53 protein-coding genes and 1 pseudogene (1 of these 54 only partly in view) are annotated in these 55272 nt (G+C 65.6%); 33 read left to right on the top strand and 21 right to left on the bottom strand.

Annotation, left to right across the window (positions count from 1 at the left end; all coding sequences use genetic code 11):
* The 10 genes from vgrG to N5C91_RS15995 form a co-directional block, all read left to right on the top strand.
* Window positions 1-542: the final stretch of a type VI secretion system tip protein VgrG gene (gene vgrG, locus N5C91_RS16040; RefSeq protein ID WP_279830453.1), read on the top strand. 1861 nt of this gene lie to the left of the window's left edge; 542 of the gene's 2403 nt are visible here — the last part of the coding sequence; its start codon lies beyond the left edge, outside the window; the stop codon is at window positions 540-542.
* A gap of 1 nt (window position 543) precedes the next feature.
* Window positions 544-1314, top strand: a complete 771-nt coding sequence (locus N5C91_RS16035; protein WP_279830451.1) for a DUF4123 domain-containing protein — start codon at window positions 544-546, stop codon at window positions 1312-1314.
* A 98-nt stretch (window positions 1315-1412) separates the two neighbouring features.
* A complete protein-coding gene (locus N5C91_RS16030) occupies window positions 1413-1871 on the top strand; it encodes a DUF3304 domain-containing protein (protein ID WP_279830804.1) in 459 nt (152 codons plus the stop codon).
* Window positions 1859-4345: a DUF2235 domain-containing protein gene (locus tag N5C91_RS16025; RefSeq protein WP_279830450.1), complete on the top strand. Its 2487-nt coding sequence runs from the start codon at window positions 1859-1861 to the stop codon at window positions 4343-4345. Before N5C91_RS16030 ends, N5C91_RS16025 begins: the two co-directional genes overlap by 13 nt.
* A gap of 31 nt (window positions 4346-4376) precedes the next feature.
* Entirely contained in the window at window positions 4377-4913 is a 537-nt protein-coding gene (locus N5C91_RS16020) for a DUF3304 domain-containing protein (RefSeq protein WP_279830449.1), read from the top strand.
* A gap of 40 nt (window positions 4914-4953) precedes the next feature.
* The gene (locus N5C91_RS16015) at window positions 4954-5211 is read left to right on the top strand and encodes a PAAR domain-containing protein (protein WP_279830447.1); all 258 of its coding nucleotides are present in this window, start codon (window positions 4954-4956) and stop codon (window positions 5209-5211) included.
* Window positions 5208-6335, top strand: a complete 1128-nt coding sequence (locus N5C91_RS16010; protein WP_279830446.1) for a hypothetical protein — start codon at window positions 5208-5210, stop codon at window positions 6333-6335. Before N5C91_RS16015 ends, N5C91_RS16010 begins: the two co-directional genes overlap by 4 nt.
* A 13-nt stretch (window positions 6336-6348) precedes the next feature.
* Window positions 6349-9639: an ImcF-related family protein gene (locus tag N5C91_RS16005; RefSeq protein WP_279830445.1), complete on the top strand. Its 3291-nt coding sequence runs from the start codon at window positions 6349-6351 to the stop codon at window positions 9637-9639.
* Between the two features lie 5 nt (window positions 9640-9644).
* Window positions 9645-10316: a hypothetical protein gene (locus N5C91_RS16000; protein WP_279830444.1), complete on the top strand. Its 672-nt coding sequence runs from the start codon at window positions 9645-9647 to the stop codon at window positions 10314-10316.
* A gap of 172 nt (window positions 10317-10488) precedes the next feature.
* Complete coding sequence (locus N5C91_RS15995; protein WP_236174102.1) at window positions 10489-11934, top strand: SulP family inorganic anion transporter; 1446 nt, start codon at window positions 10489-10491, stop codon at window positions 11932-11934.
* Between the two features lie 112 nt (window positions 11935-12046).
* On the opposite strand, the gene N5C91_RS15990 is transcribed toward N5C91_RS15995, so the two are convergent.
* The 5 genes from N5C91_RS15990 to N5C91_RS15970 all read right to left on the bottom strand — a co-directional run bounded on the left by N5C91_RS15990 (window position 12047) and on the right by N5C91_RS15970 (window position 16651).
* Window positions 12047-13744, bottom strand: a complete 1698-nt coding sequence (locus N5C91_RS15990; RefSeq protein ID WP_279830442.1) for a response regulator — start codon at window positions 13742-13744, stop codon at window positions 12047-12049.
* Window positions 13745-13795: 51 nt separating this feature from the next.
* The gene (locus N5C91_RS15985) at window positions 13796-14308 is read right to left on the bottom strand and encodes a DUF2938 domain-containing protein (RefSeq protein WP_279830440.1); all 513 of its coding nucleotides are present in this window, start codon (window positions 14306-14308) and stop codon (window positions 13796-13798) included.
* Between the two features lie 58 nt (window positions 14309-14366).
* Window positions 14367-15560 (bottom strand): MFS transporter, encoded by a 1194-nt coding sequence (locus tag N5C91_RS15980; RefSeq protein WP_236174099.1) that lies wholly within the window; start codon window positions 15558-15560, stop codon window positions 14367-14369.
* Between the two features lie 110 nt (window positions 15561-15670).
* Entirely contained in the window at window positions 15671-15886 is a 216-nt protein-coding gene (locus tag N5C91_RS15975) for a 4-oxalocrotonate tautomerase family protein (RefSeq protein ID WP_279830436.1), read from the bottom strand.
* A gap of 30 nt (window positions 15887-15916) precedes the next feature.
* Window positions 15917-16651: an SDR family NAD(P)-dependent oxidoreductase gene (locus N5C91_RS15970; RefSeq protein WP_279830434.1), complete on the bottom strand. Its 735-nt coding sequence runs from the start codon at window positions 16649-16651 to the stop codon at window positions 15917-15919.
* A 132-nt stretch (window positions 16652-16783) separates the two neighbouring features.
* Between N5C91_RS15970 and N5C91_RS15965 the strand changes: the two genes are divergently transcribed.
* Complete coding sequence (locus N5C91_RS15965) at window positions 16784-17692, top strand: LysR family transcriptional regulator (RefSeq protein ID WP_279830432.1); 909 nt, start codon at window positions 16784-16786, stop codon at window positions 17690-17692.
* A 485-nt stretch (window positions 17693-18177) separates the two neighbouring features.
* Window positions 18178-20583 carry a TonB-dependent siderophore receptor gene (locus tag N5C91_RS15960; RefSeq protein WP_279830429.1) on the top strand — a complete coding sequence of 802 codons (2406 nt, stop codon included), beginning with the start codon at window positions 18178-18180 and terminating at the stop codon, window positions 20581-20583.
* Between the two features lie 273 nt (window positions 20584-20856).
* Here the strand turns inward: N5C91_RS15960 and N5C91_RS15955 are convergent, their stop codons facing one another.
* From N5C91_RS15955 to N5C91_RS15945, 3 genes are all read right to left on the bottom strand, one after another.
* Complete coding sequence (locus tag N5C91_RS15955; protein ID WP_279830428.1) at window positions 20857-21369, bottom strand: thioredoxin family protein; 513 nt, start codon at window positions 21367-21369, stop codon at window positions 20857-20859.
* A gap of 59 nt (window positions 21370-21428) precedes the next feature.
* A complete protein-coding gene (locus N5C91_RS15950; RefSeq protein WP_279830426.1) occupies window positions 21429-21872 on the bottom strand; it encodes a nuclear transport factor 2 family protein in 444 nt (147 codons plus the stop codon).
* Window positions 21873-21979: 107 nt separating this feature from the next.
* Window positions 21980-22483, bottom strand: a complete 504-nt coding sequence (locus N5C91_RS15945; protein ID WP_236174093.1) for a GNAT family N-acetyltransferase — start codon at window positions 22481-22483, stop codon at window positions 21980-21982.
* Between the two features lie 143 nt (window positions 22484-22626).
* Here N5C91_RS15945 and N5C91_RS15940 point away from each other — a divergent pair, with 143 nt between their 5' ends.
* The 4 genes from N5C91_RS15940 to N5C91_RS15925 all read left to right on the top strand — a co-directional run bounded on the left by N5C91_RS15940 (window position 22627) and on the right by N5C91_RS15925 (window position 24794).
* Window positions 22627-23058: an Rrf2 family transcriptional regulator gene (locus tag N5C91_RS15940; RefSeq protein WP_236200956.1), complete on the top strand. Its 432-nt coding sequence runs from the start codon at window positions 22627-22629 to the stop codon at window positions 23056-23058.
* Between the two features lie 104 nt (window positions 23059-23162).
* On the top strand, window positions 23163-23549 hold the full coding sequence (locus N5C91_RS15935) for a DUF1360 domain-containing protein (RefSeq protein ID WP_236174091.1): 387 nt from the start codon (window positions 23163-23165) through the stop codon (window positions 23547-23549).
* A 16-nt stretch (window positions 23550-23565) separates the two neighbouring features.
* Window positions 23566-24255, top strand: a complete 690-nt coding sequence (locus N5C91_RS15930; RefSeq protein WP_236174090.1) for a class I SAM-dependent methyltransferase — start codon at window positions 23566-23568, stop codon at window positions 24253-24255.
* 47 nt (window positions 24256-24302) lie between these two features.
* The gene (locus N5C91_RS15925; RefSeq protein ID WP_279830420.1) at window positions 24303-24794 is read left to right on the top strand and encodes an HIT family protein; all 492 of its coding nucleotides are present in this window, start codon (window positions 24303-24305) and stop codon (window positions 24792-24794) included.
* On the opposite strand, the gene N5C91_RS15920 is transcribed toward N5C91_RS15925, so the two are convergent.
* The gene (locus N5C91_RS15920; protein ID WP_276574823.1) at window positions 24765-25679 is read right to left on the bottom strand and encodes a LysR substrate-binding domain-containing protein; all 915 of its coding nucleotides are present in this window, start codon (window positions 25677-25679) and stop codon (window positions 24765-24767) included. The genes N5C91_RS15925 and N5C91_RS15920 overlap by 30 nt on opposite strands.
* Before the next feature lie 136 nt (window positions 25680-25815).
* On the opposite strand from N5C91_RS15920, the gene N5C91_RS15915 reads away from it, so the two are divergent.
* Window positions 25816-26766, top strand: a complete 951-nt coding sequence (locus N5C91_RS15915) for a DMT family transporter (RefSeq protein WP_279830418.1) — start codon at window positions 25816-25818, stop codon at window positions 26764-26766.
* Window position 26767: 1 nt separating this feature from the next.
* Here N5C91_RS15915 and N5C91_RS15910 read toward each other — a convergent pair whose 3' ends face one another.
* On the bottom strand, window positions 26768-27466 hold the full coding sequence (locus N5C91_RS15910; RefSeq protein ID WP_279830417.1) for an MOSC domain-containing protein: 699 nt from the start codon (window positions 27464-27466) through the stop codon (window positions 26768-26770).
* Between the two features lie 134 nt (window positions 27467-27600).
* Here N5C91_RS15910 and N5C91_RS15905 point away from each other — a divergent pair, with 134 nt between their 5' ends.
* A complete protein-coding gene (locus N5C91_RS15905; protein WP_236174085.1) occupies window positions 27601-27840 on the top strand; it encodes a cytoplasmic protein in 240 nt (79 codons plus the stop codon).
* Between the two features lie 272 nt (window positions 27841-28112).
* Here the strand turns inward: N5C91_RS15905 and N5C91_RS15900 are convergent, their stop codons facing one another.
* The gene (locus N5C91_RS15900) at window positions 28113-29039 is read right to left on the bottom strand and encodes a LysR family transcriptional regulator (RefSeq protein WP_236174084.1); all 927 of its coding nucleotides are present in this window, start codon (window positions 29037-29039) and stop codon (window positions 28113-28115) included.
* A 158-nt stretch (window positions 29040-29197) separates the two neighbouring features.
* Between N5C91_RS15900 and N5C91_RS15895 the strand changes: the two genes are divergently transcribed.
* Window positions 29198-30442 (top strand): MFS transporter, encoded by a 1245-nt coding sequence (locus tag N5C91_RS15895; protein ID WP_279830416.1) that lies wholly within the window; start codon window positions 29198-29200, stop codon window positions 30440-30442.
* 28 nt (window positions 30443-30470) lie between these two features.
* Window positions 30471-31400 (top strand): carbon-nitrogen hydrolase family protein, encoded by a 930-nt coding sequence (locus N5C91_RS15890; protein WP_279830415.1) that lies wholly within the window; start codon window positions 30471-30473, stop codon window positions 31398-31400.
* Window positions 31401-31442: 42 nt separating this feature from the next.
* On the opposite strand, the gene N5C91_RS15885 is transcribed toward N5C91_RS15890, so the two are convergent.
* Window positions 31443-32426, bottom strand: coding sequence for an aldo/keto reductase (locus N5C91_RS15885; protein WP_279830414.1), 984 nt, complete (start codon window positions 32424-32426; stop codon window positions 31443-31445).
* Between the two features lie 258 nt (window positions 32427-32684).
* On the opposite strand from N5C91_RS15885, the gene N5C91_RS15880 reads away from it, so the two are divergent.
* From N5C91_RS15880 to N5C91_RS15870, 3 genes are read left to right on the top strand one after another with little or no spacing between them, the layout of a single operon-like run.
* Window positions 32685-33014, top strand: coding sequence for a carboxymuconolactone decarboxylase family protein (locus tag N5C91_RS15880; RefSeq protein ID WP_279830413.1), 330 nt, complete (start codon window positions 32685-32687; stop codon window positions 33012-33014).
* 10 nt (window positions 33015-33024) lie between these two features.
* Window positions 33025-34029 (top strand): aldo/keto reductase, encoded by a 1005-nt coding sequence (locus N5C91_RS15875; RefSeq protein ID WP_279830412.1) that lies wholly within the window; start codon window positions 33025-33027, stop codon window positions 34027-34029.
* A gap of 46 nt (window positions 34030-34075) precedes the next feature.
* Window positions 34076-35119 carry an NAD(P)-dependent alcohol dehydrogenase gene (locus N5C91_RS15870; protein WP_279830411.1) on the top strand — a complete coding sequence of 348 codons (1044 nt, stop codon included), beginning with the start codon at window positions 34076-34078 and terminating at the stop codon, window positions 35117-35119.
* A gap of 44 nt (window positions 35120-35163) precedes the next feature.
* On the opposite strand, the gene N5C91_RS15865 is transcribed toward N5C91_RS15870, so the two are convergent.
* Both N5C91_RS15865 and N5C91_RS15860 read right to left on the bottom strand, forming a co-directional pair.
* Window positions 35164-36057: a LysR family transcriptional regulator gene (locus N5C91_RS15865; RefSeq protein ID WP_279830410.1), complete on the bottom strand. Its 894-nt coding sequence runs from the start codon at window positions 36055-36057 to the stop codon at window positions 35164-35166.
* Between the two features lie 77 nt (window positions 36058-36134).
* Window positions 36135-37136 (bottom strand): zinc-dependent alcohol dehydrogenase family protein, encoded by a 1002-nt coding sequence (locus N5C91_RS15860; protein WP_279830409.1) that lies wholly within the window; start codon window positions 37134-37136, stop codon window positions 36135-36137.
* A gap of 105 nt (window positions 37137-37241) precedes the next feature.
* On the opposite strand from N5C91_RS15860, the gene N5C91_RS15855 reads away from it, so the two are divergent.
* On the top strand, window positions 37242-38153 hold the full coding sequence (locus tag N5C91_RS15855) for a LysR family transcriptional regulator (protein ID WP_279830408.1): 912 nt from the start codon (window positions 37242-37244) through the stop codon (window positions 38151-38153).
* Window positions 38154-38180: 27 nt separating this feature from the next.
* On the opposite strand, the gene N5C91_RS15850 is transcribed toward N5C91_RS15855, so the two are convergent.
* From N5C91_RS15850 to N5C91_RS15840, 3 genes are all read right to left on the bottom strand, one after another.
* Entirely contained in the window at window positions 38181-39053 is an 873-nt protein-coding gene (locus tag N5C91_RS15850; RefSeq protein ID WP_279830407.1) for a hypothetical protein, read from the bottom strand.
* A gap of 419 nt (window positions 39054-39472) precedes the next feature.
* Complete coding sequence (locus N5C91_RS15845; RefSeq protein WP_279830406.1) at window positions 39473-40699, bottom strand: EAL domain-containing response regulator; 1227 nt, start codon at window positions 40697-40699, stop codon at window positions 39473-39475.
* Window positions 40700-40861: 162 nt separating this feature from the next.
* A complete protein-coding gene (locus N5C91_RS15840) occupies window positions 40862-41080 on the bottom strand; it encodes a hypothetical protein (RefSeq protein WP_279830405.1) in 219 nt (72 codons plus the stop codon).
* Window positions 41081-41162: 82 nt separating this feature from the next.
* Here N5C91_RS15840 and otsB point away from each other — a divergent pair, with 82 nt between their 5' ends.
* The 3 genes from otsB to N5C91_RS15825 are packed head-to-tail and all read left to right on the top strand — an operon-like array spanning window position 41163 to window position 45162.
* On the top strand, window positions 41163-41975 hold the full coding sequence (gene otsB, locus N5C91_RS15835; RefSeq protein WP_279830403.1) for a trehalose-phosphatase: 813 nt from the start codon (window positions 41163-41165) through the stop codon (window positions 41973-41975).
* On the top strand, window positions 41972-43771 hold the full coding sequence (locus N5C91_RS15830) for a glycoside hydrolase family 15 protein (RefSeq protein ID WP_279830401.1): 1800 nt from the start codon (window positions 41972-41974) through the stop codon (window positions 43769-43771). The genes otsB and N5C91_RS15830 overlap by 4 nt, the downstream gene beginning before the upstream one ends.
* A complete protein-coding gene (locus N5C91_RS15825) occupies window positions 43753-45162 on the top strand; it encodes a trehalose-6-phosphate synthase (RefSeq protein WP_236174069.1) in 1410 nt (469 codons plus the stop codon). The genes N5C91_RS15830 and N5C91_RS15825 overlap by 19 nt, the downstream gene beginning before the upstream one ends.
* Before the next feature lie 62 nt (window positions 45163-45224).
* On the opposite strand, the gene N5C91_RS15820 is transcribed toward N5C91_RS15825, so the two are convergent.
* Window positions 45225-45392, bottom strand: coding sequence for a hypothetical protein (locus tag N5C91_RS15820; RefSeq protein ID WP_236174068.1), 168 nt, complete (start codon window positions 45390-45392; stop codon window positions 45225-45227).
* 290 nt (window positions 45393-45682) lie between these two features.
* Here N5C91_RS15820 and N5C91_RS15815 point away from each other — a divergent pair, with 290 nt between their 5' ends.
* Window positions 45683-45892, top strand: coding sequence for a cold-shock protein (locus N5C91_RS15815; RefSeq protein WP_017518411.1), 210 nt, complete (start codon window positions 45683-45685; stop codon window positions 45890-45892).
* Between the two features lie 165 nt (window positions 45893-46057).
* Here N5C91_RS15815 and N5C91_RS15810 read toward each other — a convergent pair whose 3' ends face one another.
* The 3 genes from N5C91_RS15810 to N5C91_RS15800 form a co-directional block, all read right to left on the bottom strand.
* Complete coding sequence (locus N5C91_RS15810; RefSeq protein WP_279830399.1) at window positions 46058-47338, bottom strand: MFS transporter; 1281 nt, start codon at window positions 47336-47338, stop codon at window positions 46058-46060.
* A gap of 116 nt (window positions 47339-47454) precedes the next feature.
* The gene (locus N5C91_RS15805; protein WP_205335472.1) at window positions 47455-48609 is read right to left on the bottom strand and encodes an acyl-CoA dehydrogenase family protein; all 1155 of its coding nucleotides are present in this window, start codon (window positions 48607-48609) and stop codon (window positions 47455-47457) included.
* A gap of 59 nt (window positions 48610-48668) precedes the next feature.
* Entirely contained in the window at window positions 48669-49535 is an 867-nt protein-coding gene (locus N5C91_RS15800) for an IclR family transcriptional regulator (protein ID WP_236174066.1), read from the bottom strand.
* Window positions 49536-49778: 243 nt separating this feature from the next.
* Between N5C91_RS15800 and N5C91_RS15795 the strand changes: the two genes are divergently transcribed.
* The 5 genes and pseudogenes from N5C91_RS15795 to N5C91_RS15775 all read left to right on the top strand — a co-directional run.
* Window positions 49779-50555: an enoyl-CoA hydratase gene (locus N5C91_RS15795; RefSeq protein WP_279830396.1), complete on the top strand. Its 777-nt coding sequence runs from the start codon at window positions 49779-49781 to the stop codon at window positions 50553-50555.
* Entirely contained in the window at window positions 50552-52102 is a 1551-nt protein-coding gene (locus N5C91_RS15790; RefSeq protein WP_279830395.1) for a 3-hydroxyacyl-CoA dehydrogenase, read from the top strand. The genes N5C91_RS15795 and N5C91_RS15790 overlap by 4 nt, the downstream gene beginning before the upstream one ends.
* 32 nt (window positions 52103-52134) lie before the next feature.
* A complete protein-coding gene (locus N5C91_RS15785) occupies window positions 52135-53337 on the top strand; it encodes a 3-oxoadipyl-CoA thiolase (protein ID WP_279830394.1) in 1203 nt (400 codons plus the stop codon).
* Between the two features lie 20 nt (window positions 53338-53357).
* Complete coding sequence (locus N5C91_RS15780) at window positions 53358-54596, top strand: CaiB/BaiF CoA-transferase family protein (protein ID WP_279830392.1); 1239 nt, start codon at window positions 53358-53360, stop codon at window positions 54594-54596.
* A 242-nt stretch (window positions 54597-54838) separates the two neighbouring features.
* Window positions 54839-55272 (top strand): annotated as a pseudogene (locus N5C91_RS15775) (electron transfer flavoprotein subunit beta/FixA family protein); the annotation flags it as partial.

The following is a 55272-nucleotide window of genomic DNA, read 5'->3' as shown; positions in this document are numbered from 1 at the left end:
ATGCCACGCAACTCAGCGCCCCCGCCTTGCTGCTCAGCGCCCCCAACGGCATTGCCGCCGTCAGCCCGCAAAGCATCCTGCTCGACAGCGCCCAGGCGCTCTACCTGCAATCGGCGGGGGAGGTCAACCTCGCCAGCGAAGACCGCCTGCACGCCAACAGCCGCCAGGCCATGTCCCTGCTGGCACAGGAGGAGGGCATGCGCCTGGTCTCCGGCAAGGGGCCGTTCAACCTCGAATCCCATGCCGACACCCTGAGCCTGATCGCGCAGAAAGACATCACCGTCCAGTCCACCCAGGGCCACCTGCAGATTACCGCCAAGCAGGGCATCACCCTTGCCAGCGGCGGCGCCTATATCCGCCTCTCCCCGGACGGCAAGGTCGAGGTGCATGGTCCAACCATGCTCAGCCTCAAGGGCCAGCACCGCCTGACGCAACCCACCAGCCAGGACTTCCCGTTGCCGGAGTTGCCCACCTCCGTCTGCAAGGACTGCCTGAAGAGAGCCCAGGCCATGGCCGCCGGTTTCGCCACGAGGGAGTCCTGAAATGTCCAGCACCTTCATCACCCAGTGGATCGACCTGCTTGACGCTGCCTGCGGCGAAGTGCCCACCGCTTATCTGGACCTGATCATCGACCAGGCCGCGGGCGAGCGACCGTTGATTCCCTCCGTCAAGGCGGTGCACCCGCCGCTACCCTGGCGCTCGCTGTTCACCGGCCTGCCCGAGGAGAGCGCGGAAGATCTGGCCCCACTGCTGGTGCGCATCGACCTCCACCACCCCACCCAGCGCAATTGGCTGCAAGGGCTGCTCAAGGCGGTGGCCGGCAAACCGCAGGTAGTGGCGCTGGCCAGCACCTGGCCCTTCGACACCCTGGCCGCTTACCTCGGCCGTTGCCTGGAGGCGCGCAACGGTGGGCAACTGGGCCTGCTGCGCTATTACGACCCGCGTCTGTTCGCGCTGCTGATCGAGGATGTACTGCAGCCCGAGCAGCAACGCCAACTGCTGCGCCCGGCGATGTTCTGGAGCTGGGCCGACCACGACGGCCTGCCGCGCCGCTTGCTGGGTCATGGCGCGCCCGCGCACAGCAGCGCGCAGTTCCAGCGCATCGAACTCAGCGACCTGCAGGTCGACACCCTGATGTGTGCCAGCGATGCCACCTGCGCCCTCGCCACCTTGCCGCCCGAGGCAAAGGCCGGGCGCTCCGCCGAGCAGTGCTTCCAGCTCGCCTATGCCGCCATGCGTGAAGCCAGCGCCGCCGGCCTGATCGATGACCGGCAACGCCTGGCCCTGCTGCGCCAGCGTCTGGCCCAGGTTTGACTATTCAAGAGGAAACGCACGCCATGCCAAACCCCATCTCCCGCCGCCTCGCCATGGCCCTGGTGCTCCTCGCCGTCGGCGGTTGCGCCAGCGCACCGATGCCGGCCCAGGCCAGCGGCGGCACCCTCGATGCCGTCAACCATACCCACTGGGCCATCAACCATTTCAGCGTCAATGGGCAGAACGCCGTGGACATCATCGGACCGTACCAGGGCGGCGGCGGGGGATGTTGTTTCTCCGTGCCGGCGCAGTGGAAACCGGGGATGACGGTGCGGGTGGAGTGGGAGACAGGCGTTGGCGAAGCCTGGGATTTTCCTGGTTTTGGGGACCGTGCCAGGTATGACGCCTGGCTAGAAAAAATTGACTCCCAAAAACGCCAACACACCCAAGTGGTCCCGGTCCCGAACTACACCGGCCAGGAAACCTGCGGCATCACCGTGCACTTCCTACCCTGCGACCAGCTCAAGGTGACCACCTCCTGCCTGACCTATAGCAACCCCAATTACCCCATCAAGTTGCCGCTGCAGATGCCGGAGCCCGCCTCATGTCCGAAGTGAAATCCGTCGACAATGCTGCCTTCCCGCCGCAGTTCCCCGTGCAGGGGCGTCTGCCCAGCCAGCCGCACCGGGTGGCGCTCAACCTCGAGTGCCAGCGCGACCTGGAAATCGCCTACCACAACAGCCTGTGCCTCGCCGCCGGGCGCCGGGTGGTGCCACCTTGCTGCAAGACGCTGCGCATCAGCCTGTTCTTCGATGGCACCAGTAACAACCTGAACCAGGATGTGTTCATCGCCAAGGTGAAGCACCCGACCAATATTGCCCGGCTGTTCCGTGCCAGCATCGGTGCCGGCTATGCCGGTGCTACCACACTGAGCAAAGGCGCCGAGAGCCTGCTGGATGCGGACGGCGTGGGTGGCGGCGAATACTTCAAGTACTACATGCCCGGCGTTGGCACGCCCTTCCCCGAGGTGGGCGACCTGGACTACACCGCCTTTGGCCAGGCCGCCGCCGGCTACGGCGAGGAGCGCATCAACTGGGCGTTGCTGATGCTCATCGACGCCCTCAAGCGTTCCCTGCAAGGCAACAAGCTCACCCGCGTGGGGGCCTTGGTCAAGGCCATGGGCACGCCGATGTTTCCCGAGGTGGGTGGCGCGGCCAACCGCCGTGGCGAATTCGAGCGCCAGCTCAAGCTGTTGGCCGAGCCGCTCCGCATCGCGCTGGAGCAGCCCGCACCGGGTCACCCCAAGCTGCTGGGCCTCAAGCTCTACGTCTACGGCTTTTCCCGCGGTGCGGCGGAGGCGCGCACCTTCGTCAAGTGGCTGACCGAACTGCTGGTGCAGCCCGAGCCGGGGCAGACCTGCGAGCCTTGCCTCGCCGTGGGTGAGCTGAAGCTACCGGTCAGCATCGAGTACCTCGGCCTGCTCGACACCGTGGCCTCGGTGGGCGTGGCCCACGCCGTGCCGCTGTTCGACGGGCACATGAGCTGGGCCAGCGGCACCCAGGAACTGACCTGTGGGGACACCCACCCGGACCTGCTCAAGCGCTGCCTGCACATAGTCGCTGCCCACGAGCAGCGCCTGTGCTTCCCGCTGGATTCCATCCGCCGCAGCGATGGCCAGTACCCGCGCAACAGTGTGGAAGTGGTGCATCCTGGCGTGCATTCCGACCAGGGGGGCGGCTATACGCCGGGGGTGCAGGGGAAGGCGATTGGTAAGGATGACCGCATGCTGCTTTCGCAAATTGCACTGAACGATATGTATGCTGATGCGTTTACTCGTGGCGCCCCGTTTAAAGTTCCACCAGCTGCTCTCCCAAAGGAGCTGCAACACGAACGTTGGCGGTTCATGGGGCCTGAAGTGATACGAGAGTTTGATACAGGACCAGAAGTTGTCTCCCGCTTCAACGCCTGGCGCCAACTCACCCTTGGCCTGGCCAACTCACCCGACCCGCTGCCCGATGATCAGGTCCATCAGTACGTCCCCGTGGCCAGCGGTACCAACCTGGAAGAAGCCCTGCGCGTGCAGATGGGCTGGATCACCGCCTGGCGCATCGATCGCTACGCCTTCGACACCCTGAAGGGCTGCACCTTCTACAAGGAAGCGCCGGACAAGGAGGGCACCCCCGCCGCGCGCACGGCTGCGGAAAAAGCCCGCGACGCCAAACAGGACGAGGTCAAGAAGAACCGCCGCCAGGCCGAAGCCGACGCCCGGCTGGAGCCCAGCCAGGAAGCCCCGCCGCTGCAACCGGGCGTGCAGGACTACGACCCGCAGATGGATCAGGTGCAACTGCGCGAGGCCGCCCAGGAGTTCGGCGAGGACTACCGCAACACCCGTCGCGAACCCACCAGCCTGGCGGAATGGGCGCTGCACAGCCTCCCGATGCAGGCCGTGTACCTGATCAACGGCGACGACGAAGGTGAGGAATATCGGCGCATGAAGGCCGCCGGGCAATCCCACGTGCGCGAGCTGTTCCCGCCGCCGCGCGGCCAGCAGAACTTCCTCAGTGAAACCGAGCGCGGCGAGGTGGACGAACGCCTCAACGCCGACCAGCCCAGCGGCCTGCTGCGTGCGCTGTTCGACGACCAGGTGCACGACTCCCGCGCCTGGTTCCTGCACGCCAAGTTTGGCACCCGCGAGCCATGGAACAGCTACTTCCGTGAACGCATGGTGTTTTTCGGCAGCGAATGCAACAAGCCATTCTCCCTGTTCAGCGTGGCCGGCGGCATCGTCGGCGCGGCGATGATCGTCGGCGGCGTCATGCTGATCAAGAAGCAGAAGGGCTGGGCCGGCAAGCTGGCCATGGCCGGCGCCCTCTCGCAGTTCGACATCATCGACCTGCGCAATGGCCTGCCGCTGCCGATGCTGGCCAACGCCGCCGACCTGCAGGCGCCGACTACCCACGTTGGCGCCCTTGTCGCCCAGCAGACCGAGGCCATCGGCGCGCTGCGCCTGCAACAGGCGCAACAGGCCATCGATGCCCACTGGGAAACCTTCGTCGCCCAGGCCCGGGAGCAGCTCGATGCCCAGGTCTGAATGCCTTAGCCTTGTTTCTGGAGCCAACACCATGCGCACGGTCCGTCAGCCTTTTTTGCTTGGCGCTCTATTGGCCGTCACCGGCTGTGCTGGTACGCCCGTTCCCGCCCAGGCGGGCAGCGGTACCATCGATGCGATCAACCACACCCATTGGGCCATCAATCATTTCAGTGTTAACGGCCAGGGCGCCGTGGACGCAATTGGTCCGAATCAGGGAGGGGGGGGATGCTGCTTCTCCGCGCCTGCGCAATGGAAGCCGGAAATGACGGTGCGGGTCGACTGGGAGACCGGGGCAAGTGGTGTCAGTGAGCTGGCCGATGAGTTTCCGGGCTTCGCTGATCGAGCTAAATATCGCGCCTGGCGCGCAAAAGTAAACGCCGAAAAGCGCCAGCACAGCCGAGTCGTCCCGGTGCCGAGCTACAGCGGCGAGGACACCTGCGGCATCACCGTGCACTTCCTGCCCTGCGACCAGCTCAAGGTCACCACCTCCTGCCTGACCTACGACAACCCCAACTACCCGGTCAAGGAGCCGCTGAAGCTGCCCGAGCCAAAGTCGTGTCCGCAGTGAAGTACTGGCTATTGGTTGCCATGAGCAAGGAGAGCTGAACATGAAAGCCATAGTGCGCAAAGGCGACACCCTGAGGCCGTTTGGTGGCGTGGTGCTGGAGGGGCACTACGAGTGCGATGGCCTGCCCATGGCCTGCGTGGGCGATGCGGTGCGTTGCAACAAACATGGCATGACCCGCATCGAGGAGGGCAGCGCCCTGAGTGAAATCGACGGCCGCCCGCTGGCGCTGGATGGGCACCGCTGCGCTTGCGGCTGCACCCTGGTCAGTTCGCTACCCGATACCCAGGTCGAGCTATGAACGCACCGCCACAGTTCGATGCCTACCCTACAGCGAGTGCGCCGGCCTACGGCCGCTGGTTGGCCGCTGGTACGACCTTGCTGGCATTGCTGGGCGCCGCCGGGGTATTGCTGCGGCCTTTCATAGAGCCACGCGTGGCTGCGTTGCTCGCGGCTGCGGTATTGCTGGTGTGGTTGCTGGCCTTGTCGCTGCGGACGCTGCATTACCGACTGAATCGACATAACGCTTACCTCTATGACCAGGAAGTGGCACGGGTCGAACGTGTCTGGTGGGTGCGACACCGCCAGCGGGTAAGTCTGTGCGATAGCCTGCTCCTGGGGCCGGCCGGCAGCACCGCTGAACATTGGCAACAACTGCTCGCCGGGCAGTTGCGCCCGCCGGAGCCGGTTCCGGAGGGCGAGGCCAGCGCGCTACGCCTGCTCTCGGTGTTTGCCAACGACCGCGCAGAGCGCGAGGTGCAACTCGCCCAGTTGCTTGCCCAGCAATGGCGCGAGCAGTTGCCGGCCACGCTGGCCAACGCGCCGCTGGCTTGCTACTGGCAGGGTTCAGAGGCTGCCTGGCAGGCGTTGCTGGCGGATATGGCCCCCCATTGCCCCGACTTGCCGCTGCCGGCGCTGCCGGAGCCTTGGCAAGGGCAGAAAACCCTGGAGACCATCATCGAGCGCCTGCAGCGTGCGCCGCAGGATGCGCGCATCCTCTGTGCTGGTGTCCGCTCGCTTCCGGCAGACAAGCAGCAAGCATCGCCGGCGGGCGAGGCCGCGCTGCTCTGGCTGCTCGGGCGCCCAGGGCAGGGCGCACAACTGAGCCGGGGTGAGTGGTACGCCGTCGGTGGCGACAAACTCCATGCAGTGGCCGAACAGGCCTGCCGGCAGAGCCGCGTGGAAGAGGCGCCCGATGCCTGCGTGGCCTTTGCCCACGCCGAGGTGACGGAGCTGGACTGGCGTCTGGCAGGTGTGACTCAGGACGCCCACTGGGGGCGACTCGACGATCTTGAAGCCATGGTGGTACAGAGCCTCGCCGCGCTGTATGCGCAGCAGCAGGGCAAGCCCTGCGGTTGGCTGGCAAAGGATAGCGAGCATCCCTTGATACTTGGTATAGCGAGCCCGGCCAATGAGCACGCCTGACGTCAAGCCGCCGGTGCTCTGGCGCACCCTGTTGCTATTGGGCCTCGCACTGGCCTTGCTGGTTCTGCTGGGGGCCATCATCTGGTGGTTCGCTGAACCGCAGCGCGTGGCTAGCCGTGAGGCACTGAAACAGCTAGCCATCGACGCGGGTATCGCCTGGAGCTTTCTGCTCGTGCTGACCTCCAGCGGCTGGGCACTGAAGCAACTGAGCATCAGCGAACGCGTGCGCCAACAGGCGCCGCCGGTAGTGCATCTAGGCGCTGCCAAAGACGCCAGGGAACCTCCGCCGCTACCTGCCGTGCGCGAGGCGCTGCAATTCAACCACGGTCGCTTCTGGCGCCGCCACGTGCGCGTATTGCTGGTAGTGGGGGAGGCGGATGAGATCGACTCGGTGGCGCCGGGCCTGGCCGCCAACGGCGGTTGGCAGGAGGGGCAGGGCGCGCTGCTGCTATGGGGCGGCCCTGTGCAAGGACGCTGGGAAAGCGACTGGCCGAAGCACTTGCGCGAGTTGTCCTGGCGACGGCCGCTGGATGGCATTGTCTGGGCAGTGAGCGCGGAGCAGACGGACAAGCCAGGCGCGCTGGACCTCGGTACACGTCAACTGCAGTCACTGGCGCGTCGAATGCGCTGGCAGGCGCCCCTGTACCTCTGGCAAGTGTGCACCAGCAGGTGGGAACGGCCCGGTCGGAATAGCCCCGCGGTGGGTTGCCTGCTGCCGCCTGACGCTTCGGCGCAGCGGATCGAAACTGAGTTGCGCCGATTGCTGGCTCCGTTGCGCAATCAGGGCCTGGAACACATGAGAGCGGTCAGCAGTCGGGACTTCCTGTTGCGCCTGTCCCGCGACCTGGATGCGTTCGGTATCGCCCGCTGGCGCGATGCGCTAGCGGCGTTGTTGCCGCGGCTCGCCCATGGCCTGCCGTTGCGCGGTTTGCTGTTCAGCCTGACGCACAGGCCTGCCAACGAGGGCGCAGCCAGCAACTCCTGGTGGTCGGTGCCGACCTGGAAGGCCATTATCGAGGATCGCCAGACGCGCGGGCGTCGTTTCGGTTGGACCTGGCTGCGTGGCGTACAGGTGGCGGCACTGGGTTTGGCAGGCCTGTGCGCGGTGGCTTTGCTGCTGTCCTTCGCCAGCAATCGCAGCCAAGTCGCCTCGGCGGAAGCGGCGCTGGCGACGCTGAACACATCCACGGAACTCGACGCGCAATTGACGGCGCTCGATCAACTGACCCGCCTCATGACCCGCCTGGAACAGCGCCAGGAGAGCGGCGTGCCCTGGTACCAGCGCTTTGGCCTGAGCCAGAACGACGCGTTGCTGGTGGCGCTGTGGCCGCGCTTCACCCAGGCCAATAACCGGCTCATGCGTGATGAGGCGGCGCGCAGCCTGGAGCAACGCCTGAGCGCGCTGGCGAACCTGCCACCGGACAGCCCGGAGCTGAACGCGGGGGCGGCCAGCGCCCGCGATCAGCTCAAGGCCTACCTGATGCTGGCGCAGCCGGAGAAGGCCGATGCGGAATTCCTGGCCAGGCAGCTGGAGGCGGCGACTGTCGCCCGCCCCGGAGTGCAGCCGGCACGCTGGCAGGATTTGGCCCCGGGCCTGTGGGCCTTCTATGCGCGGCACCTGTCGGGGCATCCGCAGTGGCGGATCGCCCCCGACGCCCAGGTGATCGCGCAGGCGCGGCAGACGCTGCTGGGCCAACTCGATCAACCCGCGGTGGAGCAGGCGCTGTACCAACGTTTGCTCGACGAGGCGGGCAATCAGTTCGTCGACCTGGAGCTGGCTGGCCTGAGTGGTGAGAGCGATGCCACGAGATTGTTCGCTACGTCCATCCGCGTACCCGGCGCGCTGACCCGGCAGGCGTGGGACGGCTACCTGCGCGAGGCCATCGGCCGGATCGCCGAAGCGCGCCATGAAGAGCTCGACTGGGTACTCAGTGACCCGCAGCATCCACTGGCCCCTGACGTGCAACCGGAGGCGCTCAAGGCGCGGCTGACGTCGCGCTACTTCAGCGACTACAGCCAGGCCTGGCTGGGCTTTCTCAACAGCATTCGCTGGCGCAAGGCAGGCAGCCAGGCCGAGGCTATCGAGCAGTTGAGCCTGCTGGCCGACACACGGCGCTCGCCGCTGCTGGCACTGATGCAGGCGCTGGCCTATCAGGGGCGTGCCGCGGAGGAGGGAGAGCGCGGTTCGCGCAAGGACAGCGACCCTGTCGCGGGGGCTCCGGCAGCGCTGTCACCAATGGAGCCGGTGTTCGGCCCCCTGCTGACGCTGCAGGGGAAGAGGGCAGCCGCAGGCAATGGTCAGGTCAGTCTGCCGGCTTATCTCGCGCACGTCACCCAGGCCCGCACCCGCTTGCAGCAGGTCGAGAACGCGGCCGATCCACGGGCGATGGCCCAGGCCCTGGCGCAGGCCACTTTCCAGGGGCTCACCCTCGACACCCGTGACTATGGCCAGGTGGTTGCGCAAAGCCTTGGCAAACCGTTGGCGGCCTTTGCCCAGAACCTCTTCGTGCTGCCCCTGGACCAGGCCTGGTCGGGGGTGATGCAGTCCTCGGCAAATGACCTGAATCGCCGCTGGCAACAGGCAATTGTGGCTGACTGGCAGCGTGCTTTTGCCGGCCGCTACCCCTTTGTCGCCGCAGGGGCGGATGCCCCGCTGCCGTTGTTGGGACAGATGATTCGCTCGGGCGGGAGTATCGACCGGTTCATCGCCGAGGAACTGGGTGGGGTATTGCGCAAGCAGGGCAAGCGCTGGGTGCCGGTGGCGGGCGACAGTCAGGGAGTGCGGGTCAGCCCGGCCTTCCTGGGGGCGATCAATCGACTGGGGGAACTGGCCGATACGCTGTATTCCGATGGTGCCATGCGCCTGGATTTCCAACTCAAGGCCAAGCCGGTGCGTGATCTGGTGGAGACGCAGTTGATCATCGATGGCGAGCGGCTGGAGTACTTCAACCAGATGGAAAGCTGGCGGGCCTTTACCTGGCCGAGCCCGAATGATCACCCAGGTGTGTCACTGACCTGGAGCAGCATCAGGGCAGGCGCCCGCTTGTATGGCGACTATCCAGGCGGCTGGGCATTGATCCGCCTGTTGGAGCAGGCCAGGGTCACACCGCTGGCGGGTGACAGTTCGATCTATCAGGTTGTGCTGGCGGCACCGGATGGCATTCCGCTGACCTGGGAGATGCGGACTCAACGCGGTGCCGGGCCGTTGGCCTTGCTGAAACTGCGGGATTTCGAGCTGCCGCTGGAGGTCTTGCAGGGCGAAAGAGTTCGAGCATTAACCGGTGAGAGCCGACAAGGGAGGTAGATAGGATGGAACAGCGGATCAGTCTGACTCTGGAAATGATTGAGAAGGCGAGGGCGTTATTCGGTGATCAGTGGCACTGGGTGTTATGGGCTCTGTTTGCAGCCTATGTCGGGAGGGCGTGGGCGCGGGGATATCGCTTACTAAGGGATCATGCCGTCATTCCCCATCGGCGCTACAGGAGAGTCCAGGCGCTGATTGAGAGTGTTGGTAAGTTCTCAGAAGTCTCGGGTCTGTTGCATCAATTGGGTGAATTGGAGGCGTTTCAGTCGGCAACAGGCGTCAGAGCAGGCTGGCGACATGTTCTCGCTCTAAGTCATCTGTGCCGGGAAGGGTTCCTTTCTCCCAACGAACTCAAGGGTATGGCTCGCTTTATTGATACTGCTGACGATGGTTCGATTACCGCCAAATTCAATGGTTGGGATTGCTTCGTTTTCTGGTTCCTGTCGAGTTATGCCTGGCTTGCGTTCGTAACTGGAGTGCTCGTCTGGGTCATGCTTATTCTCAAAGATCCGCTGCCAGGCGCCATCGTTGGGCTCATGCTGTTCATGGGATTTCTGCTTGGCTCCGCGCTGGTGATGGGAGAAGCCAATATTCATGGACGAGCAAAGCGGTTAAAGGTCGAGATGGAATTATTTGATCTCCCGATCTGCCAAGCCTTGGTGCGTAACTGCAAGTGACGGTTTGCGCTATTTGACGGCCGTCGCATCGTCCTGATGAATCGATAGGCTGTCGCGCGGATTATGGCGGGAGGGGGTGGGCTGTTTGGTAGCAGGCGGACGCGAGCTGGTTCGACGGGGCGGTTTTCCGTACCATTGCCGGCCCTTCGAAGTCCCCGTTCCGAGTAGAAAAATGAAACCCGCCCGCCTGCGTGCCGATGTCCTGGCCGGACTGACCACGTCCTTTGCGCTGGTGCCCGAGTGCATCGCCTTCGCCCTGGTCGCCCACCTCAACCCGCTGATGGGGCTGTACGGCGCCTTCATCCTCTGCACCCTCACCGCGCTGTTCGGCGGCCGCCCCGGCATGGTCTCCGGCGCTGCCGGTTCGATGGCGGTGGTGATCGTCGCGCTGGTCGTGCAGCACGGCGTGCAGTACCTGCTGGCGACCGTGCTGCTGGGCGGGGTGGTGATGCTCCTGTTCGGCCTGCTGCGCCTGGGCAAGCTGGTGCGCATGGTGCCGCATCCGGTGATGCTGGGCTTCGTCAACGGCCTGGCGATCGTCATTGCCTTGGCCCAGCTCGAACACTTCAAGGACGGCGAGCATTGGCTCAGCGGTAACCCGCTGTACGTCATGCTGGGCCTGGTGGCGCTGACCATGGCGGTGGTCTACGGGCTGCCGAAGCTGACTCGCGCGGTGCCGCCGGCGCTGGTGGCGATCCTCGGCGTGGGCTTGCTGGTCTATCTGCTGAACCTGCCGACGCGCACCCTCGGCGACATGGCGCACATTGCCGGAGGCCTGCCGCCATTCGCCTTGCCGCAGGTTCCGTGGACCCTGGAAACCCTCGGAATCATCGCCCCCTACGCCTTCCTCATGGCCATGGTCGGTATCCTGGAAACCCTGCTGACCCTCAACCTCACTGACGAGATCACCGAGACCCGTGGCTTCCCGGACCGCGAATGCGTTGCCCTGGGCGGCGCCAATATCGTCTCGGGGCTGTTCGGCGGCATGGGCGGTTGCGCGATGATCGGGCAGACCGTGATCAACTTGAGTTCCGGCGGCCGTGGCCGGCTCTCCGGTGTGGTGGCCGGGGTGATGATCCTGCTCTTCGTGCTGTTCCTCTCGCCGCTGATCGAACGCATCCCGCTGGCGGCGCTGGTGGGCGTGATGTTCGTGGTGTCGCAGCAGACCTTCGCCTGGGCTTCGCTGCGGGTGCTGAACAAGGTGCCGCTGAGCGACGTGCTGGTGATCATCGCGGTGACCGCCATCACGGTTGCCACCGACCTCGCCATGGCCGTGTTCTGCGGCATCATCCTGGCGGCGCTGGACTTCGCCTGGAAGCACGCCCGCGAGCTGTACGCGGACATCCACGACGAGGCCGACGGCAGCAAGCTGTACCGTGTTCACGGCACGCTGTTCTTCGCTTCCACCACGCCGTTCCTCAACCAGTTCGACCCGGCGAATGACCCGCAGCAGGTGACCCTGGATTGCGCGCACCTGAGCTTCGTCGACTATTCGGCCATCACCGCGCTGATGACCCTGCGCGAACGCTACACCAAGGCCGGCAAGCATTTGCGGGTGGTGCACCTGTCCGAGCGCTGCAAGCAGTTGCTCAAGCGCGCCGGGATGCAGCACGCCTGAGCTTCGGCAGTCATTTGCCTGAGCAAGTCACTCCCGCGCTTCGCGTCAGTGGCGTGCTCCTGCAGACTGCAAGCGCCGCTGCCGGGAGCCCGACAGGGTTGTAGTGTGCGGGCTAGAAGCGCGGGCTGCCTTTGGCAAGCTTGAGCTGAATCCATGCCGCGACAGCGGCATCGACCGCGCTGCCCAGGGTGAGTTCTCCACCGAGCAGGCGGCACAACCAGTGTGCGAGCTGAATGCGCGCCTGTTGCTCGATGTCGACCAGGTTCGACTGCACGTCCTCCGCCTGCACCGCGCGGAATGTCAGTTGCCAGTGCAACTCGCCGTGGGGCAGGGGCTGGCAGTCGGCGGTGACCTCCAGTGGCGGCAGGCCGGCCTTGTCGAAGCTGCGTAGCAGCACCTGATTCAGCCGCAGGTAGCGGTTGGCGTCGATCCATCCCCAGGGCGCATCAGCACAAGGGTGCAACGGCACCGGCGGGTTGACGGCGTGCAGCGCCTGGAGCGTCAGTTCGTTGAGATTCTCCGATTGCGGGATGGTCAACACATTGCCCTGTTCCAGGCGAGTCAGTTCCAGGAGCACTTCGATCTTGTCGCGCATCTTGCCCATGTGCGCGTTGGACTGGTTCAGGGCCGCATCCTCCGGATGCCGGGCGCGGCTCGCGACAAGCAGCGCCTCCAGCGAGTCCAGCTCGGCGAGCAGGTCCCGGCCCGAGGTCAGGAGGAATCCTGTGCGGCTGCTGTAGCGGGACTCGAGGTAGGCCTTGGACTCCTGCAATTGCTCTACGTAGCGCTCGTGTTCGGTGATGTCGACCGAGGAGATCAGGATGCCGATGGGGTTGCCCGACTCTTCCTTCATGGGGACGCCGATCAGGCGGACGATGCGTTGCTCCGTATCGTTGTGCGCGTTGACGATCAGTGTGAACGGCTCGCTCGAAGCGGCGCCCTTGAAAAACTCCCTGCGTGCCTGCTGGATGTGTTGCGAGTCGACCAGGCCCATGGAAAAGATGCTGGCGCCCAGCATCTCTGCCTCGCTCTTGGCGTAGAACTCGGCGAACCGCGGATTGCAGGCCAGCAGGGTGCCTTCGAGGCTCCACAGGCTGACCGGGTTGGGAAGGATCTCCAGCAGTTGGGCCAGACGCCCGGGCGTCTGCGGTTGCGGGCCGGGGACGCGGACGAGGTCGCGGATCACACCGTCGTCCAGCAGGCCGCGCTGCCTGGCGGCTTGTACCAGATCGATCAGCGAATCGGTCTGGGTCTTCTCCAGCAGGCGGGTCTTGTAGGTGCTGACGGTGCGGTCGCTGATCGCCAGTTGCTCGGCGATGTCCTTGACCCGATAGCCTTGTGCCAGGTACTGCAGCACGGTCAGTTCCCGGGGTGTGATGCTCTCGGCCGTGGCTCCGGCGCTTTCGTGGTCGCCCAGGTCCGCCGGCAGGCGCGCGGGAAAGACCTTGCGCCCGCTGAGCACGAGCTTCACGGCTTCATCGAGCTCCTCGGGCAGGTCGCTCTTGTGGACGAACCCCGAGGCGCCGGCATTCAGGCACAGGCCCTGGTAATAGGCCCCGGAGAGATGGGTGAACACCAGCGTCTTCTGCCGCGGGGAAGTGCTGCGGAAGCGTCGCAGCATTTCCAGCCCGCCCAGGCGCGGCAGGTCCAGGTCGAGGATCAGCAGGTCCGGGTGCAGCTTCTGCACCAACCCCAGCGCATCGCGACCGTCCCCTGTTTCGCCGACCACCTCGTGTCCGGCTGCGACGAGGCGCTGGCGCAGGGCAGCACGAATGAAGGGTTGTGGATCGGCAATGAGGATTCGGCTCATTCGCTGGCTTCCTGCGCGGCGATGGGTTCGCTGCAAGGGTAGTCCGGCGATTCAGTTGGCGCAGGTCGCCGGTAACAGCAGGCCGATCTGCGCGGCCAGGTACAGCCCCGCGCCGAATATCAGGTGGGTCAGGATGCTGTGGAAGCGCGCCTTGCCGGGATGGGCCGTTTTCGCGGCGGCGATACCCAGGCCGAACGCCGGTTGCATCAGCAGGAAGGGCATCAGCACCGTCGCCGCACCGAGCAGCAGGGCGGGCAGCAGCGTGGGTGCACACAGCCAGTCGCGGCCCGTGGCGCCGGCCAGCAGCGCGGCGAACAGGACGCCGGTGAGGTAGTGCACGCTCCAGCCCAGTGCGTGCTCGCCGGCGATCGGCGCGGCCTTGCCAACGGCCGGGTGGCGAAAGCGCCCGCGCGGCATGTGGCCGACCCAGCGGCCGACCAGGGCATAGTCCAGCGAAGGCATGCCCAGCAGGTGTTTGCGCAGCAGCGCCCAGCCATCCATCAGCAGGGTGGCGCCGATACCGATGGCGGTGATGTGCAGCAGGGTGGCGATGAAGTGGGACATGCCGGGCTCCTCGAAAGTGTCGATGGAGCCCAGCATCCGGGTTCAACCGGACTTGAGGTCAAGCCCCGGTGGCGCGCTGGCTCAGGTTGGAGCCGATCACGTAGAACACGCCGCCGCCGACGATGAAGGCAGCGAGCATGACGAACACCCAGTGCGGCGCGAACAGTGTCAGGAAGCAACCCACCAGGATCGGCCCGAAGGCGCCGCCGAGGTTGGCCAGGTTCTGCGTGCCGTAGTACACGCCGCGCAGGTGTGGCGGGGCGATGCGGTCGATGAACATGTACTCGGCGGGGATCACGATGATCTCGCCCAGGGTGAACACCACCATGGCCAGTCCCCAGTGCCAGAGGCTGTGGGACAGGCCGAAGCCGACGATGCCCAGCACGAATAGGCCGAGGCCGACGATCAGCCAGCGTTGCAGGTGCTGGTTGCCGATGCGCTTGCCCAGCAGGTACTGCAGGGCGATCACCGTTACCGCGTTGACTCCGAGCAGCGTCTGGATCACCCGGTAGGCGTATTCCGCCGTGCCGGTGGCCACCAGGTATTGCGAGAGGTAGGCGGAAAACTGACCGAACACCACGGCGGTGAGCACGCCGCCGATGGTGAAGTACATCAGCCGGTGGTCCTTGGCCAGCACGCCCATGACGGCGATGAACGAGGGCGGCGCCACGCCTTCTGCCGGGCGCATGTCACGGTCGCCATAGCGCAGGAAGGCCAGCAGGAACAGGCCTCCCAGGGCTGCGGACAGCATGAAGGGAACATGCGTGTGCCACTGCGCCAGGGCGGCGCCGATGAAGGGGCCGATGGCGTAGGCGAGGTTGATCAGCGTGTAGCGGATGGAAAATGCGCGGCCCTGCTCGGCGGCGGGCAACAGGCGGCCGAAGATGGTCTTCACCACCACGTCGGTGACCGAATAGGCGAAGTTGAAGCCCAGCAGGAACAGGAAGAACAGCCACAGCTGGCTGGTCAGCAGCATGCCGGCGAAGGCCGCGACGAAGCAACTGCCGAAACCGAGGATCAGGCGGAAGCCGGGCAGGCGGTCGATCAGGAAGCCGCCGTAGAGGCTGAGCAATGAGCCGCCGAACAGGGCGCCGCCCATGATCAGGCCGATGCGGCTGACGGGAAGGTCGAACGTGGTCGAGAGGTAGATCACCAGGTAGGGCAGGGTGATTGCCCTGCCCATGGTCAGCAGGAAAGTGCCGCTGAGCAGCAGGTTGACCTGTAGCGGATAACGCTTGAGCGCGGCGAGCATTCCATGCCTCGGCTGTCGGAGGGAGCGGGTGGGCTCCCGATCCTAGCAGCACCAGCTTGGTGCATGGCAAGCGTCGGAAGCCCTGGCGGGCCCCCGACGTGCCCGCCGGGTCAGTTGCTGCCGTGCTTGCCTTGTGCCTTCAGCTCGGCGACGGTCTTGCCGCCCACGCCCCAGCTGTCAGTGGCGATTTCCTGGATCACCACGTAGGTGGTGGACGGCGGCTTGCGCAGTACGCGCTCGAGCAGTTCGGTAACGCCTTCGATGAGCTGGCGGCGCTCGTCGGCGGTGACGCCTTCATCGGTGACCTGGATGTTCACATAGGGCATTTCGTTTCTCCGTTGTTGTGCGATGGGGCCTTACCAGACGCCGGTGGTGGCGCCACCGTCGACGTTGAGGATGGTTCCGCTGACGAAGGTCGAGTCGGTCAGGTAGAGCACGGCGTCGACGATATCCTGCGGACTGCCGATCTTGCCACTGGGCGACAGACCACGGAGGAAGGCACGCACGCCTTCGTCATCGGCGTGCAGCGGGGTTTCGATGATCCCCGGCGCCACGGCATTGACCTGCACGTGGGAAGCCGCCAGCTCCAGGGCCAGCCCGCGCACCGCGCTGTTCAGGCCGCCCTTGATCAATACCGGCAGCAAGGCCGGGACTTTCACATTGGGCTGCATCGCGATGGACGCGGTGATGGTGACGATGTGCCCGCAACCCTTGGCCGACATATGCCGTGCGGCCGCCTGGGACGGGTAGAAGAAGCCCAGCAGGTTGGTGCCGACGATGGCGTTTACCTCTTCCTCGGTGTAATCGATGACCGGCTTGGGAGTGAAGATGCCGGCATTGTTGATCAGGATATCCACTTGGCCGAAGGCCTCGATGGCCTGGGCAAACAGGCGGCTGGCGGTATCCGCCTGGGCGATGTCGCCGGCCACGGCGAGGAAGTTGTGAGGGTTGCCCAGCTTGGCTGCGGCTTCCTCCAGGCGCGCCTGGGTACGGGCGTTACCGACCACGTTGTAGCCGCGTTCCAGGTAGGCGCTGGCGATGGCGAAGCCGAGGCCGCTGGAAGCGCCGGTGACGATGACGGTCTTGCTCATGGTGGATTCTCCGAGAGAGGAGCGGGGCGGTGTGCCCGCGTCTTGGAGGCCAATCTAGGCGGCATTCGCTGCTTGAAAAATGAGGTCCATGGTATTTGAATTGATACCTCATGTAATTAATCGAGCCGTGCCATGACGCGCCACTTCGACGATCTGCAACTGGGCAGCATCGAGCTGTTCTGCCTCGCCGCGGAAACCGGCAGCTTCACCGCCGCCGCCAACCAGGCCGGCATCACCCCGGCGGCGGTCAGCCGCTCGGTGGCGCGGCTGGAGCAACGCCTGGGCGTTCGGCTGTTCGTGCGCACCACGCGGCAGATGCGCCTGACCGATGACGGCCGCAACTACTTCGAGCAATGCCGCCAGGCGCTGACTCAGCTGGTGGATGCCGAGCGCGCTGTCAGCGGCGGTCAGAGCATCGTTTCCGGGCGCCTGCGCATCAGTGTGCCCACGCCCTATGCGCACTATCGGTTGTTTCCGTTACTGCCCGAGTTCCGCCGGCGCTTCCCGCAGGTGCTGGTGGATGTGCAGGTCAGCAACCGCAACATCGATTTCGCCAACGAGGGCTACGACCTGGCCATCCGTGGCCGCGACCCGGCGGACTCCAGCCTGGTGGCGCGGCGTCTGGAAGACGCGGAGAACGTGATCGTCGCCACGCCCGGGTACCTGGCACGCGCCGGTACGCCGCAGACGCCGGCGGACCTGGTTCATCACGAGTGCATCCAGTTCGAGTTGCCCAGTACCGGGCGGCGCGTGCCCTGGTCATTCCGGGTCGACGGCAAGCCTGTCGAGATCGAGACATCCGGCAGCCTCACGGTGCTGGAGGATTACCTGGCCACCGCCACCCTGGCCAAGTGCGGGGGAGGGCTGATGCAGGCCTATCGCTTCACCGTGCAGGAGGAGCTTGAGCGAGGCGAGCTGGTGGAAGTGCTGAAAGACTTCGGCCAGACGACACGGCCATTCCTGCTGATCTACCCCCACGCGCGCCATGTGCCGTCGCGGGTGCGGGCGTTCATCGAGTTCATGCTTCAGGCCCGCGCGTAGGATCGGACTTTGTCCGCGATTGGCCTGCCCTGTGCCGTGCGGTTCGCGAGCAAGCTCGCTCCTACAGGGTCTGCAGTGTGCGCTCTTTGTAGGAGCGAGCTTGCTCGCGAACAGAAGGTAGGGCGGATAACGCGCCAGCGTTATCCGCCCTACGAAACTTTATGCCCGCGCGTAGGAGCGGACTTTGTCCGCGATCGATTCATCACCGCTCCACGGGGCAAGGAGCTGGGCGAGGCCATCGCGGAAAGAGTCCGCTCCCACACCGTGCCCAGCCGCAGCGTTTTTGCATGATGGTGCAGCGTCGGACAAGGCGAAGACCAGGATGCTATCGATACGATTTAAGATACAAACAATTCGCATTTACAAAGAATTTACATCTGCATACACTTTGGCTCCCTCGCCGGCGTACCACCACGCTGGCATTCGCCAACCCGAGTCATTGCGCCGCCAGAGCGCAAAACCTCGCACCAAGGATCCTTCAGCAGATGAAAGACGTAGCGTCGGGAGCGCTCCTGCTCGGTCTCTCCAGCTTTGCTCTCTCCGCGGTCGCCGCCCCCGTGGCCATCGACCTGCCCAAGCAGCCCCTGGCCGCTTCCCTGGAGCAATTGCAGTCCGCAAGTGGAATGCGGATTTCCTATGATCGTGCCCAGATCGCCAAGGTTGGCGCGCCGGCACTCAAGGGCAACATGGAGCCGAGCGAGGCACTCGACCGTCTGCTGGCGGACAGCGGCCTGCAGGGCACGGTCGACGGCAACAGCGCGCAGGTCAGCGGTACCGCGCGCAGCGGTGCAGCAGGCAATGACAGCGTCGACCTGGGCGCCACCGAAATCGTCGGCGCCGCCAGCGTGGCGCCGGGTACCACCGAAGGCACCGGTTCCTACACCACCGGTGTGATGCAGACTTCCACCAAGCTGAACATGACCGTCCGCGAGACGCCGCAGTCGGTCAGCGTGGTCACCCGCCAGCAGATGGAAGACCAGAACATGCAGGACCTCGACGACGCGATCCGCGGCGTCACCGGCATGACCGTGCAGCAGTACGGGCCGGCGCGGGTGAGCTACGCCGCGCGCGGCTTCGACGTCGACAACATCATGTACGACGGCCTCGCCACCAGCATTTCCACCTACACCCAGGACGTGATTTCAGCGGCGGACCTGGCGATGTTCGACCGCGTCGAAGTGGTGCGCGGCGCCACCGGCCTGATGCAGGGCGCTGGCAACCCGGCCGCCGCGGTGAACATGGTGCGCAAGCGCCCGACCCAGGACTTCCACATGAGCCTGGAAGGCAGCGCCGGCACCTGGGACCGCTACCGCAGCCAGGTCGACGTCTCCGGCCCGCTGAACAGCGAAGGCACCCTGCGTGGACGCGCGGTGGCCGCCTACGAGACCCGCGACAGCTTCCAGGACGTGGTCAGCGGTGAACGCGGCGTGCTCTATGGCATCACCGAAGCCGACCTGAACCCGGACACCACCCTGACCCTGGGCGCGTCCTACCAGAACGACAACAAGAACGACAACTGGGTGGGCCTGCCGGCACCGCTGGGCGGTCGCCACCTGGACCTCAAGCGCTCCGATTATTACGGCGCCGACTGGTCCTACTGGGATACCACCACCACCCACCTGTTCGGTGATGTGGTGCACCGCTTCGACAACGGCTGGCAGATGAAGGTGGCCGCCGACAAGCTGTGGGCGCGCATCGACATGCTCGGCCTGTACAACAGTTGCTACTACACCGAAGGCTGCCCGAGCATGACCATGGGGCCGGGCAAGTACGCCTACACCGACGACCACCAGAGCTACGACGCCTTCGCCAACGGCCCGTTCCAGGCCTTCGGCCGCGAGCACGAACTGGTGTTCGGCGGCAGCTACCGCGAAGAGCGCTTCGACGGCCACGGCGGCTGGGGCGACCTGAGCTACAACGATGGCTCGCCGGTGACCCCGTTCGACCCGACGAAGTGGGACCCGGGTTCGGTGCAGAAGCCGACCATCGATATGAATCTCTGGAACATGAAGCTCGACCAGGAGCAGAAGGGCGCCTATGTCACCACTCGCCTGAACCTCGCCGACCCGCTCAAGGTCATTCTCGGCGGGCGCCTGGACTGGTACGAGGCCGACCCGCACAACGACACCGGCACCCAGAAGGTCACTCGCAACGTCACCCGCTACGCCGGCGTGGTCTACGACCTGAACGACGTGTACTCGGTCTATGCCAGCTACACCGACATCTTCAAGCCGCAGAGCAGCTTCGATTCCAGCGGCAGCCTGCTTGACCCGATCACCGGCAAGAACTACGAGATCGGCCTCAAGGGCGAGCACTTCGGCGGTGCGCTGAACACCCAGCTGGCGATCTTCCAGATCGACCAGGAAAACCGCGCCACCGACGACACCAGCGGCCCCTCGCCGTGCCCCAGCTCGCCAACCTCGATCTACTGCTCGCGCGCCTCGGGCAAGGTGCGCAGCCAGGGCGTGGACATGGAAGTCAGCGGCGCGATCACCGAGAACTGGCAGGCCATGGCCGGCTACACCTACGTCGACGCCAAGTACAAGCACGACAGCAACGAGGATAACGTCGGCAAGCAATTCGACCCGAGCAAGCCGCGCCACCTGTTCAAGCTCGCCACCAGCTATACCCTGCCGGGCGAGCTGCACCAATGGCGCGTCGGCGGCAACCTGGTGACCCAGAGCCAGACCGAGGACACCACCACCGGCTTCCAGCAGGGCGGCTACACGGTGACCAACGCCATGCTCGGCTACAAGGTCAACGAGAACATCGACACCCGGGTGAACTTCAACAACATCTTCGACAAGTACTATTACAGCGGCATCAGCTTCGGCAACCTGAACTACGGTGAGCCACGCAACCTGATGTTCACGGTGAAGTACTCGATGTGAGCCGCCTGGCCTGAACGAAAAAGCCCCGCATCGCGGGGCTTTTCCTTGCCTGTGATTTCACTGGTGTGCCAATGGCCTTCGGTGCTTTCGTAGGATGGCGTGGAGCGAAGCGATACCCAGCGATTTACCGGCAACTCCGTTGATGGGTATCGCTTCGCTCCACCCATCCTACAATGGCATTTCCATGTTTATTTCAAGGCGGGCTGGCGGCTTCAGGGTTGTAGGGCGCATAACGCGTTAGCGTTATCCGCCCTACGTATGGGCAAGGCTTGCTCAAGCGCGGCCTTCGGCTTTTTCGAACAGCTCCAGCAGGTCCGTCAGCGTGCTCTCCAGATATTCGCCCGCGCGGTAGGCCGGCTTGAGCGCATCACCGCCGGCCACCACCTCCTGCGGCCGTTCGATGAATTGTCCCACCGGCTGGAAATCGCTATCCAGCACCAGGACGACGGGAATCAGGATACGCTCCAGCGCCATGCGCTCGCGCAGGTCATCCTCGGCGCGGCCCTTGCTGATCACGGCCAGTTCCACGCGTGGCTGCAGGCGCTGCAGATGGTTCATCACGGTGACGTTGATCTGGCAATCCGGGCACCACATCTCGCCGGCGATCAGCAGGCGGTAGCGACCCTGGATGGCCTGGATGCGGCGCAGGGTATTGGCGCCGATCGTGCCGGGCTCGGCCAGTTGCTGGCGGACCTTGCGCACGCCGGCGATCTCGTCGGGCAGGCCGTGGGCGACGAAGGCATCGAAGCTTTCGCCGATGGAGAACAGTTCCTCATAGGAGGCCATGGGGGATTTCCTTGATGCGGGTGATGGCTCATCCCAGCAGAAATCCCCCGGCCGGGCAATCAGCTCTTGGCGGTCTGCGCCTTGGCTGCCGCCAGGTAGGGCGCCAGGCGGCGGCCCATTTCCTCGCCCAGTGCCTGCAGGCCGCTGAGTGGGCGGACCATCACCTCGAACTCGATGATCTTGCCGTCTTCGTCGAAGCGGATCATGTCGATGCCCTTGAGTTCCTTGCCGCTGACCGTGGCGCTGAACTCCAGCACGACGTTCAGGCCGTCGCCGGTGGCCAGTTCGCGGTGGTAGGTGAAGTTCTCGAACACCTGCAGCACGGTGTTGAGGATGGTAGAGACCACGGGTGCGCCGGGGTAGGGCGTGTGCGCCATGGGCGAGCGGAACAGCGCGTTGGGCGCCAGCAGTTGCGGCAGGTTGGAGAGGTTCTTGGCAGCCACCATCTGGTGCCAGCTGGCCAGCGAAGCGGCGGCCTTGGGGTGCAGGTTCAGTGCGGTCACGGGAGTAGCTCCTGAGCTTCTTGTTGTTCGCTCAGGACGATACGGCCGGGCCGGCGGGTCGCTCAATGATCGGAAATGACAGAAGACTGATCCTGAAGAACAGGCCTTCAGTGGGCGACCGGGCTGATCAGGTAGCTCACCAATTGTGGGTCGTCCCCCGGCTCTATGCTCTGTACCGGGCGCGGCAGGTCGGCGAACACGGCTTTCCAGAAGGCCGCCGCCACCTCGTCCTGGGCGTAGAAACGCACCAGCCAGGGGCCGGGATTGCCCAGCAGTACCTGGTTGGCCAGGGCGCGGCCGATACCCAGGCGGCGATACTTCTTCAGCACGAACAGGTCCGACAGCTCCAGCGCGTCGATGCCCGGCAGCTCGCTGCCTTCCACCAGCAGGAAGCCGGCAATGAAGCCGTCGGCGAGGATCAGGTTGGCGCTCCACTCCGGCTCGCTCCAGTAGCGCGCGAGATGCTCCTCGTGCACGTAGAAACGGCCATCGACCTCCACGTCCTCGTCTTCCCAGTCCGACGACTCGTAGGCGTAGTACTGGTAGAGATTGCGGATCAGGTCCTGGTGTTCAGGGCCGGTCTGCACCAGCTGGATGGAAAGATCATTCATGGTCGGGAGGCTCGCGGCGCGGCGGAGAGGGTGGGTGACCGCCATTGTCGCCCATTCCCGTGGCAATTCCAGTGGCAGACGGGTTTGAACCGCGCGGTGGCGGGGTGCGATGATGCAGGCGCATTTCCCTTCGAGACCCCGCCGTGCGAACCGACAGCCGCCTCTCGCGCATGCTCCACGTGCTGCTGCACATGGCCCGCGACGACCAGCCCGTGACCTCCGAGCGCATCGCCCAGATGCTCGGCACCAACCCGGCCGTGGTGCGGCGGACCATGGGCGGCCTGCGCGAAGCGGGCTACGTGCGCTCGGAGAAGGGCCATGGCGGCGGCTGGACGCTGGACTGCGACCTCGCCCAGGTCACGCTGCTGGATGTCTACCGCGCGGTGGGCAGCGAGCGGTTGTTCGCCATGGGCTTCGACAATGTGCACCCCGATTGCCTGGTGGAAAAGGTGGTCAACGCTGCGCTGCAGGACGCCATGCAGCAGGCCACCACGATCCTTCTGGAACGCCTGGGCGCGGTCTCCCTGGCCGATCTCGCCGAGCGCTTCACCGCGCTGTACCCCACAGACCGCTGACCCCGGGTCGATGAGCACCGTCCGCTGATCGGCGTTGACCCTGCGTGGGCAATCAAGTTACTTTAAAAGTAACGAAAGATTCGACACCCACCAGGAACCCACCCATGATCGATCTCCTGAACTCACCGCTGGCCGGTGCGCTGTGGACCTGCCTGGCCCTGGCCATCGCCGCGTCGGCACTGTCCATGACCGTCACCCAGACCGAACTCTTCGCTCCGTTGCGGGCCCTGGCCTGGAAGGTGCACCCGCAGGTCGGCCACCTGTTCCAGTGCTTCTACTGCTTCAGCCACTGGGTGGTGATCGCCGGCACCCTGGTCTACCGTCCGGTAGTGATCGCCAGCGGCTGGGCGCCAGTCGACTGGCTGGTGGCGACCTTCTTCACCGTCGCCCTCACCGCGATGTTCTGCGGGCTATTGTTCAAGGTGTTTCTCACGGCCATGGCCAAAGCTGTGAGCGAGCGGGAGCTGAAGAAGCTGTTCGCCGCCGACTGACCAGAAAGGACTCTGCATGACTCCCTCCGAACTGATGGCTCCATTCCACGACCCCGAAGCCGCCGCGCGCTATGCGGAAAACCCGCCGCGCTTCGTCCCCGGGCTGTTCGACCTGCATCGCATGGCGGCCATCCTGCTGGCGGAAAATGCGCCGCGCGATGGCCACCTGCTGGTGCTCGGCGCCGGCGGTGGCATGGAGCTCAAGGCTTTTGCCGAGGCCCAGCCAGCCTGGCGCTTTACCGGCGTCGACCCCTCCGCCGAAATGCTCGCGGTGGCGGCGCAGATGCTCGGGGCGAATGCCCGGCGCGCCGACCTGCTGCAGGGCTATATCGACGACGCGCCCGCGGGCCCGTTCGACGGCGGTGCCTGCCTGCTGACCCTGCACTTTCTGCCCGAGGCGGAACGCCTGCGCGTGCTGCGCGAAATTCACGCCCGGCTCAAGCCCGGGGCGGCTCTCGTCACGGCGCACCTCTGTGTGCCACAGGGTGCTGGCGAGCGGGCGCGCTGGCTGTCGCGCTATGCCGATTTCGCCGTCAGCTCGGGGATGGAACCGGTCAACGCCCAGCAGGCTCGCAGCGCCGTGGACGCGCACCTGAACATCCTCACTCCCGAGCAGGACGAAGCGCTGCTCTGGGAAGCCGGCTTCAGCCGCATCGAGGCCTTCTACGTCGGCTTCGCCTTCCGCGGCTGGGTCGCGCTCGCCTGAGTCCTCCATCTGCTAGATTGGCGTCCCGTTTCGCCGGACGTCAGTCGATGCAGATACCCGCCACCCACGTCATCCACCAGACCGAGCACTGGCTGCTCAATCACCATCTGGCTTCCGCCTTGCCGGGCTACCTGATGCTCGGTTCGCAGCAGCCGGTGGGCTCCCTGGCCGAGCTGCCGGAAGCCGCGCTGGCGGAAATGGGCGGGCTGATGGCGAAGGTGCAGCGTATCCTCGAACAGACGCTGCAACCCAAATGGCTGTACATCGGCCGCTTCGGCCACTCGCCAGGCTTGCCGATCCACTTCCATTTCATCCCGGTGTACGACTGGGTGGAGGAGTTGTTCTGGGCCGATGAGCGCTATCGCACGTTGAGCCGGTTCGCCCATATCGAGGATGCCGCCACCCAGACCGACGGCGCCGAACTGACCCTGTTCGTCTGGCGCGAATTCGGCGAAGCGCCCGTGCCGCCAGCGGTGCAGGGGCCGTCGCGCGAGCAGGTGATCGAGTTGCTACGCAGGCGCTTCAACCAGCCCCAGTGATGCCAGCAACCAGTCGTGGAACAGCCGGGCTGCCGGCGACAGCTCGCGATGGCGCAGCGACACCAGGTACTCACCGCGCGCGGTGACCATGGCCAGGTCGGTCACCCGTTGCATCTCGCCGCTGGCCACCGCTTCGTCGGCCATGAAGCCCCAGGCCAGGCCGATGCCCATGCCCTGCTGCACGGCGCGGTAGGCGAGGGTGAGCTGGTTGAACACCGGGTCGCTCTCCGCCGGCTGGTAATCCTTGCCGAAGTGGCCGAACCAGTCGTGCCAGTCCAGGCAGCTCCAGGCCGAGGTATCCAGTTGCACCAGCGGCGCGGCGGCGAGCTGCTCGAGGCTGGTGATGCGCGAGGCATCGAAGTCCGGGCGGGCGACGGGGTAGACCACCTCCGGCAGCACGAAGCGGCTGTTCAGCGTGGTCCAGTCGCCCGCGCCGTAGAGGATGCCGAGGTCGAAATCCACCAGGCTGGCTTCGTCCATCTCGTTGATCGCGTGCACATGCACGGCAATGCCGGGATGCGCCTTGTTGAACTCGATCAGCCTGGGGAACAACCAGAACTGCGCCATCGCGTGGGTCGCCAGTACCGACACGGCGTTGCTCTGGTGCACGTTGCGGATGCGCCGCACGCTGTGTTGCAAGCGCTCCAGCAGCATGTCCACGGTGTTCAGCAGCTCCGCGCCGGCTGCGGTAAGGGTGACGCCGCGCGGTTTACGCTCGAACAGCGGCACCTGGAGGCTGTCCTCCAGCGCGCGCATCTGCTTGCTCACCGCACTCTGCGTGAGGAATAGCTCGGTGGCGGCCTGGGTGAAGCTGCCGCAGCGGCCCACGGCCTCGAAGGTGATGAGGGTTTCCAGGGGCGGCAGGGTGCGCAGGTAACGGCTGATGGCGGTTCTCCGGTAGAACTCCAGGCATTCCTCCCGGGAATGCCTCGGTGCGGATTTATCCTTGGTCAGAACCTATCACAACCGCTACCGTGGCGGCTCTTTATGGGCATTCACCGAAGTATCGAGGTTGTTGGAAATGAAACGCGGGGTGGTCTATGCAGGCATGGCTGGGGCAATCTGGGGCGGGGTGATCCTGGCGCCGTCGCTGGTGCCGGAGTTCAACCCGCTGTTGATCAGCTCCGTGCGTTTCGCGCTGTATGGCGCCATCTCGTTGCTGATCGCCTTGCCGGTGGCCCTCGGCCTGCTGCGCCGGGTCAGCCGTGACGACCTTTCGATGCTGGTGCGCCTGTCCCTGGCTGGCAACCTGCTGTACTTCGCGCTGCTCTCGGCGGCGGTGCAATTCGCCGGCGTGGCGGCGGCCTCGCTGATCAACGGCATCATGCCGCTGGCGATCGCCTACCAGAGCCGTTCGGAACACGATTCGCTGCCGCTGTCGCGGATGAAGCTGCCGCTGGCCCTGGTGGCGCTGGGCATCCTCTGCATCAACCTCGACCCTTCGGCGCTGATGGCCGCCGGTAGCACGCCGGGCGAACGCATTCTCGGCATCGTCTGCGGTTTCTGTGGCGTGGCCTGCTGGTCGTGGTACGCCAGCGCCAACGCGCGCTATCTGAAGGCCAGCCACTTCAACAGCCACCAGTGGTCGACGCTGATCGGCGTGGTGACGGGCGTGATGGCCGTGGTGCTGGCGGGGGTGGGCGTGCTGATTGCGCCGCAGGCAGTGCCCACGGGGATTTCCGCGGAGCGCTGGATGGTGTTCCTGTGGGTCTCGCTGTTCCTCGCCATCTTCGGCTCGTGGGTCGCCAACGGCTTGTGGAACGCTGCGACGCGACGCCTGCCGATGAGCCTGGGTGGCCAGTTGATCGTCTTCGAGACGCTGTTCGCCTGCGCCTATGCCTACATCAACGAGCAGCGCTTGCCCGGTCCGGTGGAGGCGCTGGCAATTGTTCTGCTCACCGTTGGCGTGCTCTGGGCCATCGGTCTGCACCGCGCGCCCGCGCATGTTCCGGCCCGCGCCGTGGAGTCCTGATTCAGGCTTTCGGCGCGCCTTCCAGGCGCGGGCTCCAGTCTTCCACCGCGCCATTTTCGAGGCGCCGCGACAACGTGCGGTGCCAGTTCGACGGTAGCGGCAGCTGCAGGCACTGGCGCAGGATATCGGCGTCCACACGCTTGTCGAACAGTACCGCGCAGAGTCGTTGCAGCGACCACTCGGGATGCGGACGCTCGACCAGTTCCAGCAGCGCTCCAGCGGCCAGCGTGCCTTCCTCCAGCACCCGGTAGTACCAGCCGGTGCGCCCCGACTCCTGCACCCGCAGGGCCATCTGCGCCACGTCGAAGCGGTCATTCAGCTTCCAGCAGGGCATGCGCCCCTGGGATACCTCCAGCAACGCCGTGCCGGCGCGGATGCGGTCGCCCAGGCAAAGGTCCGCTTCCGTCCAGCCGGTCGTGCTGAAGTTCTCGCCGAAGGCGCCGGGCCGGCTCAGCAGCGGATGCGCACCCAAGTCCGCTACCCAGTCCGCGTAATGCTCGCGCGGGTAGTGGTGGATGGCTTTATCGATACCGCCGTGAACGCGCAGGTCGCCTTGCTCGTCGGTTTCCAGTCCCCGCGCGGTCACCGCCAGATTGGCGTGGCGCGGCTGTTTGGCGATGGCGCTGCGCGAGCCGGGCCGGGTGAAGGGCACGGCGTGGCCGGTGAGAAGGGCATCGAGGGAAACGGCGGACAGGCTCATGGCGGGACTCTCGGCTGCGAAATGGTATCGATCAAAAACTACCTGGACAAAATCTGTCAGGACGGTAGGCTCTGTCAAGGTTTCGATTCGATACCAGGATCCATTCCAGTCCGATTCTTCGTCGAGAGATTTCCATGCAGAAGTACCGTCTGATCATTCAGCGCCACGGCCAGTTGCTCGGCCATTTCGATTCCGACCTGCCTTGGGCGAAGGAGGCCGTGAGCAGCATTGCCAGTTGCCTGGGCGAGCTGGGTTATGGCCTGGAACTGCTGGTGGCCGACAGCGAACGCCGCCTGCTGGAAAGCTCGCCGTCGGGCATCAAGGTGCTGGCCAGCGAGCCGCTGTATCGGCCGATGCCGCTGGAAAGCCTCTGACGGGGAATTGCCCTCGCCTTAGAACGGATAACTTGGAACGGGTTATCCGTTCTACAACGGCGGACCTCCTGTCAGGGGCCGGGCACAACGTAGGATGGGTGGAGCGCAGCGATACCCATCAACGTACGCGCACCGCACAGCATGGGTATCGCTGCGCTCCACCCATCCTAGAAATGCTGTAGGAGCGAGCTTGCTCGCGAATCGCTTGACGACCAAGTCGTCGGGATAACTGTTCGCGAGCAAGCTCGCTCCTACGAGATCAAAAGCTCCTATCAGCCGAGCTTCTGTGCCAGCTCGCCGATGAACTGGCGCAGCCAGTCGTGGTGCGGTTTGTTGTGCCGGGCGATGTCCCAGAGCATGAAGCAGCGGAACGAGGGCACCGGGAAAGGCACCGGGCAGACGCTGAGGTCGGTCATGGCCGCATAGCTTTCGGCGGCGAAGCTGGGGATGGTGGCGATCACCTCGCTGCTCATCAGCGTCGTCAGCGCACCGCTGAAGTGCGTGAAGGAGGCGGTCACGCGCCGGGCGTAGCCGGCCGCCTCGAACATGTCGTCGATGAAGCCGCGCCGGCCGTCGTAGGAGACCCGTACGTGATTCGCGGCGAAGTACTCCTCTAGGCCAATCGGCTCGTGCGTCGTGCGGCCACGGGGGCGGAACAGGCAGGAGTAGGACGAGGAGAACAGCACCTGGGACGAGTAGCTGGTGTTGAAATCCTTGGGCTCGCTGCAAATCACCAGGTCCATGTCCGGGTCCTGCAGGGACTGCTTCCACAGCGAGCTGTTGCTCTGGTGGAAGGCGAAGCTGACGCCCAGGCCTTCCGCGGCGGCGGCATTGATGATGCGTGGCGCGAGGTAGGCCTCGATGTCGTCGGACAGGCCGATATTGAACACGTAGCTGGAGTCGCGCGGCGAGAATTCCGGCTCGGCGCCCAGCACCCCGGAAATCGACGTCAAAGCTTCGGCGATCTTCGGTGCCAGCTCCATCGCCTTGCGCGTGGGCTGCATGCCGGACGCCGTGCGGATGAACAGCTCATCGCCGAAGTGCTCGCGCAGCCGGCGCAGGGCCGAGCTCACCGCGCCCTGGGTCACGTGCAGCATGGCCGAGGCGCGAGTGGCGCTGCGCTCGGTCATCAGGCAGTGGAAGGTCAGCAGCAGGTTCAGGTCGATCCGCGCGATATTACGTACGTTAATCCGGCTCATATTTCCTAATCGTTTGCCCTGCGGTCGTGGGGCTTCCTAGTCTGGCGTCCACACAACCATAACAAGGGATGGAGAATCCTGTGGACGCGATTTCGCAAAGCTTGGGTGCTAGCAGTATCCATACCAGGGGTGGCCAGTCGGACATCCGCAAGCGGGCCATGGCGGTCGGCATCGGCAACTTCATGGAGTGGTTCGACTTCGCCATCTACGGCTACTTCGCCGCCGTGATCGGCATGCTGTTCTTCCCCTCCAGCGCGCCGGGCGCGTCGCTGCTGTCGTCGCTGGCGGTGTTCGCCGTGGGCTTCCTCTCGCGGCCCTTCGGTGCGCTGATCCTCGGCCCCATGGGGGACCGCTTCGGCCGCCGCGCGGTGCTGATCATCACCGTCTTCGGCATGGGCGTGTGCACCACCATCATCGGCTTGCTGCCCTCCTATGAGGCAATCGGCATCGCCGCGCCGATCCTGCTGATCGCCATGCGTTTCATCCAGGGCATGATGGTCGGTGGCGAGTGGTCCAGCGCCGGCATCTACATCGTCGAGAGCGCGCCGTCGAACCGCCGCGCCACCGCCGCCAGCGTAATCACCGGCACGGCCGGGCTGGCCTTCCTGTTCGGCACCTTCACCGCCGCGAGCATTTCCTCGGCGCTGGACGATGCGCAACTGGCCGCCTGGGGTTGGCGCCTGCCGTTCGTGGCGTCCATCGTGATGACCGGTATCGCCGTGTTCATCCGCCGCAAGCTGGGCGATACACCGGTCTACGAGGAGATGGTGCGCCAGCGTGATTCGCATCAGGTCCATGCACCGAGCAAGGCTGTGCGCCGCCGCGCCTTCGTCACGACCTTCGCTTTCTCCGCGCTGTTCGGCGTGTCGCTGTACTACTTCATCACCTACGCCAACAACCACCTGGTCAGCACCGTCGGCCTGCCGCGCAGCAGTGCCCTTTGGCTGTGCAGCATTGCGCTGGTGGTCTACGTCATCGTCAACCCGCTGATCGGCCGCCTCAGCGACAGCATCGGCCGGCGCAAGCTGCTGCTCGGCGCAGCTGCCGCGCTGACGGTGCTTGCCTATCCGATCTTCCTGCTGCTCAACACCGGCAACCCGCTGGCGATCCTCGTTGGCCTGACGGTTATGGGTGTACTGGTGGCGATCACCGCGGTGATGGACGTGGTGCTGCTGGTGGAGGTCTTCCCGGCTTCGATCCGCTCCACCGGTGCTGCGCTGGGGCACAACCTGGCGCTGGCGATTCTCGCCGGCCCCGGCCCCTTCATCGCTGCCGCGCTGATCCGCCAGACCGGCGACGCGAATCTGCCTGCGGCCTATCTCGCAGTGGTTTCCCTGGTGTGCCTGGTGGTGCTGTGGAAGACCCTGCCGGAAACCCGCGACAACGACATCAGCCGTTTCTAGTTCATTTCACCAGCAGTCAGGAGTCCCCATGACCCGTGTAGCAATCATCCAGGCCGCCGCCGTTCCCTACGAACCCATGGCCAGCGTCGAGAAGGCCGGCGGCATCCTGCGCCGCGTGGCGGAGCAGGGCGCGAAGCTGGCGGTGTTTCCCGAAGCCTTCATCGGCGGCTACCCCAAGGGCGCCAGCTTCGGCAGCGTGATCGGCAACCGCAGCGGCGCCGGGCGTGAGTTGTACCAGCGCTACGTCGAAGGCGCCGTGGCGCTCGACGGCCCCGAACTGGCGGCGTTGGCCGAGCATGTCGAACAGACCGGTGTGACCAGCGTGGTCGGCATCATCGAGCGCTTCGGCCGCACCCTGTATTGCACCGCCGTCACCCTGGTGCCGGGCCGCGGTATCGCCGGCTACCACCGCAAGCTCATGCCGACCGGCCAGGAGCGGCTGGTCTGGGGCTTCGGCGACGGTTCGACGATCGAGCCGGTGAACAGCGAGATCGGCGTGCTGGGCAGTGTGATCTGCTGGGAGAACTACATGCCGGCGCTGCGCCAGGCCATGTATGCCCAGGGCGTGGAGCTGTATTGCGCACCGACCGCCGATGATCGGCCGTCCTGGGCCAGCTCCATGCAGCACATCGCGCTGGAAGGCCGGGTATTCGTGCTCTCGGCGTGCCAGGCCATCCGCCTCGGCGAGTATCCGCAGCAGCACCGTGAGGCGTTCGGCCTGGACTTCAAGGACGACGACTACGTGATGCGTGGCGGCAGCATGATCGTCAGCCCGCTGGGCGAGGTGCTGGCCGGGCCGGTATTCGACTGCGAAACCGAGCTCTATGCCGACCTCGACATGGGCCAGCTGGCACAAGGCAATCTCGACTTCGACGCCTGTGGCCACTACGCGCGGCCGGACGTGTTCGAGCTGAAGGTGAATACCGCGCCCTTGCGCCCGGTCACTTTCGAAGGTTGACCGCCGATGCCCGGTTCCACCTGGCACCGGGCTTTCTCTGCCTCAGCGACCGACCCGTTGCTGCAGGTGTGCCGGATAGCGCTCGCCGACGATCTCGATCTGTCGCAGCGCGGCTTCGATGGCAGCAAGGTCGGTGGAGTCCAGTACCAGCGTTGCCGCGCCGAGGTTTTCCTGCAGACGCTGCAGCTTGGTGGTGCCGGGAATCGGCACGATCCAGGGTTGCTGGGCCAACAGCCAGGCAATGGCAATCTGCGCGCGGGTCGCGCCCTTGCTCTCGGCGAGGCGGCCGAGCACTTCGATCAGCCCGGCATTGGCCTTGCGGTTCTCTTCGGAGAAGCGAGGGACGATGTTGCGGAAATCGTTGGCCGAGAACTGCGTGCGCTCGTCGATGGCGCCGGTGAGGAAGCCCTTGCCCAGCGGGCTGAAGGGCACGAAGCCAATGCCCAGTTCGGCCAGTAGCGGAAGGATTTCCTTCTCCGGTTCGCGCCACCACAGTGAATACTCGCTCTGCAGCGCCGCCACCGGCTGCACCGCGTGGGCCCGGCGGATGGATTCCGGGCCCGCTTCGGAGAGGCCGAAGTGCTTGACCTTGCCCTCGCGGATCAGTTCGCCGACGGTGCCGGCGACGTCTTCCATGGGCACGTTCGGGTCGACGCGGTGCTGGTAGAACAGGTCGATACGGTCGGTCTTCAGGCGCTTGAGCGACGCCTCCGCCACGGCACGGATATTCTCCGGGCGGCTGTCCAGGCCCAGGCCGACGTCACCGCCGCTGAAACCGAACTTGGTGGCGATCACAACCTCGTCACGGACCGGCGCCAGGGCCTCGCCCAGCAGCTCTTCGTTGACGAAGGGACCGTAGGCCTCGGCGGTGTCGAAGAAGGTCACGCCGCTGTCGAAGGCGGTCCGTAACAAACGGATGCCATCGTAGCGGTCAACCGCCGGGCCATAGCCGTAGCTCAGGCCCATGCAGCCCAGGCCCAGTGCCGATACCTGCAGGCCGTTGCGGCCCAGTGTGCGCTTGTCCATCGAGGTCTCTCCAATCGAAAGTCAGTCCTGAAGCGGGAGGGGCAGAATTGCCCGGCGAAACGTCTGGAATGGACTTTACTCAAGGACTTTCGCCGTGATTAGTCAGGTAATGGCGCATTCGCCTATGAGTCTGGTTCATGGATCTTCTCAGGCGATTCATGAGCTTGCCTCATAGGTGCAAACGCGTTTCGCCTCTTAATTGCAGGTCCGGCACGGTCTAGCATGGGCCTTCCGTCAACCCGCCAAGCGGAGAACACCATGAGCGAACCAGCCTCCACGGCCCACAAGGCTTTCGGCGATATCGCCCCGGCACTGGCCGACTACACCGATCAGGTGCTGTTCGGTGATGTCTGGGAGCGCCCCGGTCTCTCGCCGCGTGACCGCAGCCTGGTCACCGTGGCCAGCCTGGTGGCGCGCTACCAGGCCAACGAGTTGTACTTCCACCTGGGCAAGGCGCTGGACAACGGCCTGACCCGGGAGCAACTGATCGAGGCCATCACCCACCTGGCTTTCTATTCCGGCTGGCCCACAGCCTCCACCGCGCTGGGCGTTGCCCGTCGCGTGTTCGCCGAGCGCGATGGCGCCTGAGGAGCATTTCATGGAATACCGTTACCTGGGACGCAGCGCCCTGAAAGTTTCGCCCCTGTGCCTGGGGGCGATGATGTTCGGCGGCGAGACCGACGAGCCGACCTCGCGGCGCATCATCGACAAGGCCTTCGAGCAGGGCGTCAACTTCATCGACACCGCTGACGTCTACCACAAGGGCCGCTCCGAGGAGGTAGTCGGCCGCGCGGTAGCCGCCCGCCGCGACGACTGGGTGATCGCCAGCAAGTTCGGCAATGCCCTGGGCGATGGCCCGAACCAGCGCGGCCAGTCGCGCAAGTGGATCTACCAGTCGGTGGAGGACAGCCTGCGGCGCCTGGGCTGCGACTACCTGGACATTCTCTACTTCCACCGCACCGACGTCGCCGCGCCGCTGGAAGAGGGCCTGCGCGCGGTGGGCGAGCTGATCCGCCAGGGCAAGGTGCGCTACTACGGCCTGTCCAATTTCCGCGGCTGGCGCATCGCCGAGGTGGTGCGCCTGGCCGACCAGCTGGGCATGGACCGGCCGATCTGCAGCGAGCCGTTGTACAACCTGGTGGACCGCACCGCCGAGGTCGAGCAATTGCCCGTCGCCGGCCATTACGGCATCGGTGTGGTGCCCTACAGTCCCCTGGCCCGTGGCGTGCTCACCGGCAAGTACCGGCCCGGCGCCGAACCACCGGCGGATTCGCGTGTCGGCCGGGGCGACAAACGCATCCAGCAGACCGAGTGGCGCCCCGAATCACTGCAGATCGCCCAGCGCATCGCAGAGCATGCCGCCGCTCGTGGCACCACGCCGGCCGCTTTCGCCCTGGCCTGGGTGCTGCACAACCCCTTGGTCAGCTCGCTCATCGCCGGGCCGCGTACCGAGGAGCACTGGGACGGCTACCTGCCGGCGCTGGACCTGCGCCTGACCGCCGAGGACGAAGCGCTGGTGGACAGCCTGGTGCCGCCCGGCCACGCCTCCACACCCGGCTACAGCGATCCTGCCTATCCCGTTGAAGGCCGCCCGGCCCGTTGAACCGACTCTTTCAATCGATCCATTCGAAGCGTCAGGAGCCATAGCGATGAAGACCCTTGGATACGCCGCGCAGAACCCGCAGGACGGGCTTGTGCCCTTTACCTTCGAGCGCCGTTCGCTGCGCGACAACGATGTGGCAATGGACGTCCTCTACTGCGGCGTCTGCCACTCCGACCTGCACCAGGCCCGTAATGACTGGGGCTTCAGCCGCTATCCGATGGTGCCGGGGCACGAGATCGTCGGCCGGGTCACCGCCGTCGGGCCGAAGGTGACCCGCTACCAGGTCGGCGACGCCGTGGCGGTGGGCTGCATGGTGGATTCCTGCCAGGTATGCGACCAGTGCCGCAAGGGTGAGGAGCAGCTGTGCCGCGAAGGCAATACCCAGACCTACAACGACCGTGACCGCATGACCCGCGAAGCGACCCAGGGCGGCTATTCCAAGCACCTGGTGGTGCGCGAAGAGTTCGTCCTGCGGGTGCCGGATGGCCTGGACCTGAGCAAGGCGGCGCCGCTGCTGTGTGCCGGCATCACCACCTATTCGCCGCTGCGCACCTGGAACGTCGGGCCGGGCAGCCGCGTGGGCGTGGTCGGTCTCGGCGGGCTGGGGCACATGGCGGTGAAGCTGGCGGTCGGCCTGGGCGCCAGCGTGACCGTCGTGAGTCGCACCGCGGACAAGCGCAACGATGCGCTGGAGCTGGGCGCCGACACGTTGCTGGTGTCTGCCGATGCGCAGGCGATGAAGGCTGCGGCCAACAGCTTCGACCTGATCATCGATACCGTGCCGGTGAAGCATGACCTCAAGCCCTACCTGCCGCTGCTCGACGTGGACGGCACCCTGGTGCTGGTGGGGCAGGTCGGCCCGGTGGACGAGATCAGCACCGTGCCGCTGCTGCTGGGCCGCCGGCGCATTGCCGGCTCGCCTATCGGCGGCATCAACGAGACCCAGGAGATGCTCGATTTCTGTGGCAGGAAGGGCATCCTGCCGGAGTGCGAGATGATCCGCATGGACGAGATCAACCATGCCTTCGAGCGCATGGAACGCTCCGACGTGCGTTACCGCTTCGTCATCGACCTGGCCACGCTGTCCTGAGACGTTACTGACGGGGCACGCCGGGCGCACTCTGCGCCCGGCTTTCACGGCTGGTGGCGCAGCGCGTCGACCAGCACCGAGAAGGCCCGGGACTTCTGCCGTCGGCTCGGATAGTAGAGGTGATAGCCGGGGAAGGTCGGGCACCAGTCTTCCAGCACCTTCGCCAGGCGCCCGGCAGCGACGTGTTCGCTGACCATGTCGTCGGGGAGATAGGCCAGGCCGAAGCCATCCAGGGCCGCGCGCAGGATGTGCGGGCTGCTGTTGAAGGTCAGTTGCCCCTCGACGCGGGCCTTCACCTCGTGACCGTCCTTGCTGAATTCCCAGGCCATCAGCCCGCCGTAGGTCGGCAGGCGCAGGTTCAGGCAGTCGTGGCCAGCCAGTGCCGGCACATCGCCGGGTTGGCCCTTGCGTGCGAGATAGCCGGGGCTCGCGACCACTGTCATGCGCAGGTCCGGGGCGATGCGCACGGCAATCATGTCCTTGGCCACCTGATCGCCCAGGCGCACACCGGCGTCGAAGCGTTCGGCAGCGATGTCGGTAAGGCCGTAGTCGATGCTGACTTCGACCTTGATGTCCGGATACTCCGGCAGCACTTGCGCCAGCTTCGGCCAGAGCACAGTACTGGCGGCGTGTTCGGCGGCGGTGATGCGCAGGGTGCCGACCGGCTTGTCGCGGAAGTCGCTGAGGGCCGCCAGCTCCGCCTCGATTTCCTCGAAGCGCGGCGCCAGGGTCTGCATCAGCCGCTCGCCGGCCTCGGTGGGGGAGACGCTGCGGGTCGTGCGGCTGAGCAGGCGCAGGCCCAGGCGGCTTTCCAGGGCGCGGATGGTGTGGCTCAGCGCCGACTGGGAAACGCCCAGTTGCGCCGCCGCCTTGGTGAAGCTGCCCTCGCGCGCCACGGTAACGAAGGCGATCAGGTCGTTGAAGTTTTCCCTTGGCATTTCGGCTCCGCTGCATCGGGCGCGGCAGACACCGCACCCGCTGCAGTGTATCCGAGTCGCGTGGCCGGCCGCTGCGCCTACAGCGTGACCACCACCTTGCCGAATTGCTGGTTGGATTCCAGATAGCGGTAGGCCTCGACGATCTCGTCGAAAGCGAAGGTGCGGGCGAGCACCGGGCGCAGCGAACCATCGGCAAGGCCGGCGAGAATGAAGTCCTTGGCCTCCTGCAGGCGCAGCGGATCCTCGAGCACTTCGTAGACCCGGTAGCCACGCAGGTGCAACGAGCGACTGAGCACCTCGAACAGCGGGAAAGGTGTGGGTTCGGGGCTCAGGCCGCCGTACTCGATGAGGATGCCGCCTTCGGCCATCGCAGCGGTCAGCGCTTCGAAGATCGGCCCGCCCACCGGGTCGAACACCACCCGCGCGCCGGCCTGGCCGGTGATCTCGAGCAGGCGCGAGCGCAGGTTCTCCTCCTCGCTGGCGATGACCTCGGCGGCCCCGGCCTGCAGCAGGGCTTCGCGTTTGCTCGCGGTGCGCGTCACGGCGATCGGCAGCGCGCCTACGCGCCGGGCGATCTGGATGGCCGCCAGGCCAACGCTGCTGGATGCGGCGGTGATGACGACGAAATCCCCCGCTCGCAGCCCGGCCACCTGGACCAGCGCACCGAAAGCGGTGAGGTATTGCATCCAGGTTGCGGCGGCATCGCTCCAGGTTTGCCCCGACGGGTTCCTGACCAGGCGTGCTTGCGGCACCACCAGGTACTCGGCGTGGGTCGGTTGTTCCTGCATCGAGGTCGGAGGCAGGACGCTCACCGCATCCCCTGGTGCGAACCCACGCACCTCGCTGCCCACGGCCTCTACCAGCCCGCTGGCCTCGAGGCCGAGGCCGGAGGGCAGTTGAGGGCTTTCGATGTAGCGGTCGGTGCGCAGCAACACTTCGGCGCGGTTCAGCCCCAGCGCCTTGACCCGGATGCTCACCTCGTCCGGCCCGGGCGGGCGAACCCCGATCGGCTCGATGTTCAGGACCTCAGGGCCGCCAATCCGATGAAAACGAACGGCACGTGCCGTGGCTCTTTCCATGTGTAGCTCCAATACGAAAGTGATTCGACGTAAAGCCACTATCAATGATGGGATTTACCCAATAAATGGCGTATAGAAACGCTCAGTCGGAATCAGGAGTTTCGAATGGACCGCTTGACCAGCATGGGAGTCTTCGTTCGCGCGGTGGACCTCGGGTCGTTCGCAGCGGCGGCGGATGCCCTGGAAATGTCCGCGCCGATGGTAGGCAAGCACGTGCGCTTTCTCGAAGAACGCCTGGGTGCGCAGTTGCTGCTGCGCAGCACGCGCCGGCAGAGCCTGACCGAAGCGGGGCGGATCTACTACGAGCGCTGTCGTGCGCTGCTCGCCGATGCCGAGGCGGCGGATATCCTCGCCGCCGGCGAGGTGGCCGAGCCGCGCGGCCGGCTGCGAGTAGCCCTGCCGGTGCATTTCGGCCGCCGTTGCGTGGCGCCGGTATTGCTGGACCTGGCCCAGCGCTATCCGCTGCTGGAACTGGACCTGCGCTTCAGCGATCGTCTGACAGACCTTGCGGATGAGCAGATCGACCTGGCCATCCGCACCGGCGAGCCCGAGCCAAGGGCGGGCATCATTGCCCGGCGCATCGGCCGGCAGCGCATGGTGGTCTGCGCTGCGCCAGCCTACCTGGCGGCGCATGGCCGGCCGGACAGCATCCAGGCGCTGGCCCTTCACCAGGTCCTGGTCTATCACCGTTCCGGACGGATAAACCCCTGGTTGTTCCCCGCTGAAGGAGCGGCGCCCGTGGAGTTCCTTCCCAGCTCGCGGCTGCGCTTCGATGACCTGGCGGCCATCGCCGACGCAGCGCTGCGCGGCATGGGGTTGGCGTGGTTACCCTTCTGGCTGGTGCGGGACGTCATCGAGGCAGGCGCGCTGGAGGCGTTGCTGCCGCAGCAGCCGGGCTTCCTGTATGACGTGCATGCGACCTGGCTGCAGAGCGCTCAGCTGCCGCGCAAGGTGCGCCTGGCGATCGATGCGCTGATCGCGGCGATACCCGGCCTGGTGATGCCGGCGGCGGAGTAGGGCGGCCGTGACGGCCGCCCGGGCGTGTCAGCGTGCCGGTGTCAGCTGCAGCACACGGTCGCGGCCGCCTTCGGCGAGCAGGTAGCCGCCCTTGCCATCGGGCACGATGGATTGCGGCGCCTTGAGGAAGGACAGGATGGCGCGTGGTTCGCCCTTGCCGTCCCACAGCAGCAGGCGCGCGCGGTGCGTGGAATCCTCGCTGATCCACAGGCCGCGGGCGTCGCACATCAGGAAGGTGGGCTGGTTGAGGCCGGCGAGCAGCACGGGGTCCTTGCCGTCGTCGCTGAAGCGGTGGATCACACCTTTCTTCTTCTCGGTGTAGAGCAGGCTGCCGTCGGTGCAGCGGGTGATCGACTCGGTTTCCCGCAAGTGCTCGCGCAGCACGGTCAACTCGCCATCGCTCCAGCGGTAGCGCAGCAACCGGCCGTTCTCTCTGTTGTCCTCGATGGCGTAGAGGTAGTCGCCGTCGTCCCACAGGCCCTGAACCGAATTGCCGGTGAACAGGTCGCTGACCTTGCCGTCCTTGAGCAACTGCACCGGGCGGTTGGCGGTTTCCTGGCTGAACACCCAGCCGCCGCGGGCGGCGATCATGCCGTCGGGCTTGGACAGGCCGTCGATCATCACCCGGCGTTTACCGTCGGCGGCGATGTGCAGAATGTTGCCCTTGTCGTTCTTCAGCTCCTGGCTGACCAGCAGGCCGCCATCGGGCAGTGGCACCAGCGAGGCGGCCTTTTGCACATCCTCGTGGATGACGTCATAGGACCAGCCGTCGGCGCTCTGCACCGGGTAGAAGTCCTGCCAGATGAAGAAGCCGATGGCGCAGGCGACGAGCAGGGCGAGGGTAGTCAGGGCTGCGCGGAATACCGAACGACCGGGCGAGCGTGGGGAAGGCTGCGGCATGTATCGATCGCCAAAACAGGGGGTGGGAAAGCGCTGGTGGGGTTTCCTGGCGAATGACCTGCCTTCAGGCATCCAGCGTGCGATCAGGGAGTTAACCAGACAGTTCAGGCGGGGGCCAGCGCTGCAGCGAGGGAACGGCATCACGCTGCTGAATGCCAGATCATGCCGGCTGGCTGGGCGTTCGCCAGAAATGTGCTGTCAGCGGACAGCCATCTGGTACGGACGTGTCGCTAAAAGACAGGATCAGCCTGGGAACACGCGACTGTTCGCCGCGTTTGAACAGATTTCCCATGAATGCGGGAGGAATGGGAAGAAACGCTGATGGCAATTGGCCTACAATTCCTGGGTCCTTTGCTGAGGACAATCCAGACGGCTGTTACGGACAGGAAGTCCGTAACAGCCGTTTTCTTTTCCGCCTGTCACTGCGCCGTGCGTATGACCGGCACTGCCTCCAGCTTCTGCAAGCGCAGTGGTGCACCCCGCAGCAAGGTGCCGATCTGGCGGGCATCCATCGGCTTGCCGAACAGGTGGCCTTGCGCGCAGTCGCACTCCAGTTGCTGCAACTGGCGCAATTGCGCGGCATGTTCCACGCCTTCGGCGATCACCTTCAGGCCCAGCTCGCGGCCCAGCGCCAGGGCATTGCGCAGCACGATGAGGCGGCGCGGATCGCCGTTGTTGACGTCGGCGACCAGATGACGGTCGAGCTTCATTTCGGTGAAGGGCAGTTCCATCAGGCGCTGCAGGGTCGAATGGCCGCAGCCGAAGTCGTCGATGGCCAGGCCGCAGCCCAGCAGGCGCAGGCGCAGAACGTTCTCCAGACTCAGCGGTGGCGCGTGCAGCGGCGAGCTCTCGGTCAGCTCGAAGGTGATGCGCCGGGGGTCGATGTCCAGGGTGCGCAGGTTGCGCTCGATAGCCGCGGCGAAGTCGGTCTGGGCGATCTGCTCGGCCTCCAGGTTGAAGGACAGCTTCAGTTCATCGTTTTCCAGGGAGCGCAGTGCTTCTACGGCCTGGGTCATCAGCTCGGCGAGCATCGCGTCGAGCTTGCCGGCGCGGCGCAGCCCCGGCAGGAACTCGCTGGGGGCGAGAAGATTGCCGTCCTCCAGTTGCCAGCGCGCCAGTACCTCGAATCCGTAGATCTGTGCGGTGGCCACGGCGACCTTGGGTTGCAGGTGCGCACGCAACTGGCCCTGTGCGGGCAGGTTGGTGGCTTCGCCGTCCTCGCCAGCAGCGGTGTCGTTCAGGGGCAGGCCGAGTTGCGCCTCCCTGGGCTGGAAGTCGGCGAGCAGGGTGCGCAGGCGCTCCAGGGTGGCGGCCTCGTTGCCCAGCCAGAACACCTTCATGCCCTGCAACTGCAGCAGGTGGGACAGCGCGCTCCAGGTGCCGGGCGCCATCTCCCCGCTGACCACCACGCCCTGGGCGAGGCGCTCGCGGGCTACGGTCTGGAGCAGTTCCAGCCGGGCCAGCGGGTCGATTCGTACATCGCAGATCAGCAGCTGGACGCCGCCCTGGCTGCGCAGCCGATCCAGCGCAAAGGCATTGCTCGAGACCTCGGACAGGAAGCTGTAGCCCAGGTGGTGCAGCGCAGTGACGGCGGTGGAACGGTGCAGGCCGGAAGCCTGGAGCACCAGCGCGGAAAGGGGAGGCATGGGGTTTTCTCATGGAGGATTGGCCAGTTGCATTCTCGAAAATGCCTTCCCTGTTGTGAGGCGGAGGATTCCAGTTCTGCTGTCAGGAAAATCCCATCGAACGCTTTCCGCTCCGTTGCCCTGCCTGTCAGCGCTTCCCACAGCCCTGGGTGACCCGGTCGCTCACCATCGCCAGCGCACGATCGCCAGCCCCGCTTCCACGGCGCCTCCGACATCGAGGGTCGGCCAGTCTTTGTCGGCACGCTGCAGCGTAGCGCCCAGGCCGTCGACCTTGCCCGCCTGCGCCAGACGGTCGGTGCCAGGGATTGGCTGCAGGCGCCGTGCGCTCTGGCCTGCGCGTTCCCGGCGGGAAACCCGAGGTCGACCCTCGCGTCCACGCATGTTAGGGTCCTTGTGCTCCCTTTCACGTCCGCGTCGGCTACCCATGGCCGCGCGGCACGTCCTGAACATGGAGAAATGGCTCATGTCACGTCCCGTATCACGGGGACCTGTCGACACGGCCATGGTCCCGCATAGCGAGGCCTCAGCCACTGCGCTGTTGAATCTCTGGCTCAGCCGACCTCAGCAGACCGCACTGTTCCTGGATGTCGACGGAACCCTTCTGGACATCGCCGAATCTCCCGGCGCGGTGGTCGTACCGCCCGGGCTGCTGGATGCGCTCGCGCGCCTGCAGCGCCGACTCGATGGTGCCCTGGCCCTGATCAGCGGCCGCCCGGTCGAAGAACTCGACCGGCTCTTCCAACCCTTGCGCCTCGCCGCCAGCGGCGGCCACGGCGCCCACTGGCGTGAGACCGGCGACAGCCCCTTGCGCCGCACCACCGGAGATCTGCCCGCCTGGCTGCGAGTGCAGTTGAACGCCCTGGCGAACCGGCATGTCGGAATCCTGGTCGAGGACAAGGGCAGCAGCTACGCGCTGCACTATCGCTCTGCACCCTCGCTCGCCACCGAACTGCTCGCCGAGCTGCAGGCACTGTTGCGCGCGCCGGAAGGCGCCGGGCTGCGGTTGCTCATGGGCAAGCAGGTCTACGAAGTCGTTTGCGCCGGTGTCGACAAGGCCCGGGCGATCCAGCGATTGCTGGGCACACCAGGCTTCGCCGGGCGCCTGCCGCTGTTTCTTGGCGACGACGTCACCGACGAACCCGCCATTGCGCTGATGCCGGCCCTGGGCGGACTCGGCTTGTCAGTCGGGCGCGCCTTGCCCGGTGCCAGTGCGGTGTTCAGCGACGCGGCGCAAGTCCGCGAAGCATTGATACAAGCAGGAGGAAATCAGCGATGACGAACCGACAGGAAGGAGCCCTGGAGCTGGGCCTGATCGGCAACTGCCGGGTGGCTGCTCTGGTCAGCCCGCAGGCGCGACTGGTCTGGTGGTGCTACCCGAATTTCGACAGCGACCCGGTGTTCTCCCGGCTGCTGGCCGGCGACGACGAGAAAGGCTTCGCCGACGTCGTACTGGAGAACCAGGTCAGCAGCGTCTCCGATTACCAGCGCAACACTGCGATCATCACCACCGTGCTGCGTGACGACAGCGGCGGCGCGGTGCGCATCACCGACTTCGCCCCGCGCTTCCTGCAGCACGGCGAAATCTACCGGCCAGCGCAGCTGTGTCGGCTGATCGAGCCCATCGAAGGCATGCCCAAGGTCACCCTGCGCGTGCGCCCGACCCATGGCTACGGCAAGCCGAGCCAGGGCGTCAGCGGCTCAAGCCATATCCGCTACCTGGAGGGCGACGAGCCGCTGCGCCTGACCACCGACGCGCCGCTGGCCTACATCCAGCACGAAACGCCGTTCGCCCTGCGCCATCCGGTGAGCCTGGTGATCGGCCTCGACGAACCGCTGGGCAATGCCCCGGGCGAAGTGGTGCGCGATTATCTGAAACGCACGCAGAACCACTGGCATGACTGGGTGCGCGGGCTGGCCATCTGCTTCGAGTGGCAATCGGTGGTGATCCGCTCGGCGATCACCCTCAAACTGTGCAACTTCGAAGACACCGGCGCGATCATCGCCGCCGCCACTACCTCGATCCCCGAGGCGCCGGACTCCCAGCGCAACTGGGATTATCGCTACTGCTGGCTGCGCGACGCCTACTTCGTGATCCTCGCCCTCAACCGCCTGGGCGCCACGCGGACCATGGAAGGCTTCATCGATTTCATCAGCACCGTTGCCAGCGGCGATGGCGAGCTCAGGCCGCTGTACGGGATCATTCCCAACCAGGACCTCACCGAGCGCATCGAACCGGAGCTCGCCGGCTTCCTCAATCACGCCCCGGTGCGCGTCGGCAACCAGGCGGTGGAGCAGAACCAGCACGACGTGTTCGGCTCGGTGGCCCTGGCGGTGCTGCAGAGCTTCGTCGACGAGCGCCTGCCCAACCCCAGTCGTGATGGCATGCTGGGGTTGCTCGAATCCCTGGCGAGCCAGGCCGAACGCACGGCCTTCGAAGCGGATGCCGGTATCTGGGAGTACCGCGGGCGCAAGCGCATCCACACCCATTCCGCGCTGCTCTGCTGGGTCGCCTGCGACCGCGTCGGGCGAATCGCCAAACGCCTGGGGCGCAGCGCAGAGGCCACGGTGTGGATGGACAAGGCCGCCCGGCTGCGCGAACGCATCCTCGCCGAGGCCTGGAGCGAGAAGAAACAGTGCTTCACTGGCGCCTTCGGGCATGACGACCTGGACGCCAGCGTGCTGCTGATGAACGAGCTGGGAATCATCGAGGCCGATGACCCACGCTTCATCGCCACGGTCGAGTGCATCGGCCGCGAACTCACCGTCAATGGGCAGATGCTGCGCTATGCCGCGGCGGATGACTTCGGCGTGCCGGAAACCGCCTTCCTGGTGGTGAAGTTCTGGTACCTCGACGCGCTGGCTACCATCGGCCGTCTGGATGAGGCGCGCCAGTTGTTCGAAGAACTGATCGCCGCGCGCAACCGCTACGGGCTGCTCTCCGAGGATTTGCACCCGCACACCGGCGAGCTGTGGGGGAATATCCCGCAGACCTATTCGATGGCCGGGCTGATCAATTCCGCGATGCGCTTGTCGATCGGATGGGAGGAGGGACTATGTCGCGCCTCGTGGTGATCTCCAACCGGGTCGGACTGCCGGACGGCAACGGCCCGGCGCCTGGGGGGCTGGCGGTGGCGGTGGAAGCCGCCATGCGCAACCGCGAGGGCATCTGGTTCGGCTGGAGCGGCCGCAAGGCCGAAGCGCCGGGCCCGCCGACCACGGTCCAGCACGACAACCTGCAATACATCCTTACCGACCTGCATCCGCAGGACTTCGACGAGTACTACAACGGCTTCGCCAACCGCGTGCTCTGGCCGATCCTGCATTACCGGGTGGACCTGGCCGAGTTCAACGAAGCCGAGTTTGGCGGCTACCAGCGGGTCAACGAGTTCTTCGCCGAGCGTCTCAGCCCGCTGCTGGAGGAGGACGACGTGCTCTGGGTCCATGACTACCACCTGATCCCCCTGGCCTCGGCCCTGAGGCGGCGTGGGCACGGCAATCGCATCGGTTTCTTCCTGCACATCCCGATGCCGCCGGCCGACCTGATCACCGCGCTGCCGCACCATGACGAGCTGCTCCGGGCGCTCACCGAATACAACCTGATCGGCTTCCAGACCGAGAACGATGCCAGCAATTTCGCCCGATACCTCACGCGGGTGGTCGGCGCGGCGACGCCCGATGGTCGGCGCTATCACCTGGAGGACCAGCATTTTCGCGTCGGCGTATTCCCGGTGGGGGTGGATGCCGCCGGCTTCCGCCGCCTCGCCGAGGAAGCTTCGCTGAGCCAGGCCGCCGAAGACCTGCGCGAGAGCTTGGGCGGCCGCGCGCTGATGGTGGGGGTAGACCGGCTCGACTACTCCAAGGGCATCGTCAACCGGCTGGACGGCTACGAGCGCTTCCTGGAACGCCATGGGCAATGGCACAACCGTGTCACTTGCCTGCAGATTTCACCGGGCAGTCGCCAGGACATTCCCGAGTATGCCGATATCGACGCCGCCGTAAGCGCCCGTGTCGGCCACATCAACGGGCGTTTCGGCGCTGTATCCTGGGTGCCGCTGCGCTACGTGGCGCGCAACCACCAGCGTGCGGACATCGCCATGGTCATGCGCCACGCGCGGATCGGCCTGGTAACGCCGTTGCGGGATGGGATGAATCTGGTCGCCAAGGAATTCGTCGCGGCGCAGGACCCGGACGACCCGGGCGTGCTGATTCTTTCCCAGTTCGCCGGCTCTGCCGCCGAACTGGGCGGTGCGCTGATCATCAACCCCCACGACCGTGACGCCCTCGCCGATGCCATGCAGAAGGCCCTGTGCATGCCGCTGAGGGAGCGCCAGGCGCGCCACCGCGACATGTACGCCGTGCTGGAGGCCAACGACATCCGCTTCTGGGGGCCGAGCTTCATCGATGCGCTGACACGGCCGGGAAGGGCGCTGAACTGGCTGTCGAATCATTACCTCAGTCACTGAGGCACAAATGAAAAACCCCGCCGCGGCGGGGTCTTTTCCAGGAATTCAGGGTTTGCGCCGGGCTAGGGTGCCGGCTTCTTGCCGTCGGATTTGGCCCACTGCGACTTCCGCTCGACCTTCGTCGCCAACTGACCCAGGGGGATTTCCTTGATTTCGCCGCCCTGGGAGAGGAAGGCGGCAATCTTTTCATCGAGCTCCGAACGTTCGCGATCCAGCTGTGAATCAGTCATGAAGTCACCTTTGCGTTGGGCACCAAACCGGCCCGGCCAGACTACACCTCTTTTGCCGAAATGGCCGGAATAGCTCGACCATTTGTCAAAATCACCGCCTGTCGACAAAAAAAGCTATGAATCGTCGCCAGACACTGTATTCTGCATGGGCTGCCTGCCCAGTAACGAGTTCCGCGACTTGATGTTCTTCTACAAGATGCTCCATCTCCTCGGCACCTCTTCACTACGCATTCAGCTCATCGCCGGTCGGCTTTCGGCCGGCCTTTAGCATATTTTTAGGAGACAACATCATGTCCGATCGTCAAAACGGCATCGTCAAGTGGTTCAACGCTGAGAAGGGCTTCGGCTTCATCACCCCGGAAAGCGGCCCGGACGTATTCGTTCACTTCCGTCAGATCGAAGGCAACGGCTACAAGTCCCTCGACGAAGGCCAGAAGGTCAGCTTCGTTGTGACTGCCGGCCAGAAAGGCCCGCAAGCTGAACAAGTTCGCGCTGTCTAATCGACATCGCTGACGAAGAAAGCCCCGCTTAGGCGGGGCTTTTTTTTGCCTGTTCGATTTGCTCCGCGCCATTCGACTGCGCAATAAAAAACGCCCGGTGCACTGCATCGGGCGTTTTTGTCTTGAAAGGGGTGAGCCAGCCGAAGCGGGCTCACTGGCTCCCGATCATTCCTGTTGCGGGTCGAACTGCTTGTCGCGGATCAGCAGGGCGGGGATCACGCCGCAGATGAAGTACGCCGCGCCCATCACCAGGAAGCCTACGCCGATGGACATCTGCGTGGCGAGGAAGCCGATCACCGCCGGCGCAATGGCCGCGCCGATCCGGCCGATGTTGTAGGCGCCGCCCACTGCCGTACCGCGGAACGCCGCAGCGAAGCTCTCGGTCATGTAGGTGGCGTTCACGCCATACGGAATGCCGTAGAGGAAGCCGAATACCACCAGCATCCAGAGAATGTTCTCGGGGCTGTGGAACAGCACGATCACCGGCAGGAAGATCGCGGTGCCCAGGGCGCCGAAGGAGAACACGGTACGGCGGCCGAACCAGTCGGCGGCGACGCCAGCCAGGACCTTGCCAAGAATCATCGCCGCATAGGTGCCGACCAGGTAGGCGGTCATGGCCTTGAAGTTCATGCCCATCTCGGTTTCCAGGTACGACGGCATCCAGTTGTTCACGCCGTAGTAGCCGAACTGCAGGAAGCCGGCGGTCAGTGCCCAGAACAGGAACATGCGGCTGGCCTGCGGGTCGCTGAATATCTGCCGGAAAGCATTCTGGCGCGGGGCGGCGGCGACGCTGCCCGACTGGCCGGCGGCCTTGCGCTGCTGGCGTTCGGCCTGCGCCTGGACCCAGGCGGCGGGTTCGGGGATCAGCTTGCGCATGGCGATGGCCAGCACCACCGGGATGATGGCGATGTAGAACAGGTAGCGCCAACCGTGGTCCGGCAGGATCCAGCCGGCCAGCAGGGTGGCGACGATGTAGCCGACCGACCAGCCGGCCTGCAGGGTGCCCAGCACGGTGGTGCGGTACTTGGTCGGCACGTATTCGGCCATCAGCGTGTTGCAGGCGACGTAAAGTGCGCCCAGGCCGAGGGAGGCGACGAAGCGCGCCGCGGCGAACTGCCAGTAGTTGTGGGTCAGCCCGAGGACCGCGGTGCCGACGGAGAACAGTACGATGGTCCAGACCACCGTCTTCACCCGACCGAAGCGATCGCAGGCCCAGCCGCCGTAGATGCCGCCGATGGCCATGCCGGCCAGGGTGACGCTACCCAGGCTGCCGGCCTGGAGGTTGCTCAGGCCGAACTCGGCCTTGAGGCTGGTGAGGCTGTAGGAGAGCAGCATCAGGTCGGCGCCATCGATCAGCAGGCCGATGAAGCAGAAGGCAAAGACGAGGACCCAGGTCTTGTCCCGGGTGGCGGCGGTTGCCGCCGGAGCGGAAGCAGTGTTTTCCATGAACGAATTACCTGTTGTAGTTGTTGGCGGACCGGCGTGCCGATCCTCGGTAAGCGTGTGGCAGGTGCTTTTCAGTGGGCGGCGCGAGGTGCGTGGCCTGGCGCCGCCGTGTCGGGTCAGGCCTGGGCGTCGCGGATCATGTTGCGAGCGATGATCACCTGCTGGATCTGCGTGGTGCCCTCGTAGAGCCGGAACAGGCGCACGTCGCGGTAGAAGCGCTCGATGGCGTACTCGCTGACGTAGCCGGCGCCGCCGTGGATCTGCACGCAGCGATCGGCGACGCGGCCGCACATCTCGGTGGCGAACATCTTCGCGCAGGAGGCTTCGGTGCTGACGTTGCGGCCCTCATCGCGCTTGCGCGCGGCGTCCAGCACCATGCAGCGGGCGGCGTAGATCTCGGCCTTGCTGTCGGCGAGCATCGCCTGGATCAGCTGGAATTCAGCGATCGGCTGGCCGAACTGCTTGCGCTCCAGGGCGTACTGCAATGCGTCGGCGAGCATGCGCTCGGCGGCGCCGACGCTCAGCGCGGCGATGTGCAGGCGGCCCTTGTCGAGCACCTTCATGGCGGTCTTGAAGCCCACGCCCTCGACGCCGCCGATCAACTGGCTGGCCGGGATACGAACGTTGTCGAAGATCACGTCACTGGTGTGCGCGCCTTTCTGGCCCATCTTGTGGTCCGGTTTGCCGAGGGAAATCCCCGGCGTGCCGCGTTCGACGATGAACGCGCTGATGCCGCCGGAACCCTTGATCGCCGGGTTGGTACGCGCCATCACCGTGTAGATGCCGGCGTGCGGGGCGTTGGTGATGAAGCGCTTGGTGCCGTTGAGCACGTAGAAGTCGCCATCGCGCACGGCGGTGGTCTTCAGCGAGGCGGCGTCGGAGCCCGAGTCCGGCTCGGTCAGGCAGAAGGCGCTGAGCAGCTCACCGCTGGCTAGCTTGGGCAGGTAGTGGGCTTTCTGTTCCGGCGTGCCGTCGATCAGGATGCCGATGGAGCCGATGCCGTTATTGGTGCCGATGTAGGAGCGGAAGGCGGGGGAGGTGCGGCCCAGTTCGAAGGTGATGTTCACCTCTTCTTCCATGGTCACGCCCAGGCCGCCGAACTCTTCGGGGATGGTCAGGCCGAACAGGCCCATCTCGCGCATCTGCTGGACGATGTCCTGCGGGATGGCGTCGGTTTCGGCGACCTCGTTTTCCCGCGGGATCAGCACTTCGCCGACGAACTGGTGGATGGAGTCCAGAAGTATCTGCAGCGTTTCTGGGTCTCGGATCATGTGCACTCCTCACAAGGCCCGCGAGCGGGCCAGTCTGGCGAGGCACCGTCACCCGAGATTCAGCGAGCGGCGGCACCTATGTTGTTGACCATGTTGATCAGGCGGGGCCCGATGTCGTCCTCGAGCTTCTCGCGGGTCAGCTGGAAGCTCGGTCCGCCGCAGTTGAAGGCCAGCAGGCCGTACTGCGGGTGTAGCAAGGGCACGGCGACGGAGTTGACGTCGCGGTGCCATTCACCGATCGACAGGCAGTAGCCGTAGTCGGTGTAGTCCCTGAAGGCGCGGTCCAGACCCTTGCGGATGGCCGGCCAGGTGTCCGGTTCGCGTTCGCGAATGTGTTCGAGCAGGAATTCCCGCTCGTTCTCCGGCATCGCCGCGAGGCACGCACGGCCTACCGAACTTGCCGCCAGTGGCAGGTAACTGCCGATCTGCCGGCGCATCGTCATGTTTCCCTGTCCCTGGACCACGTCCAGGTAAACCATCTGCAAGCGGTCGCGGGCGGCCATGGCCACCGCCGCCTGGGCGTGGTTGGCCAGCTCCTCCATCAGCGGATGGGCCACCGCGCGGATCGACAGGTTCGACAGCATCGCGTAGCCGAAACCCAGCACGCCGACATCCAGCTGGTACTTGCCCGAATGCACCTCGCGCTTGAGGCAACCCAGGCGCATCAGGGTGTTGGTCAGGCGCGTCACCGTCGGCTTGGGCAGGTCGGTCTTGCGGGCCAGGTCCTGGTTGCTCAGCACGTTTTCCCGTGGCGTGAAGCAACGCAGGATCTCCAGACCGCGAGCCAGCGCCGTGACGAACTGGCCGCTGTTTTCCTCTTCGCTCAGTGCCGTGGCCGGGTCATACAGTCCCCGTTCCAGCAGGCCGATCTCACCTTCGTTTTTCGTCGGCGCAGCCGAGTCCATCTCCGTCTTGTTGCGGCGCATGGTAGAACCCCTATTCACGGAAAATCAATAAAATAAAATTCAGTTTCGTCAGACGAAATTGTAGTGGGTCTGAATCCGTTAGTACAGGCGTACCTTTAAAAATATCCATACCCGCGTAATAACTGGCCTCTAGAGGTCATTTCGATCTTCACCGTTTACAGGCTGGATTGGGTGTCACTATGATGAAATCGAAATACGGAATGTAGTTTCGTCAGACGAAACAAAAGTGAGGTCACAGCTTTCATGAGTACCAGCGTGGTTCATCTCGATATCCAGGCCGACGGTGTAGCGGTTGTCCGCATCGACCGCCCGGAAGCCAGGAACGCCCTCAACGCCGCCGTGCGCCAGCAACTGGCCGAGCACTTCCGCGCCCTGAGCGATAACCCGGAGGTTCGTGCGGTGGTGCTGACCGGTGGAGAGCAGTGCTTCGTCGCCGGGGCGGACATCCGCGAGTTCGCCCAGGCCAGTCCCATCGAGATGTACCGCCGCCACACCGAACTATTGTGGGAAGCCATTTCCCGTTGCCCGAAACCGGTGATCGCCGCGGTCAACGGCTTCGCCCTGGGCGGCGGCTGCGAGCTGGCGATGCACTGCGACATCATTGTCGCCGGCGAGTCGGCGCGCTTTGGCCAGCCGGAAGTGAAGCTCGGCCTGATGCCAGGCGCCGGCGGTACCCAGCGGCTGATCCGCGCCGTGGGCAAGTTCCAGGCAATGCGTATTGCCCTGACCGGTTGCCTGATCAAGGCACCGGAGGCCCTGGCCATCGGCATGCTCAGTGAAGTGGTGGAAGACGCGCGCACGCTGCCCCGCGCGCTGGAGCTGGCCGCCGAGATCGCCGCGCTGCCGCCGCTGGCGGTGGCGCAGATCAAGGAAGTGATGCTCGCCGGAGCCGACCTGCCGCTGGAAAGTGCACTGACCCTGGAGCGCAAGGCCTTCCAGTTGCTGTTCGACTCGAAAGACCAGAAGGAGGGCGCCGCCGCCTTCCTGGAAAAACGCCAAGCCAGTTTCCTGGGGGAATGAGCATGACCCTTTCTTTTGGTATCAAGCGCATTGAACGCATGGCCATCGTCGGGACTGGCGTCATGGGCAGTGGTATTGCCCAGATCGCTGCCCAGGCCGGTATCCAGGTGAAACTCTTCGACGCTCGCGACGGTGCGGCGCAAACCGCTCGCGACAACCTCGGTCGCACCCTCGCCAAGCTGGCGGAGAAGGGCAAGATCACTGCCGCCGAGGCCGACGCCAGCCTGGCGCGCCTGCTGGTTGCCGGCTCCCTGAATGAGCTGGCGGACTCCGATCTGGTGGTCGAGGCGATCATCGAGCGACTGGATGCCAAGCAGGGGCTGCTCGCGGACCTGGAAGCCGTGGTCAGCGCCGACTGCATCCTCGCCACCAACACCTCGTCGCTGTCGGTCACCAGCATCGCCCGTGGCTGCCAGCAACCGGAGCGGGTAGCGGGCTTCCACTTCTTCAATCCGGTACCGCTGATGAAGGTGGTCGAGGTGATCGACGGCCTGGCCGGTGATCCGCAAGTTGGCGACAGCCTGGTGGCGCTGGCCGCGCGCATGGGCCATCGCGGTATCCGCGCCAAGGACACCCCCGGCTTCATCATCAACCACGCTGGCCGTGCCTACAGCACCGAAGCGCTGCAGATGCTCAAGGAAGCCATCGCCGAACCGGCCGATATCGACCGCATCCTGCGCGAGGGCCTGGGTTTCCGCATGGGGCCGCTGGAGCTGTTCGACCTCACCGCGCTGGACGTTTCCCACCCGGTGATCGAGTCCATCTACAACCAGTTCTACCAGGAGCCGCGCTATCGCCCGGCGGCGCTGACCCGGCAGATGCTCGAGGCCGGCTTCGTCGGCCGCAAGGTCGGCCGCGGCTTCTATCGCTACGCAGACGGCAAGCTGATCGACCCGCCGGCGCCGCAACCGGTACCGAGCGTGAGCGCGCTGCCGCCGGTGTGGATCGGTGCGGAGAACGACCAGGACCGCGACCTGCTCGGCGAGCTGCTGAGGAAACTCGGCGCGAACCTGGAGCAGGGCGCCCAACCCAGCAGCGAGGCGCTGTGCCTGCTTGCACCTTATGGGGTGGACGCAACCACGGCCTGCCAGAGCTTCGGCACCGATCCGGCGCGGACCCTGTGCATCGACCTGCTGCTGGACCTGCAGCGCCACCGCTGCCTGATGCAGAACCCGGCGACTGCCCCGGCCATGCGCGATGCCGCCCATGCACTGCTGGCGGCTGATGGCGTTGGCGTCACGCTCATCAATGACAGCGTCGGCTTCGTCGCCCAGCGCGTACTGGCGCTGATCGTCAACCTGGCTGGCGACATCGTCCAGCAGCGCATCGCCAGCGTCGACGACCTCGATGAAGGCGTGCGCCGCGGCCTGGGCTACCCGCAAGGCCCGCTGGCCTGGGGCGACAGCGTCGGCCCGGCGCGCCTGCTGACTATTCTCGAACGCATGACCGACCTGACCGGCGACGCCCGCTATCGCCCCGGCCCGTGGCTGCGCCGCCGCGCTGCGCTGGGACTGTCACTGCGCCACGCCGAGCCCGCGCTGGGCTGAAGCCCGGCGCCTACCGATTCAAGGAGATACCGATGCTCAATGCTTATATCTACGCCGGCCTGCGCACGCCCTTCGGCCGCCATGGCGGTGCCCTGGCGCCGGTGCGCCCGGACGACTTGATCGCCCAGGTGATTCGAGAACTGCTGGCCCGCACCAGCGTGCCGGGCGAGGCCATCGAGGACGTGATCCTCGGCAACACCAACCAGGCCGGTGAAGACAGCCGCAACATCGCCCGCCATGCCGCGCTGCTCGCCGGCCTGCCGGTGACCGTGCCGGGGCAGACGGTGAACCGCCTGTGCGCCAGCGGCCTGGCGGCGGTGATCGATGCAGCGCGCGCCGTGACCTGCGGCGAAGGCGAGCTGTTCGTCGCTGGCGGCGTGGAAAGCATGTCCCGCGCTCCCTTCGTCATGGCCAAGGCCGAGGCTGCCTATAGCCGCGACCTGACGGTATTCGACAGCACCATCGGTGCGCGCTTCCCCAACCCGAAGATCGTCGCCGGGTTCGGCAACGACAGCATGCCGGAGACTGGTGACAACGTAGCCCGTGAATTCGGCATCAGCCGCGAACAGGCCGACCGTTTCGCCGCCCGTTCCCAGGCCAACTTTGAAGCCGCCCGCCAGGCCGGATTCTTTGCCGGGGAAATCCTCCCGGTCAGCGTGCCCACCGGGCGCAAGACGCCGCCGAATGTTGTGGAGCAGGACGAGCATCCGCGTCCGTCTTCCGATGAAGCCGCGTTGGCACGCCTCAAGCCGCTGTCCGAAGGCGGCGTGGTCACCGCGGGCAACGCTTCCGGGGTCAACGACGGCGCCGCCGCATTGCTGATCGGCTCGGCAGAGGCGGGCGAACGCCACGGCCTCAAGCCGCTGGCGCGGATTCTTTCGGCGGCGGCGGTCGGCGTCGAGCCGCGCATCATGGGCGTCGGCCCGGTCGAGGCGATCAACAAGGCGCTGGCCCGCGCCAACCTGACCCTCGCCGACATGGACATCATCGAGATCAACGAGGCTTTCGCTTCCCAGGTGCTCGGTTGTCTGCACGGTCTGGGTGTCGATTTCGACGATGCGCGGGTCAACCCCAATGGCGGCGCCATCGCCGTCGGCCACCCGCTGGGCGCTTCCGGCGCGCGGCTGGCGCTGAGCGTGGCGCGGCAACTGCAGCGCAGCGGTCAACGCTATGCGGTGATCAGCCTGTGCATCGGTGTGGGCCAGGGGCTCGCCATGGTTATCGAGCGCGCCTGAGCGCCAGTGAGGAGTTGAAGATGGGTGCTTTGAGCGGATACCGCGTACTCGACCTCAGCCGCGTGCTGGCCGGCCCCTGGTGCGGCCAGGTGCTGGCCGACCTGGGCGCGGAAGTGATCAAGATCGAACGGCCCGGCGTGGGTGACGATACCCGCGGCTGGGGCCCGCCCTACATGAAGGCCGCCGACGGCTCGGACAGCTCCGAGGCGGCGTATTACCAGTCGACCAACCGCAACAAGCTGTCGGTGGCGCTGAACCTGGCCACCGAAGAAGGCCAGGCGCTGGTGCGCGCCCTGGCCTGCGAGTGCGACGTGCTGATCGAGAACTACAAGGCCGGCTCGCTGGCCAAGTACGGGCTGGACTACGACAGCCTGTCGAAGGTCAATCCGCGCCTGGTCTACTGCTCCATCACCGGCTTCGGCCAGACCGGCCCGCGCGCCGAGGAGCCCGGCTACGACTTCATCATCCAGGGCATGGGCGGCCTGATGAGCATCACCGGCGAGAAGGACGGCGTGCCCGGCGCCGGCCCGCAGAAAGTCGGCGTTGCCGTGTCGGACGTGATGACCGGCCTCTACTCGGTGGTCGCCATCCAGGCTGCGCTGCTGGCGCGGGAGAAGACTGGCCGCGGCCAGCACTGCGACATGGCGCTGCTCGACGTGCAGGTCGCCATGCTCGGCAACCAGAGCCAGAACTACCTCGCCACCGGGCGCTCGCCGGGCCGCCAGGGCAATGCCCACGTCAACATCGTGCCGTACCAGGTGTTCAGCGCGCAGGACATGGATTTCATCATCGCCTGCGGCAACGACAGCCAGTTCGTTTCGCTGTGCGATGCCATCGGCCTGCCGGAATTGCCCAAGGACCCGCGCTTCACCCGCAACGCCGACCGCGTGCGCAACCGCGACATCATCGTCGGCAAGCTGGCCGAGCACTTCCAGGGCGACACCGCCGATAACTGGGTGAAGCGCATCCACGCGAAGAAGGTGCCGGTCGGTGTGATCAACGATATCGGTCGCGCGCTGGACGAGCCGCAGGTGGTCGCCCGCGACATGCTGGTGGAGATCCCCCACGCGCAGAACCCGGCGTTCCGCATGGTCGGCAGCCCGCTGAAATTGTCTGCGACGCCGGTGGAATACCAGCGCCCGGCGCCCATGCTCGGCGAGCACACCGACGAAGTGCTCAAGCGCCGCCTGGGGATCGATGACGCACGCCTGGCGCAGTTGAAGGCCGAGGGTGTGATCGAGCAGCTCGGTGAGGCCTGACGCCCTGATTGTCGCCAGAGAGTAGGGCGCATAACGCGTCAGCGTTGTCCGCCGCTGCACCGAAAGACGGCGGATAGCCGCAAGCGGTTATGCGCCCTACGTAACTGAATCCGTTCGCGAGCAAGCTCGCTCCTACGAACAGCGCACCGGCGCAAGCCTGGACCTGTAGGCGCGAGCTTGCTCGCGAACCCAAACCAACCGCAGCGCCGCCGGATGACGGCGCCAGCCAAGGAATATCCCTGATGAAAGTACTGGTCGCGGTAAAGCGCGTGGTCGATTACAACGTCAAGGTCCGCGTCAAGGCGGACAACTCCGGCGTTGATCTCGCCAACGTCAAGATGTCCATGAACCCCTTCTGCGAAATCGCCGTGGAAGAGGCTATGCGCCTGAAAGAGAAAGGCGTCGCCAGCGAGATCGTGGTGGTCTCGGTCGGCCCGAGTGGCGCGCAGGAACAATTGCGCACCGCTTTGGCGCTGGGTGCCGACCGCGCGGTGCTGGTCGAGAGCAACGAAGAACTGAATTCCCTGGCCATTGCCAAGGCCCTGAAGGCCATCGTCGACAAAGAGCAGCCGCAGCTGGTCATCCTCGGCAAGCAGGCCATCGACAGCGACAACAACCAGACCGGCCAGATGCTGGCTGCACTGACCGGCTACGCGCAGGGCACCTTCGCCTCCAG

It is taken from the genome of Pseudomonas sp. GD03903 (assembly GCF_029840045.1).
Lineage (GTDB): Bacteria > Pseudomonadota > Gammaproteobacteria > Pseudomonadales > Pseudomonadaceae > Pseudomonas > Pseudomonas pseudonitroreducens.
This window is presented reverse-complemented; position numbering and strand designations above follow the sequence as displayed.

What these genes read in the sequence shown, in the direction of transcription:
- N5C91_RS15815 (WP_017518411.1), top strand. Translation starts at nt 45,683, where the DNA reads ATGTCCGATCGTCAAAACGGCATCGTCAAGTGGTTCAACGCTGAGAAG.
- N5C91_RS15880 (WP_279830413.1), top strand. Translation starts at nt 32,685, where the DNA reads ATGAGCGAACCAGCCTCCACGGCCCACAAGGCTTTCGGCGATATCGCC.
- N5C91_RS15805 (WP_205335472.1), bottom strand. Translation starts at nt 48,609, where the DNA reads ATGATCCGAGACCCAGAAACGCTGCAGATACTTCTGGACTCCATCCAC.
- N5C91_RS15795 (WP_279830396.1), top strand. Translation starts at nt 49,779, where the DNA reads ATGAGTACCAGCGTGGTTCATCTCGATATCCAGGCCGACGGTGTAGCG.
- N5C91_RS15875 (WP_279830412.1), top strand. Translation starts at nt 33,025, where the DNA reads ATGGAATACCGTTACCTGGGACGCAGCGCCCTGAAAGTTTCGCCCCTG.
- N5C91_RS15995 (WP_236174102.1), top strand. Translation starts at nt 10,489, where the DNA reads ATGAAACCCGCCCGCCTGCGTGCCGATGTCCTGGCCGGACTGACCACG.
- N5C91_RS15790 (WP_279830395.1), top strand. Translation starts at nt 50,552, where the DNA reads ATGAGCATGACCCTTTCTTTTGGTATCAAGCGCATTGAACGCATGGCC.
- N5C91_RS15900 (WP_236174084.1), bottom strand. Translation starts at nt 29,039, where the DNA reads ATGAGCCGGATTAACGTACGTAATATCGCGCGGATCGACCTGAACCTG.
- N5C91_RS15890 (WP_279830415.1), top strand. Translation starts at nt 30,471, where the DNA reads ATGACCCGTGTAGCAATCATCCAGGCCGCCGCCGTTCCCTACGAACCC.
- N5C91_RS15850 (WP_279830407.1), bottom strand. Translation starts at nt 39,053, where the DNA reads ATGCCGCAGCCTTCCCCACGCTCGCCCGGTCGTTCGGTATTCCGCGCA.
- N5C91_RS16000 (WP_279830444.1), top strand. Translation starts at nt 9,645, where the DNA reads ATGGAACAGCGGATCAGTCTGACTCTGGAAATGATTGAGAAGGCGAGG.
- N5C91_RS15865 (WP_279830410.1), bottom strand. Translation starts at nt 36,057, where the DNA reads ATGCCAAGGGAAAACTTCAACGACCTGATCGCCTTCGTTACCGTGGCG.
- N5C91_RS15990 (WP_279830442.1), bottom strand. Translation starts at nt 13,744, where the DNA reads ATGAGCCGAATCCTCATTGCCGATCCACAACCCTTCATTCGTGCTGCC.
- N5C91_RS15885 (WP_279830414.1), bottom strand. Translation starts at nt 32,426, where the DNA reads ATGGACAAGCGCACACTGGGCCGCAACGGCCTGCAGGTATCGGCACTG.
- N5C91_RS15810 (WP_279830399.1), bottom strand. Translation starts at nt 47,338, where the DNA reads ATGGAAAACACTGCTTCCGCTCCGGCGGCAACCGCCGCCACCCGGGAC.
- N5C91_RS15925 (WP_279830420.1), top strand. Translation starts at nt 24,303, where the DNA reads ATGCAGATACCCGCCACCCACGTCATCCACCAGACCGAGCACTGGCTG.
- N5C91_RS15915 (WP_279830418.1), top strand. Translation starts at nt 25,816, where the DNA reads ATGAAACGCGGGGTGGTCTATGCAGGCATGGCTGGGGCAATCTGGGGC.
- N5C91_RS15930 (WP_236174090.1), top strand. Translation starts at nt 23,566, where the DNA reads ATGACTCCCTCCGAACTGATGGCTCCATTCCACGACCCCGAAGCCGCC.
- N5C91_RS15980 (WP_236174099.1), bottom strand. Translation starts at nt 15,560, where the DNA reads ATGCTCGCCGCGCTCAAGCGTTATCCGCTACAGGTCAACCTGCTGCTC.
- N5C91_RS15905 (WP_236174085.1), top strand. Translation starts at nt 27,601, where the DNA reads ATGCAGAAGTACCGTCTGATCATTCAGCGCCACGGCCAGTTGCTCGGC.
- N5C91_RS16030 (WP_279830804.1), top strand. Translation starts at nt 1,413, where the DNA reads ATGCCGGCCCAGGCCAGCGGCGGCACCCTCGATGCCGTCAACCATACC.
- N5C91_RS15860 (WP_279830409.1), bottom strand. Translation starts at nt 37,136, where the DNA reads ATGGAAAGAGCCACGGCACGTGCCGTTCGTTTTCATCGGATTGGCGGC.
- N5C91_RS15785 (WP_279830394.1), top strand. Translation starts at nt 52,135, where the DNA reads ATGCTCAATGCTTATATCTACGCCGGCCTGCGCACGCCCTTCGGCCGC.
- N5C91_RS16025 (WP_279830450.1), top strand. Translation starts at nt 1,859, where the DNA reads ATGTCCGAAGTGAAATCCGTCGACAATGCTGCCTTCCCGCCGCAGTTC.
- N5C91_RS16010 (WP_279830446.1), top strand. Translation starts at nt 5,208, where the DNA reads ATGAACGCACCGCCACAGTTCGATGCCTACCCTACAGCGAGTGCGCCG.
- N5C91_RS15975 (WP_279830436.1), bottom strand. Translation starts at nt 15,886, where the DNA reads ATGCCCTATGTGAACATCCAGGTCACCGATGAAGGCGTCACCGCCGAC.
- N5C91_RS15965 (WP_279830432.1), top strand. Translation starts at nt 16,784, where the DNA reads ATGACGCGCCACTTCGACGATCTGCAACTGGGCAGCATCGAGCTGTTC.
- N5C91_RS15840 (WP_279830405.1), bottom strand. Translation starts at nt 41,080, where the DNA reads ATGCGTGGACGCGAGGGTCGACCTCGGGTTTCCCGCCGGGAACGCGCA.
- N5C91_RS16035 (WP_279830451.1), top strand. Translation starts at nt 544, where the DNA reads ATGTCCAGCACCTTCATCACCCAGTGGATCGACCTGCTTGACGCTGCC.
- N5C91_RS15910 (WP_279830417.1), bottom strand. Translation starts at nt 27,466, where the DNA reads ATGAGCCTGTCCGCCGTTTCCCTCGATGCCCTTCTCACCGGCCACGCC.
- N5C91_RS15845 (WP_279830406.1), bottom strand. Translation starts at nt 40,699, where the DNA reads ATGCCTCCCCTTTCCGCGCTGGTGCTCCAGGCTTCCGGCCTGCACCGT.
- N5C91_RS15945 (WP_236174093.1), bottom strand. Translation starts at nt 22,483, where the DNA reads ATGAATGATCTTTCCATCCAGCTGGTGCAGACCGGCCCTGAACACCAG.
- N5C91_RS15780 (WP_279830392.1), top strand. Translation starts at nt 53,358, where the DNA reads ATGGGTGCTTTGAGCGGATACCGCGTACTCGACCTCAGCCGCGTGCTG.
- N5C91_RS15870 (WP_279830411.1), top strand. Translation starts at nt 34,076, where the DNA reads ATGAAGACCCTTGGATACGCCGCGCAGAACCCGCAGGACGGGCTTGTG.
- N5C91_RS16015 (WP_279830447.1), top strand. Translation starts at nt 4,954, where the DNA reads ATGAAAGCCATAGTGCGCAAAGGCGACACCCTGAGGCCGTTTGGTGGC.
- N5C91_RS15855 (WP_279830408.1), top strand. Translation starts at nt 37,242, where the DNA reads ATGGACCGCTTGACCAGCATGGGAGTCTTCGTTCGCGCGGTGGACCTC.
- N5C91_RS15895 (WP_279830416.1), top strand. Translation starts at nt 29,198, where the DNA reads ATGGCGGTCGGCATCGGCAACTTCATGGAGTGGTTCGACTTCGCCATC.
- N5C91_RS15985 (WP_279830440.1), bottom strand. Translation starts at nt 14,308, where the DNA reads ATGTCCCACTTCATCGCCACCCTGCTGCACATCACCGCCATCGGTATC.
- N5C91_RS15970 (WP_279830434.1), bottom strand. Translation starts at nt 16,651, where the DNA reads ATGAGCAAGACCGTCATCGTCACCGGCGCTTCCAGCGGCCTCGGCTTC.
- N5C91_RS15800 (WP_236174066.1), bottom strand. Translation starts at nt 49,535, where the DNA reads ATGCGCCGCAACAAGACGGAGATGGACTCGGCTGCGCCGACGAAAAAC.
- N5C91_RS15935 (WP_236174091.1), top strand. Translation starts at nt 23,163, where the DNA reads ATGATCGATCTCCTGAACTCACCGCTGGCCGGTGCGCTGTGGACCTGC.
- N5C91_RS15830 (WP_279830401.1), top strand. Translation starts at nt 41,972, where the DNA reads ATGACGAACCGACAGGAAGGAGCCCTGGAGCTGGGCCTGATCGGCAAC.
- otsB (WP_279830403.1), top strand. Translation starts at nt 41,163, where the DNA reads ATGTCACGTCCCGTATCACGGGGACCTGTCGACACGGCCATGGTCCCG.
- N5C91_RS15960 (WP_279830429.1), top strand. Translation starts at nt 18,178, where the DNA reads ATGAAAGACGTAGCGTCGGGAGCGCTCCTGCTCGGTCTCTCCAGCTTT.
- N5C91_RS15955 (WP_279830428.1), bottom strand. Translation starts at nt 21,369, where the DNA reads ATGGCCTCCTATGAGGAACTGTTCTCCATCGGCGAAAGCTTCGATGCC.
- N5C91_RS16020 (WP_279830449.1), top strand. Translation starts at nt 4,377, where the DNA reads ATGCGCACGGTCCGTCAGCCTTTTTTGCTTGGCGCTCTATTGGCCGTC.
- N5C91_RS15820 (WP_236174068.1), bottom strand. Translation starts at nt 45,392, where the DNA reads ATGACTGATTCACAGCTGGATCGCGAACGTTCGGAGCTCGATGAAAAG.
- N5C91_RS15825 (WP_236174069.1), top strand. Translation starts at nt 43,753, where the DNA reads ATGTCGCGCCTCGTGGTGATCTCCAACCGGGTCGGACTGCCGGACGGC.